The sequence below is a fragment of the Vitiosangium sp. GDMCC 1.1324 genome (assembly GCF_003044305.1).
Classification (GTDB): Bacteria; Myxococcota; Myxococcia; order Myxococcales; family Myxococcaceae; genus Archangium.
On the sequence record NZ_PZOX01000020.1, the window covers coordinates 57,672 to 114,003 of the forward strand.

General features: G+C 68.9%; 49 protein-coding genes (2 of these 49 only partly in view). 29 read left to right on the forward strand and 20 right to left on the reverse strand.

Translation table 11 applies throughout. The features are described from left to right. The 3 genes from DAT35_RS42035 to DAT35_RS42045 all read right to left on the reverse strand — a co-directional run. A protein-coding gene (locus DAT35_RS42035) for an SDR family oxidoreductase (protein ID WP_108074944.1) crosses the window boundary here: on the reverse strand, positions 1 to 717 show its 5' end (the start). 864 nt of this gene lie to the left of the window's left edge; the window shows 717 of its 1,581 coding nt (coding positions 1-717); the start codon lies at positions 715 to 717; its stop codon lies beyond the left edge, outside the window. A 149-nt stretch (positions 718 to 866) separates the two neighbouring features. After that, positions 867 to 1,409 (reverse strand): DUF2378 family protein, encoded by a 543-nt coding sequence (locus DAT35_RS42040; protein WP_108074945.1) that lies wholly within the window; start codon positions 1,407 to 1,409, stop codon positions 867 to 869. Positions 1,410 to 1,506: 97 nt separating this feature from the next. Next, positions 1,507 to 3,339, reverse strand: a complete 1,833-nt coding sequence (locus DAT35_RS42045) for a bifunctional UDP-sugar hydrolase/5'-nucleotidase (protein WP_108074946.1) — start codon at positions 3,337 to 3,339, stop codon at positions 1,507 to 1,509. A gap of 220 nt (positions 3,340 to 3,559) precedes the next feature. Here DAT35_RS42045 and DAT35_RS42050 point away from each other — a divergent pair, with 220 nt between their 5' ends. Further along, entirely contained in the window at positions 3,560 to 4,120 is a 561-nt protein-coding gene (locus DAT35_RS42050) for a type 1 glutamine amidotransferase domain-containing protein (RefSeq protein ID WP_108074947.1), read from the forward strand. A gap of 22 nt (positions 4,121 to 4,142) precedes the next feature. Here DAT35_RS42050 and DAT35_RS42055 read toward each other — a convergent pair whose 3' ends face one another. Both DAT35_RS42055 and DAT35_RS42060 read right to left on the reverse strand, forming a co-directional pair. Beyond that, entirely contained in the window at positions 4,143 to 5,477 is a 1,335-nt protein-coding gene (locus DAT35_RS42055) for a HAMP domain-containing sensor histidine kinase (protein ID WP_146210104.1), read from the reverse strand. Then, positions 5,464 to 6,120: a response regulator transcription factor gene (locus tag DAT35_RS42060; RefSeq protein WP_108074949.1), complete on the reverse strand. Its 657-nt coding sequence runs from the start codon at positions 6,118 to 6,120 to the stop codon at positions 5,464 to 5,466. The genes DAT35_RS42055 and DAT35_RS42060 overlap by 14 nt, the downstream gene beginning before the upstream one ends. 301 nt (positions 6,121 to 6,421) lie before the next feature. Between DAT35_RS42060 and DAT35_RS42065 the strand changes: the two genes are divergently transcribed. Genes DAT35_RS42065 through DAT35_RS42075 form a run of 3 tightly spaced genes read left to right on the forward strand, consistent with a single transcriptional unit; the run spans position 6,422 to position 11,900 of the window. Further along, positions 6,422 to 7,579: a TolC family protein gene (locus DAT35_RS42065; RefSeq protein ID WP_158502117.1), complete on the forward strand. Its 1,158-nt coding sequence runs from the start codon at positions 6,422 to 6,424 to the stop codon at positions 7,577 to 7,579. Next, positions 7,572 to 8,756, forward strand: coding sequence for an efflux RND transporter periplasmic adaptor subunit (locus DAT35_RS42070; protein ID WP_108074951.1), 1,185 nt, complete (start codon positions 7,572 to 7,574; stop codon positions 8,754 to 8,756). Before DAT35_RS42065 ends, DAT35_RS42070 begins: the two co-directional genes overlap by 8 nt. Before the next feature lie 12 nt (positions 8,757 to 8,768). Next, the gene (locus DAT35_RS42075) at positions 8,769 to 11,900 is read left to right on the forward strand and encodes an efflux RND transporter permease subunit (protein ID WP_108074952.1); all 3,132 of its coding nucleotides are present in this window, start codon (positions 8,769 to 8,771) and stop codon (positions 11,898 to 11,900) included. A 45-nt stretch (positions 11,901 to 11,945) separates the two neighbouring features. On the opposite strand, the gene DAT35_RS42080 is transcribed toward DAT35_RS42075, so the two are convergent. Further along, the gene (locus DAT35_RS42080) at positions 11,946 to 12,551 is read right to left on the reverse strand and encodes a Uma2 family endonuclease (protein WP_108074953.1); all 606 of its coding nucleotides are present in this window, start codon (positions 12,549 to 12,551) and stop codon (positions 11,946 to 11,948) included. A 75-nt stretch (positions 12,552 to 12,626) separates the two neighbouring features. After that, complete coding sequence (locus tag DAT35_RS42085) at positions 12,627 to 13,673, reverse strand: serine hydrolase (RefSeq protein ID WP_108074954.1); 1,047 nt, start codon at positions 13,671 to 13,673, stop codon at positions 12,627 to 12,629. A 247-nt stretch (positions 13,674 to 13,920) separates the two neighbouring features. Between DAT35_RS42085 and DAT35_RS42090 the strand changes: the two genes are divergently transcribed. From DAT35_RS42090 to DAT35_RS42115, 6 genes are all read left to right on the forward strand, one after another. After that, complete coding sequence (locus DAT35_RS42090) at positions 13,921 to 15,255, forward strand: replication-associated recombination protein A (protein ID WP_108074955.1); 1,335 nt, start codon at positions 13,921 to 13,923, stop codon at positions 15,253 to 15,255. A 216-nt stretch (positions 15,256 to 15,471) separates the two neighbouring features. Further along, on the forward strand, positions 15,472 to 16,599 hold the full coding sequence (locus DAT35_RS42095; protein WP_108074956.1) for a polysaccharide deacetylase family protein: 1,128 nt from the start codon (positions 15,472 to 15,474) through the stop codon (positions 16,597 to 16,599). A 22-nt stretch (positions 16,600 to 16,621) separates the two neighbouring features. Further along, positions 16,622 to 17,767 (forward strand): GNAT family N-acetyltransferase, encoded by a 1,146-nt coding sequence (locus DAT35_RS42100; RefSeq protein ID WP_108074957.1) that lies wholly within the window; start codon positions 16,622 to 16,624, stop codon positions 17,765 to 17,767. After that, positions 17,755 to 18,891, forward strand: coding sequence for an aminotransferase class V-fold PLP-dependent enzyme (locus DAT35_RS42105; RefSeq protein WP_108074958.1), 1,137 nt, complete (start codon positions 17,755 to 17,757; stop codon positions 18,889 to 18,891). The genes DAT35_RS42100 and DAT35_RS42105 overlap by 13 nt, the downstream gene beginning before the upstream one ends. Next, on the forward strand, positions 18,888 to 20,126 hold the full coding sequence (locus DAT35_RS42110; RefSeq protein ID WP_108074959.1) for a GNAT family N-acetyltransferase: 1,239 nt from the start codon (positions 18,888 to 18,890) through the stop codon (positions 20,124 to 20,126). Before DAT35_RS42105 ends, DAT35_RS42110 begins: the two co-directional genes overlap by 4 nt. Positions 20,127 to 20,332: 206 nt before the next feature. Then, a complete protein-coding gene (locus DAT35_RS42115; protein WP_108074960.1) occupies positions 20,333 to 21,043 on the forward strand; it encodes an HPP family protein in 711 nt (236 codons plus the stop codon). 58 nt (positions 21,044 to 21,101) lie between these two features. Here the strand turns inward: DAT35_RS42115 and DAT35_RS42120 are convergent, their stop codons facing one another. Next, complete coding sequence (locus tag DAT35_RS42120; protein ID WP_108074961.1) at positions 21,102 to 21,506, reverse strand: hypothetical protein; 405 nt, start codon at positions 21,504 to 21,506, stop codon at positions 21,102 to 21,104. A 207-nt stretch (positions 21,507 to 21,713) separates the two neighbouring features. Here DAT35_RS42120 and DAT35_RS42125 point away from each other — a divergent pair, with 207 nt between their 5' ends. From DAT35_RS42125 to DAT35_RS42135, 3 genes are read left to right on the forward strand one after another with little or no spacing between them, the layout of a single operon-like run. Then, entirely contained in the window at positions 21,714 to 23,384 is a 1,671-nt protein-coding gene (locus DAT35_RS42125; RefSeq protein WP_108074962.1) for a serine/threonine-protein kinase, read from the forward strand. Between the two features lie 31 nt (positions 23,385 to 23,415). Beyond that, a complete protein-coding gene (locus DAT35_RS42130; protein WP_108074963.1) occupies positions 23,416 to 24,219 on the forward strand; it encodes a hypothetical protein in 804 nt (267 codons plus the stop codon). A gap of 12 nt (positions 24,220 to 24,231) precedes the next feature. Then, positions 24,232 to 25,032: a hypothetical protein gene (locus DAT35_RS42135; protein ID WP_108075095.1), complete on the forward strand. Its 801-nt coding sequence runs from the start codon at positions 24,232 to 24,234 to the stop codon at positions 25,030 to 25,032. An 82-nt stretch (positions 25,033 to 25,114) separates the two neighbouring features. On the opposite strand, the gene DAT35_RS42140 is transcribed toward DAT35_RS42135, so the two are convergent. Beyond that, on the reverse strand, positions 25,115 to 26,836 hold the full coding sequence (locus tag DAT35_RS42140; protein ID WP_108075096.1) for a DUF4215 domain-containing protein: 1,722 nt from the start codon (positions 26,834 to 26,836) through the stop codon (positions 25,115 to 25,117). 1,241 nt (positions 26,837 to 28,077) lie between these two features. Between DAT35_RS42140 and ftsZ the strand changes: the two genes are divergently transcribed. Next, positions 28,078 to 29,292: a cell division protein FtsZ gene (gene ftsZ / locus DAT35_RS42145; protein ID WP_108074964.1), complete on the forward strand. Its 1,215-nt coding sequence runs from the start codon at positions 28,078 to 28,080 to the stop codon at positions 29,290 to 29,292. A gap of 4 nt (positions 29,293 to 29,296) precedes the next feature. Here ftsZ and DAT35_RS42150 read toward each other — a convergent pair whose 3' ends face one another. After that, positions 29,297 to 29,647 carry a hypothetical protein gene (locus DAT35_RS42150; RefSeq protein WP_233262030.1) on the reverse strand — a complete coding sequence of 117 codons (351 nt, stop codon included), beginning with the start codon at positions 29,645 to 29,647 and terminating at the stop codon, positions 29,297 to 29,299. Positions 29,648 to 29,798: 151 nt separating this feature from the next. Between DAT35_RS42150 and DAT35_RS42155 the strand changes: the two genes are divergently transcribed. Genes DAT35_RS42155 through DAT35_RS42165 form a run of 3 tightly spaced genes read left to right on the forward strand, consistent with a single transcriptional unit; the run spans position 29,799 to position 32,207 of the window. Next, a complete protein-coding gene (locus DAT35_RS42155) occupies positions 29,799 to 31,148 on the forward strand; it encodes an acetyl/propionyl/methylcrotonyl-CoA carboxylase subunit alpha (RefSeq protein ID WP_108074966.1) in 1,350 nt (449 codons plus the stop codon). 60 nt (positions 31,149 to 31,208) lie between these two features. Next, positions 31,209 to 31,421 carry a biotin/lipoyl-binding carrier protein gene (locus DAT35_RS42160; protein WP_108074967.1) on the forward strand — a complete coding sequence of 71 codons (213 nt, stop codon included), beginning with the start codon at positions 31,209 to 31,211 and terminating at the stop codon, positions 31,419 to 31,421. Positions 31,422 to 31,430: 9 nt separating this feature from the next. Continuing rightward, positions 31,431 to 32,207: an enoyl-CoA hydratase/isomerase family protein gene (locus DAT35_RS42165; protein WP_369946323.1), complete on the forward strand. Its 777-nt coding sequence runs from the start codon at positions 31,431 to 31,433 to the stop codon at positions 32,205 to 32,207. Positions 32,208 to 32,228: 21 nt separating this feature from the next. Here DAT35_RS42165 and DAT35_RS42170 read toward each other — a convergent pair whose 3' ends face one another. Then, positions 32,229 to 32,822, reverse strand: coding sequence for a response regulator (locus DAT35_RS42170; protein WP_108074968.1), 594 nt, complete (start codon positions 32,820 to 32,822; stop codon positions 32,229 to 32,231). Between the two features lie 84 nt (positions 32,823 to 32,906). After that, a complete protein-coding gene (locus tag DAT35_RS42175) occupies positions 32,907 to 34,661 on the reverse strand; it encodes an FHA domain-containing protein (RefSeq protein ID WP_108074969.1) in 1,755 nt (584 codons plus the stop codon). Between the two features lie 203 nt (positions 34,662 to 34,864). On the opposite strand from DAT35_RS42175, the gene DAT35_RS42180 reads away from it, so the two are divergent. Together DAT35_RS42180 and DAT35_RS42185 are read left to right on the forward strand one after the other, a co-directional pair. Continuing rightward, positions 34,865 to 35,644 (forward strand): outer membrane lipoprotein-sorting protein, encoded by a 780-nt coding sequence (locus DAT35_RS42180; protein ID WP_146210105.1) that lies wholly within the window; start codon positions 34,865 to 34,867, stop codon positions 35,642 to 35,644. Next, positions 35,641 to 37,104 carry a hypothetical protein gene (locus tag DAT35_RS42185; RefSeq protein ID WP_108074971.1) on the forward strand — a complete coding sequence of 488 codons (1,464 nt, stop codon included), beginning with the start codon at positions 35,641 to 35,643 and terminating at the stop codon, positions 37,102 to 37,104. The genes DAT35_RS42180 and DAT35_RS42185 overlap by 4 nt, the downstream gene beginning before the upstream one ends. 15 nt (positions 37,105 to 37,119) lie before the next feature. On the opposite strand, the gene DAT35_RS42190 is transcribed toward DAT35_RS42185, so the two are convergent. Next, complete coding sequence (locus tag DAT35_RS42190; protein ID WP_108074972.1) at positions 37,120 to 37,983, reverse strand: hypothetical protein; 864 nt, start codon at positions 37,981 to 37,983, stop codon at positions 37,120 to 37,122. Positions 37,984 to 37,995: 12 nt separating this feature from the next. After that, positions 37,996 to 39,237 (reverse strand): hypothetical protein, encoded by a 1,242-nt coding sequence (locus tag DAT35_RS42195; protein WP_108074973.1) that lies wholly within the window; start codon positions 39,235 to 39,237, stop codon positions 37,996 to 37,998. 226 nt (positions 39,238 to 39,463) lie between these two features. Here DAT35_RS42195 and DAT35_RS42200 point away from each other — a divergent pair, with 226 nt between their 5' ends. From DAT35_RS42200 to DAT35_RS42215, 4 genes are all read left to right on the forward strand, one after another. After that, positions 39,464 to 41,779, forward strand: a complete 2,316-nt coding sequence (locus DAT35_RS42200; protein WP_108074974.1) for a glycosyltransferase family 39 protein — start codon at positions 39,464 to 39,466, stop codon at positions 41,777 to 41,779. Continuing rightward, a complete protein-coding gene (locus DAT35_RS42205; RefSeq protein WP_108074975.1) occupies positions 41,776 to 42,693 on the forward strand; it encodes an ABC transporter ATP-binding protein in 918 nt (305 codons plus the stop codon). Before DAT35_RS42200 ends, DAT35_RS42205 begins: the two co-directional genes overlap by 4 nt. 2 nt (positions 42,694 to 42,695) lie before the next feature. Beyond that, positions 42,696 to 43,496, forward strand: a complete 801-nt coding sequence (locus tag DAT35_RS42210; RefSeq protein WP_108074976.1) for an ABC transporter permease subunit — start codon at positions 42,696 to 42,698, stop codon at positions 43,494 to 43,496. Positions 43,497 to 43,679: 183 nt separating this feature from the next. Then, positions 43,680 to 44,735 (forward strand): SPFH domain-containing protein, encoded by a 1,056-nt coding sequence (locus tag DAT35_RS42215; RefSeq protein WP_108074977.1) that lies wholly within the window; start codon positions 43,680 to 43,682, stop codon positions 44,733 to 44,735. Between the two features lie 153 nt (positions 44,736 to 44,888). Here the strand turns inward: DAT35_RS42215 and DAT35_RS62210 are convergent, their stop codons facing one another. After that, entirely contained in the window at positions 44,889 to 46,943 is a 2,055-nt protein-coding gene (locus DAT35_RS62210) for a chromosome segregation protein SMC (RefSeq protein ID WP_304466083.1), read from the reverse strand. Between the two features lie 30 nt (positions 46,944 to 46,973). Between DAT35_RS62210 and epmA the strand changes: the two genes are divergently transcribed. The 3 genes from epmA to DAT35_RS42235 all read left to right on the forward strand — a co-directional run bounded on the left by epmA (position 46,974) and on the right by DAT35_RS42235 (position 49,942). Further along, the gene (gene epmA / locus DAT35_RS42225; protein WP_108074978.1) at positions 46,974 to 47,960 is read left to right on the forward strand and encodes an EF-P lysine aminoacylase EpmA; all 987 of its coding nucleotides are present in this window, start codon (positions 46,974 to 46,976) and stop codon (positions 47,958 to 47,960) included. A gap of 44 nt (positions 47,961 to 48,004) precedes the next feature. Then, the gene (locus tag DAT35_RS42230; RefSeq protein WP_108074979.1) at positions 48,005 to 48,670 is read left to right on the forward strand and encodes an inorganic pyrophosphatase; all 666 of its coding nucleotides are present in this window, start codon (positions 48,005 to 48,007) and stop codon (positions 48,668 to 48,670) included. Positions 48,671 to 48,736: 66 nt separating this feature from the next. Beyond that, positions 48,737 to 49,942 carry a retropepsin-like aspartic protease gene (locus tag DAT35_RS42235; RefSeq protein ID WP_146210106.1) on the forward strand — a complete coding sequence of 402 codons (1,206 nt, stop codon included), beginning with the start codon at positions 48,737 to 48,739 and terminating at the stop codon, positions 49,940 to 49,942. Here the strand turns inward: DAT35_RS42235 and DAT35_RS61965 are convergent, their stop codons facing one another. After that, on the reverse strand, positions 49,943 to 51,109 hold the full coding sequence (locus DAT35_RS61965) for an energy transducer TonB (RefSeq protein ID WP_108074981.1): 1,167 nt from the start codon (positions 51,107 to 51,109) through the stop codon (positions 49,943 to 49,945). It lies immediately after the preceding gene. Between the two features lie 109 nt (positions 51,110 to 51,218). On the opposite strand from DAT35_RS61965, the gene DAT35_RS42245 reads away from it, so the two are divergent. Genes DAT35_RS42245 through DAT35_RS42255 form a run of 3 tightly spaced genes read left to right on the forward strand, consistent with a single transcriptional unit; the run spans position 51,219 to position 54,370 of the window. After that, positions 51,219 to 52,670, forward strand: a complete 1,452-nt coding sequence (locus DAT35_RS42245; RefSeq protein WP_108074982.1) for a nicotinate phosphoribosyltransferase — start codon at positions 51,219 to 51,221, stop codon at positions 52,668 to 52,670. Between the two features lie 18 nt (positions 52,671 to 52,688). Beyond that, positions 52,689 to 53,660 carry a nicotinamidase gene (locus DAT35_RS42250; protein WP_108074983.1) on the forward strand — a complete coding sequence of 324 codons (972 nt, stop codon included), beginning with the start codon at positions 52,689 to 52,691 and terminating at the stop codon, positions 53,658 to 53,660. Next, on the forward strand, positions 53,657 to 54,370 hold the full coding sequence (locus DAT35_RS42255) for an NUDIX domain-containing protein (protein ID WP_108074984.1): 714 nt from the start codon (positions 53,657 to 53,659) through the stop codon (positions 54,368 to 54,370). Before DAT35_RS42250 ends, DAT35_RS42255 begins: the two co-directional genes overlap by 4 nt. Positions 54,371 to 54,385: 15 nt before the next feature. Here DAT35_RS42255 and DAT35_RS42260 read toward each other — a convergent pair whose 3' ends face one another. From DAT35_RS42260 to DAT35_RS42275, 4 genes are all read right to left on the reverse strand, one after another. Beyond that, positions 54,386 to 54,958 carry an imm11 family protein gene (locus DAT35_RS42260; RefSeq protein ID WP_108074985.1) on the reverse strand — a complete coding sequence of 191 codons (573 nt, stop codon included), beginning with the start codon at positions 54,956 to 54,958 and terminating at the stop codon, positions 54,386 to 54,388. 21 nt (positions 54,959 to 54,979) lie between these two features. After that, entirely contained in the window at positions 54,980 to 55,822 is an 843-nt protein-coding gene (locus tag DAT35_RS42265; protein ID WP_108074986.1) for an AHH domain-containing protein, read from the reverse strand. Between the two features lie 110 nt (positions 55,823 to 55,932). Then, a complete protein-coding gene (locus DAT35_RS42270; RefSeq protein ID WP_108074987.1) occupies positions 55,933 to 56,316 on the reverse strand; it encodes a DUF4150 domain-containing protein in 384 nt (127 codons plus the stop codon). 9 nt (positions 56,317 to 56,325) lie between these two features. Further along, positions 56,326 to 56,332, reverse strand: the 3' portion of a protein-coding gene (locus DAT35_RS42275) for a beta-ketoacyl synthase N-terminal-like domain-containing protein (RefSeq protein ID WP_108075098.1). The gene runs 1,025 nt beyond the window's last position; only the last 7 of its 1,032 coding nucleotides appear in the window; the start codon falls outside the window, past its right edge — the gene reads right to left on this strand; it ends in the stop codon at positions 56,326 to 56,328.

A 56,332-nucleotide genomic window follows, 5' to 3' on the forward strand; every position in this document is an offset into this window, starting at 1 on the left:
GACTGGCTGCGGCGAGACCGGAGATGGTGAGGGCCGCACGGGTGCGCTCGCCTCTCGCGAGGGGGCCGCTGAGGTGGTCGGCCTGCCCATCTGTGCGCGGGCCGCTTCGCAGATGGCGGCGATGGTCCGCAGTCGCTGGGACGGAGCCGGGCCCTTGTCCAGGCCCAGTTCCTTGGTGAGCACGGCCAGCACCTCGGCCTGCTTCACGGAGTCGATCCCGAGCTCGTCCTCCAGGTCCGCCTGCGGGGTCAGGAGCTCCTCGGGGTAGCGAGTCACCTGCGCGAACACGGCGCGCACACGCTGCTCGAGGTTCGGCATGGCCCTCGGGCCCGGCGGCGCCGCGAGTATGGGTGACGAGGCTGGCGTCCCCCATGTACTGGGGACCGGTGAGGCGCCAGGCGCCGGCACGGTGCTGGCCGCCGGTGTCTGTGGCTGGCTCGAGCCCGCGAGCAGCCGGGTCACCGTGTCCGCGATCGCGCCGAGCGTTCGGGCCTTCCCGCTCCGGGGCAGAAGTTCGGCGGGGAGCTTGAACTCGCGTCCGACCACCGCGGCGATCTCGGCGAGCTTCACTGAATCGATACCGAGCTCGTCCTCGAGCTGTGCGTCCACCGTGAGGATGTCCAGCGGGTACCGGGTGACGGACGCGGCGCAACGGCGAACCCGCTCCAGGACGTTCGCCGCCGTATCGGCGCCCTGCTGTGTGGGAAGAGATGGCATTCCGGCCCCTCGCTTTTCAGACCTGCACCGTGGTGACGGTGCTCCATGGGTGACGGCGTGCTGATCTGCACCATGGGTCTGACATCGCCTGCTTCCGGACTCAGAGGCTCACGGAGAGCGAGGGCGCGCAGCTCGGGGGGTGATATGTGTCACCAGCTCACATCGACATCGAAGTCCCGTCCGCTGCGCAGCGTCACCGTGACGGTGGGGTTGACCCCCGTCCTGCGCAGGCCCCCCTCCAGGAGTCCGGCGATGAGATCGGGCTTGGCGTCCGGGTCGTTCCGGATGGAGACGCGGTACTGGCGCCAGCCGAGCGGCAGCACCCTCACGTCGTAGCGGAAGGTGTCGAGCGCCAGGAGGTTGGGGATGCGCGCGATGAGGCGATCCGGGCCGAGCATGGGCAGGCTCATGTCCACCACCTTGCCCATCCACGTCTGCAGGAAGCCCGCGCACAGCTGGAGGCCCAGCTCACGGTAGGCGGACTCGCGATCCCACCCCGGGTAGCAGTGGCGCCAGGCCACCTCGAGCGCCGCGTTCCAGACTTCGATGGGGTAGAGGGCCTTGGGCTCGCGCAGGTCGTAGCCACACGCCTTCAATGAGTCCGCGAAGGCCCCGCCCGCCTTGAGCGAGCGGATGAACAGCCCCTCGAAGAAGCTGCCCTGTGTGGCGCGACCGGAGAAGGAGTGCTGCATGGTGTCCGTGCCGACGGCATCAGCCTATCAGGAGCGCGTCTTCTCCGACCATAGACCCCGGGTGATGCAGCACTCGCCTGGCGGCTCGGGGGATGCGCTAGTGCGCCGAGCACTTCACCGGGCCGCGCGAGGCCTGGAAGAAGTAGGAGTAGAGGTCCGGCGTGAGCGAGAAGTTGCACGCGTTCACGTCCTGGGGGTCCAGGTCGGGATGGCTCTGGATGTAGCGGGCGACGTAGTCGCGCACGCCATCCGCCGAGGTCCAGAGCACCTTGCCCTCCTTGAACATGGAGTAGCCGCCACCGCCGCTGGCCCGGTAGTTGTTGATGGCGATGCGGAAGACCTGGTCATCGCGGACGTCCGCGCCCTGGAAGCGCAGGTGGGTGAGGCGCGAGCCCGCGGGCTTCGTGAGGTCGAACCCGTAGTCGATGTGAGAGTAGAGGTCCCAGTTGTAGTTCTGCACGCTGCTCACCTTGGCCGACTCCGGGTTGGAGGCGTCGGGCGGGGCGCTGGGGTTCCACTGCGCGAAGTACCCGGCGTTCAGCTCCAGTGCTCGGCGCAGGATGGAGCCGTTGATCTCCATCACATACAGCGTGTTGTCGTAGACGTAGATGCTGTAGGCATCGCGCAAGGTGATGTTGCCCGCGGGCAGCATGCCGTCGTCGGTGAAGAGGGCGGCGAGCGAGAAGTCCACCGGGTGGCCGTTCTCCTCGGCGGCCTGCTCCTGCACGGTGTTGATGAGGTCGGCCAGGGCGCTGTCCACGTAGCGGGCGGCGTAGCCTCCGGGGAAGGCCGCGCGGGTGGTGCCGAGCTTCGCGCTCACGTACGTCAGCGTCTGGTCATGGTAGCCCTGCACGAGCTGGGTCACCTGCGCGTCCTGCGCCACGGAGTCGTTCACCTCGCGCAGCTGGGAGTCCTTGCCCTCCACCTTCCAGTGGCCGTCCTGGTGGACGAGCGAGAGGTCCACCTGGCCCAGGTGACTGCCCCAGCGGTTGGGCTGGATGAGCAGCACGTCCTGACCTCCGGCGTTCCTGAGCAGCATCTTGGGGATGGGCTGGTGCGTGTGGCCGGTGAGCAGCACGTCGATGCCTTCGATCTGCTGGGCGATCTGCACGGCCTGGTTCTCCCCGGGCAGGTTGCCGCGGTCGGCCCACTTCGAGGCATCGGCGTAGTCGACCAGCCAGGAGGCCGGGTTGGAGGCACTGCCGGTGGGCTGCTTGTCCGGGCCGCTGTGGATGGCCACCACCACCACGTCCGCGCCCGCCTGCCGCATCTTCGGCACGTACTTCCGGGCCGTCTCCAGCGGATCCTCGAAGCGCAGCCCGGGGATGTTCTCCGCGCGCTCCCACGTGGACACGCCCGGCGTCACCAGGCCGAGGATTCCCACCTTCACCCCGCACACGTCCTTGAGCAGGTAGGGGGTGAAGGCCTCGCTCCCATCCGCGCTCTTGCGGACGTTGGCGCCGAGCACGGGGAAGCCCACCTCGCTCTTGAACTTGGAGAGGACGCCGAGGCCGTAGTTGAACTCGTGGTTGCCGAGCGCCATGGCGTCATAGCGCAGCTCGTTCATCGCCACGGCCATGGGATGCTGGGGCGCGTTGTCTACCAGGGCGTAATAGGTGCCCAGGGGCGTGCCCTGGATGGTGTCGCCCGTGTCAATGAGCAGGGTGCAGTCGGGGTTCTCCGCCCGGGCCTGCTTGACGAGCGTGGCCACCTTGGACAGGCCGCGTTTGGCGTCCGGCTTTCCGGTGAAGTAGTCCCAGGGGAAGAGGTTGGTATGCAGGTCGCTGGTCTGTAGCAGCCTCAGCGTGCGCGGAGACGTGTCCACGGGCGGCTCGGTGTCACCGCATGCGGTGAGCTGGAGCAGCGCGCAGGCGCTCAGCAGGGAGAGCACGGACGCGCGACGATTCCTCATCGGGGAACGCGGATGCATGGAGGGGTCCTCGGGGTAAGGGGTGGATGCCGGGAAGCCGTTCCCGGGCGGGCCCCTCCTACGAGGCACCGTGAGTCATTGCAATCCGGACGAACGGGGCAGGGGACGGCCGGTGAGGCAGGTTGTCTCCCAGACGTCCTCGACTCCACACCTGTGCTGGCGGTGCACATCCTGGAGGTCTAGCCGAGAGGTCTGGCCGCAAGGGAAAGGAGATGGAGTCATGGCGGGAAAGAGGGTTGCCTGTGTCGTAGGACACGATTTCGAGGATTCCGAGCTGCGCATTCCGTACGACCGGCTGCGGGGAGGCGGCCACGAGGTCGTGCTCATCGGGAAGAAGAAGGGGGAGGTGCTGGAGGGCAAGCGAGGCAAGGAGAAGTTCCAGATGGACCTGGGCATCGACGACGCCCGTGTGGAGGACTTCGACATGCTCCTCATTCCCGGTGGCTACTCCCCGGACAACCTGCGCGCGGACGAGCGCTTCGTGCGCTTCGTGAAGGAGTTCGATGACCGGGGCAAGCTCATCGCGGCGGTGTGCCACGGCCCGCAACTCCTGATGGCGGCGCGCGTGGTGGAGGGCCGCACCCTGACGGCGTGGAAGACGATACAGGCTGACCTGGAGTTGGCCGGCATCCGCGTGAAGGACGAGGCGGTGGTGCGCGACGCCAACTTCATTACCAGCCGTCAGCCGGATGACCTGGAGGACTTCAGCCGTGCCATCCTCGAGGACCTGCGCACCGAGCGCGCCGGCGCTCGCGAGGGGGCCGGGGTGCCGGTGAGCTGACCGCTTCCCTCCACGGCCTTCGTCAGGTGCTCGCCCGCGGAAAGGTCAACCGCAGGTGGGCACCTCGTGCTGCCGGCAGGAACTCGGCGTGAGCCCGGTGGGCCCGGGCGACGAGCGCGACCAGGGACAGTCCGATTCCGTGCCCGGGGTGCTGTGCCCGTGCGGTAGGCGAACGGTAGAAGGGTTCGAAGACTCGCACCGAGTCTTCGTGCGCGATTCCCGGTCCCTCATCCCTGACATCCAGGAGCGTCGCCTCGGCGGTTTCCTGGATGCTCACGCGGACGGGCCTCTTCCCCGAGAACTTGAGCGCGTTGTCCACCGCGTTGTCGATGAGCTGCCGCAAGAGGTGGGCGTCGCCCCGGACGAGCCCCGTCCCCTCCGCCTCGACGCTGATGCGGCCCCGCTCTCCTTCGGGGAGCGAGAGCACCACATCCTCGGCGACCTCGGACAGGCTGACGGTTTCGACCAGCTCGAGCGTGCCTCGCGCCCCTTCCGCGAGCACGAGCAGCCGCTCCACGAGCGTACCGAGTGAGGTCACCGTCCGGTGGAGTCTCGCGAGCGCGGCGGTCGTGTCCGGCGGGTGCGCGTTCTCCGCCTGGAGCTCGAGCTCGACCCGGAGCGTCGCCAGGGGAGTCCGAAGCTCGTGTGCGGCGTTGGCCGCGAAGCGACGCGACTGGTCCAGCGACTCCTGCAGGCGCCCGAGCAGGTCCACCAGCGCGGTGCGCACGGCATTCACTTCGGCATACCGGGCTGGAGTGCCGAGCGGGGCGGGGAGGGGAGTCCCGGGCTCGATCCGGGCGAGCGACTCGCTCAGCTCGGTGAGTGGGCGGGCCGCCCAGCGCGCCATGCGACGGCTCATCGCGAGGCTCATGAGCACGGCACCCGCCGCGGCCACGAGCGCCGCACTCGTCAACCAGCCTCGGATGAGGGCGACGCTCTCGAGGCGTTGCTCGGCGACGGCCAGCCGTCCGTTCACCGCCTCGCCGCAGCGCCGCAGCGCTTCTTCTCCCGGAGCCGGAGACCAGGCGCACCCGGTTCGCGCGTCGATGTCCGGTGAGCCTCCGAGCCGCCTGTTTCCCGCGAACAGGGTGATGCGAATGCCGGCGCTCCTGAGCTCCGACTGCTCGTGGTCCGCCTCCTGGCCGGCCCTGGCGTCGTCGAGCCCGGTGCCCTCGTCCAGCAGGTGCAGCGCGGCGCTCCCCAAGCGACGGTCCTCGGCCGCCAACAACATGCGGTCCGCGAGGATGCCGGTGGCCCCGGCGGCCAGGGCACTGCTCGCGAGGGCGACTCCCAGCATGGTGCGGGAGACCCTGCGCACCAGGGTGTCGCGCGGAGGCGTGCCGCTACCCGTTTCCAAGGCTGTACCCCGCTCCGCGAAGCGTGCGGACCACGTCCTCGCCCAGCTTGCGACGGATCCGGCCGATGAGGACCTCCAGGCTGCTCACCGCCCCGCTCGTGGTGTCACCCCAGATGGACTCCAGGAGCTCGTCGCGGCTCACGACGCGGTCCCGGCGTGACGCCAGTGTCTCGAGGATGCTCCACTCCCTCGTGGTGATGGGAACCTGATGGTTCGCGCGAAACGCCTCCCGCTTCCCGAAGTCGAGCACCACGTCCGCGAGCTGTACCCGGACCGTGCTCACCCGTTCGCGCCGGCGTCCCAGTGCACGCACGCGGGCCCGGAGCTCCGCGATGGCGAAGGGCTTGCCAAGGAAGTCATCCGCTCCCGCGTCGAGGCCTTCCACCCGCTCGTCCACCCGGTTGTGCGCCGTGAGGATGAGGATGGGCGTGTGGAAGCCGTCCCGCCGCAGCTCCCGGCACAGCGAGAGCCCCGAGCCATCTGGGAGCCCCACGTCGAGCACGATGACGTCCACCTCCTCCAGGAGGGCCGACCGGGCCTGCTCCACGTCCGCGGCCTGACGAATGACATGGCCGTCCCTCTCGAGGGCCTGGGCGACAAGGGCTCGGAGCTCCTGATGGTCGTCGACGACGAGGACGCGCATGGCAGGTCGAGGGTTGGATACCACGGGGGACTGAGCGACAGCGAGGTGGCTCCCAGGTGCCGTTCAGCCGCCGTTTACCCGCGGCATTCATAGTGGGGGCATGTCTTCCGGGTGCAGGATTCGACAGCGGCCCAGGTCTCGCCTGGCTGCTCTCTCGCTGGTCGTGGCCGCGACGGGATGCGCCACCTCTCCCTATGACCGGGCGTGGGTCTCTCGAGAGCTCGCGTCCGTCGCCGCGCCCCTCGGGCCAGAAGCTTCCGAGGGTCCTTCCCTTCCACCGGGCGTCGGGGCGGCCGAGGAGGTGGATGAGTCGACCGCGGTGGCCATCGCGCTCTGGAACAGCGCCGCGCTCCAGGCGGACATGGCTCAACTGGGCGTGTCCCGGGCGGACCTGGCCGAGGCCGGAGCGCTCCCCAACCCCACCTTCTCCCTGCTCCTGCCGGTAGGTCCGCGCACGATCGAGACCACCCTGCTCCTGCCGCTGATGGCCCTGTGGCAGCGTCCGGCCCGCGTCGCCGCCGCCAGGCTCCAGGTGGAACAGGTCGCACGAGGGCTCGTCCAGAATGGGATGGACCTCGCGCGTGACGTGCGCGTCGCCCATGCCGAGTGGGTGCGCGCCGAGGAGCGGTGCGAGGCGCTGGACGAGCTGGCGGCGCTCTGGAAGAGGACGGCCGAGCTCGTCGAGGTGCGCTTCCAGGCAGGGGACGCCAGCCAGATGGAGGTGGCCACCTTTCGCGCCGAGGCCCGGACGGCGGACGACAACGCCCAGCGCGCGCGGACGGACGTGCTGCTGGCCCGGGAGAAGCTGCGTCTGTTGATGGGGTTGGCCTCCAGCCCCCTCCTCGAGAACGTCCGTCCGCTCGCGGGGACCCGGGAGGTTCGCCCCCTGCGTCCACTGCCGGACCTCGTCCAGCTCGCCCTGGCGGCGCGGCCCGACGTGCGCGCGGCCGAGCTGGGCATTCAAGGGGCGGGAGAGCGGCTGGGTTGGGAGCAGACGAAGATCGTCAACCTCCTCGCGCGGCTGGACACCAAGCCCACGACGACGGCGACCGGCTCCACGTCCCTCTGGGTGCCCGGCGCCCAGATGGAGCTGCCCATTTTCAACTGGAACCAGGGAGGAGTGGGCCGGGCCGAGGCCGAACTCGCGCGTGCTTCCTCCCGCTACCTCCTCCTTCGACAGCAGGTGTCGAACGAGGTGCTCACGGCCCATGCGCAGGTGGTCCAGGCGGCCCGGTCGCTCGAGGCTTTTGAGACAACCATCCTGCCGGAGCTCACCACCGCGAGCGACCGGGCCCGCAAGGCCTTCGAGGCGGGCGACCTGCCCTACCTCCAGGTGCTGGACACCCTTCGGCGCCTGGCGGACGCCAGGCTGCGCACCCTGGAGCTCGAGGCGGACCTTCGTCGCGCACTCGCCCAACTGGATCGCGGTCTGGGCAAACACGGAGTGGCCCATGAATGACAATCTTCGCCTCCTGCTCGCATCCGCCGCCCTCGCGACGTCCCTTGCGTGCCGGGGCAGTGCTCCCAACGCGGCTCCTCCCCCTCCCGCGGCGACCGTGAGCGCCCACGTGCCCGAGGCAACGCTGGCGACGGTGACCCTCACGCCGGAGGCCGAGTCGCGGCTGGCCCTGAAGGTCCAACCCGTTCGGAAGCGAAGTGCCCTGCACACGCATGTCGCGGGTGGGGAGGTCATGGTGCCCTCCGGAAACGCGCTGATCGTGACGGCGCCCGTAGCGGGCCTCGTCGATGGGGCGGGGACGTCGCGCGCCCTGCGTGTCGGGGCCAGCGTGTCGAGGGGGGATGTCCTCTTGCGGCTAGTGCCGCTCGCCACCGTGGACAGGGATCTGCGCGCGCAGGCACTGCGTGCGGTGGAGTCCGCCAGGGCGAGAGCCGAGGCCTCGGCGGCCCGCCTCGCTCGCTCGGAGACGCTCTTGAAGAACGGAGCGGGGACGGAGCGCTCCGTCGAGGAGGCGCGGGCGGACAACGCGGTGGCCCAGGCGGAGCTCCAGGCCGCCCAGACGCGCCTGGACATGGTGGGCAAGGCGCCGCTCGAGTCGGACGTCAGCATGCCCGTTCGCGTGCCGCGTGAGGGCGTGCTGCGGCAGGTGTGGGTCGCGCCCGGGCAGTCCGTCGCGGCCGGTGCGCCCCTCTTCGAGGTGGTGGGCGTCCGCGCCAACTGGGTGCGCGTGCCGCTCTTCGTGGACGAGGCCTTCTCCTTGAAGGCCGACGCGCCCGTGCGCGTTCACGCGCTCCTCTCCGGGAAGGACCCTGGCGTGGAGGCGCTGCCGGTGATGGGTCCGCCCGCCGCGGACCCGGTCGCCGCCACCGTGGACTCCTTCTATGAGCTGCCCGCGTCGGCCCGTTTCGCACCGGGCCAGCGCGTGGGGGTGACGGTGACATCGGGTGAGGCGAAGGACGTGCTCTCCGTCCCGTCCTCCGCTGTCGTCTACGACGCGCTCGGCGGGGCGTGGGTGTACGTGCAACAGCGAGAGCACGTCTACGCCCGCAACCGCGTCGACGTGCTGCGCGCCGAGGGCGCCGAGGTCCTGCTGGAGCGCGGCCCTCCGGAAGGGGCGTCGGTCGTGGCGGCCGGGGCGGCGGAGTTGTTCGGCACGGAATTCGGCGCCGGACACTGACGGAGACCCAACATGCGCAAGCTCATCTCCGCCTGCCTTCACTTCCGAGTCCTTCCCCTGGCCGCCTCGGCGCTGCTGCTCGTCCTGGGCTACGCGAGCCTGCGCGACATGCCGGTGGACGTGTTCCCCGAGTTCGCGCCGCCCCTGGTGGAAATCCAGACGGAGGTGCCCGGGCTGTCCAGCCTGGAAGTGGAGAATCTCGTCACGCTTCCCCTGGAGAATGGCCTGGCGGGAGTGCCCGCTCTCAAGACACTCCGCTCCAAGTCCGTTCTCGGTCTCTCGTCGGTCGTCCTCATCTTCGAGCGGGGCGCGGATCTCTTCCGGGCGCGGCAGATGGTGCAGGAGCGGTTGGCGCGCGTCGCTCCCACGCTGCCCTCGGTGGCCAGGCCGCCCGTGATGCTCTCGCCCGTGTCCGCGACGAGCCGGGTCCTCAAGGTGGGCCTGGTGTCCGACTCGCTCGACCGGATGGCGCTGTCGGATGTGGCCCGGTGGACGATCCGCCCCAGGCTGATGAGCGTTCCGGGCGTGGCGAACGTCGCCATCTGGGGGCAGAGGGATCGCCAGTTCCAGATCAAGGTCGACCCCGAGCGCCTGCGCGCCGCGAATGTCCGTCTCGAGGACGTCCTCCGGGCGGCACGAGAGGCAAGCCTCCCCGCCTCGGGCGGCTTCGTCGACACGCCCAACCAGCGTCTGGCTGTCAGCCTGACGGGGGCCACCAGCCTCGCGGCGCTCGAGGAGGTCCAGGTGGCCTTTCGCAACGGGGCCTCCGTCCGTCTCGCGGATGTGGCCACCGTGGAGGAGGGGCACCCGCCGCCCATCGGAGATGCCGTGGTCGATGACGAGGCCGGCATCCTCCTCATCGTCGAGAAGCAGCCTTGGGGCAACACGCTGGAGGTGACCCGGCAGGTGGAGGCCGTGCTCGAACAGCTGCGCCCCGCGCTCGAGGGCATCACCGTGGTGCCCGCGATCTTCCGGCCCGCCACGTTCATCGAGCGCGCCCTGGGGAACCTCCGCCATGCGGTGGTGCTCGGCTGCGTGATGGTGGTCGTCGTCCTGTTCGCCTTCCTCCAGAACTTCAGGACGGCCGCCATCAGCATCGTGGCCATTCCCCTCTCGCTGGTGGGCGCCGTCGTGGCCCTTCGCCTGGCGGGGGCGACGGTGGATACCATGGTGCTCGCCGGGCTCGTCCTCGCGCTCGGCGAGGTGGTGGATGACGCCATCATCGACGTGGAGAACGTGCAGCGGCGCCTGGAGGAGAACCGGCGCCTGGGCTCTCCACGCTCCGCCTTCCAGGTCGTCCTGGACGCTTCGCTCGAGGTGCGCAGTGCCGTGGTCTTCGCCACCGTGATTGTCGTGCTCGTCTTCCTCCCCGTGTTCTTCCTGGACGGAGTGAGCGGCGCCTTCTTCCGTCCGCTCGCGGTGGCGTATGTCCTCGCGGTGGCGGCGTCCATGGTGGTGGCGCTCACGGTGACGCCGGTGCTGTGCCTCCTCCTGCTGACGCGCGGGCATGCGCAGCCGCCACGGCTCGGCGGGTGGCTGCGGGAGCGCGCGAGCCCGCTCGTTGCGTGGGTGATGGACCGCCCGCGCCTGGCGCTCGGGAGCGTTGCCGGGGTGGTGCTCGTGGGAGGTGCGCTTGCGGCGCTGCTGGGGGAGGGCTTCATGCCTCACTTCCAGGAGACGGACTTCCTCATGCACTGGGTGGCCAAGCCCGGCACGTCGGCCGAGGCCGTCCAGCGCACCGCCCTCCGGGCCAGTGCCGAGCTGCGGGCCCTTCCAGGAGTCCGCCACTTCGGAGCCCACATCGGTCGGGCGGAGGTGGCCGACGAGGTGGTGGGTCCCAACTTCGCGGAGCTGTGGATCAGCCTGGAGGAAGAGAAGGACTACCGGGCCACCGTCAAGCGCATCCACGAGGTGGTGGAGGGCTACCCTGGCCTCTACCGGGACGTCCAGACGTACCTCCAGGAGCGAATCAAGGAGGTGTTGAGCGGTGCGAGCGGGTCCATCGTGGTGCGCGTCTACGGCTCGGACCTCGACACCCTTCGAGCCAAGGCAGCCGAGGTGGAGGGAAAGCTCCGGGCCATTCCCGGGGTGACGAACCTCAAGCTGGAGCCCCAGGTGCTGGTGCCGCAGGTGCAGGTGCGGCTGGACCCGGAGGCGACGCGACGGCTGGGGTTGACTCCCGGCGACGTCCAGCGCGCGACGGCCACGCTGCTCCAGGGCACGAAGGTCGGCGAGGTGTACCGCGACGAGCGCACCATCGACGTCGTCGTGTGGGGAGAGGCGCATTTGCGTCAGGACGTCACCGCGGTGAGGGATTTGCGCTTCCTCTCACCGTCGGGTGCACCCGTCCGGCTCGGCGATGTGGCGCGCGTCGAGCTGGTTTCCGTCCCCAATGTCATCCAACACGAGAGCGCTTCCCGCCGCATCGACGTCACCTGCGACGCGCAGGGCCGCGCCCTGGGGGAGGTGGTCAGTGACATCCAGCGCGTCGTCTCTGTCATCGAGTGGCCCATCGGCCATCACGCGGAGCTCCTGGGTGAGTTCGCGGAGCGCCAGGCAGCGCGGACGCGACTCTTTGGCCTCGCGGTCCTGGCCATCCTTGGCATTGCCTTCGTTCTCTACCTGGATTTCCAATCCCCGCGCCTGGTGGCCTTCACCCTGGGGACGTTGCCGTTCGCGCTCGTGGGAGGATTGATCGGGGTACTGCTCACCGATGGAGTGGTGTCGCTGGGCTCGCTCGTGGGGTTCGTCACGGTCCTGGGGGTTGCCGCACGCAACGGCATCCTCCTCATCAGCCACTACCGCCATCTGGAGGTCGTCGAAGGCGTCCCCTTTGGCCGAGACCTGGTGCTTCGCGGAACCCTCGAACGGCTCCAACCCATGGCCATGACGACCCTGACGACGGCACTGGCTCTGGTCCCCCTCGTCGTGGGTGGACTGAAGCCGGGGCAGGAAATCGAGCACCCCATGGCCGTCGTCATCCTCGGTGGGTTGGTCTCTTCCGCCGTGTTGAACGTGCTGCTCGTTCCTGCTCTGTACCTGCGCTTCGGGCGCGGAAGGGGGCCATCCGCGGTGGCGCCGGGCATGGAGACCTTGCCGCAGGTGGATGAACTCCCTGCCCAGGCCAGCGAAGACGCTCGATGAGCCCGATACGTCATCAAGCGACCAGGACAGGCGGCTGCTGTGGCCTCAGGTGGACCAGACGAGCGCCAACTCGAGCTCGATGTCCTCGAAGGGCATGGCACGGACCCGCTGGTCTCCGGAGAAGGAGTCGGCCAGGAGCCAGTCGCGCCCCTCGAGCCGGAAGACGTTGAGCGTGCGGGTCAGCGGATCCACGAGCCACAAGTGGCGCACGCCTTCCCGAGCGTAGATGCGCATCTTCGGTCCCATGTCCATGTGCCGCGTGCGCTGGGAGAGGACCTCGCAGACCCAGTCTGGGGTGACGTCGTAGTGCTCCGGGACATCGTCCCCTCCGGCGGCGTTCGGCAGGCGCTCGCGCTTCCAACCGGCGAGGTCCGGCACGAGCTTGTCCGGGCGGGGGCCGAAGTGCAGCTCCGGCTCGTCGAGGATGACCCATCCGCCCGGTCCTCCCTTGCCCAGCGCGAAGGGTCCTCCGATGAGTATGCCCAGGCGCGACTTCGCGCTGGCATGTGGACGGGCCGGGCGGGGGCTGAGGTACAGCTCGCCATCGAGGATCTCCGCCACCATCTCTGGCGGAGCCGCTTGGAAGGCCGCCTCGACGGACGGGTCGTTGCGCTCGGTAGACTCGGACTCGGGAGGGCGTCGGGTGGCCATGCGGGGAGATTTCCGCATGAGCCGCGCCTCGTGCAATCCCAAGGCTGCGGCATTTGTTTGCGACCTCGCGTGACTTCAGCGCGGATAACGGGTGAGGAGCGAGAACCCCGGCTCCTCGACGGGCACGCGCTTGCGGAGCGACGCGAGGAAGGACCACGAATGGTCCGACAGGACGACGACACCGGTGTCTGTCTCCGCCGAGAAGCCGATGAAGCCGGCGTAGCCTCCCGTCACCGAGGAGCACCACACCAGGGGTTTGCCCCTCACGTCGGAGACGTTCCACCCGAGCCCCACGTGCATGCCGCGGGCCTTCGCGCGCGGGCTGTGCGCGAGCCGCATGGCCCGGCCGAGCCCGGCATCCTGATGCCCGAGGTTCGCGTCGAGAAAGCGCAGCAGGTCCGGCACCGTCGAGCGGAGCGCCCCCGCCCCGGGGAGCGATGGGAAGGTCCAGCCTGGTACCGGCAGGCCACGAGCGGAGTGACCTGGGAGCAGGCGCCGCTCCTGCTCCTCGGAGAGGCGGACGGCGATGGTGTCTCCCATCTGCAGCGGCGTGCAGAGGTGATCCCTCACGGCGTGTCCATAGTTGAGCCTCAGGCGGCGTGAGAGGACGTGTCCGAGCACGCCCATGCCGATGACGGACTCGACGTACTTTCGCGGCGGCGGATGCTTGGGCTGGTAGCTCCGCAGGAAGGCCCCGAACAGCTCCGCGCTGTAGTGGCCGTAGGGGTCGGCCGGGTTCTGCTGCGGGGTCCGCAGGTTCGGCGGGACGTGCGGCATGCCCGAGGTGTGTGTCGCCAACTGCTCGAGCGTGATGCGGCCGGCGACCTCATTCGGGAGGAGCGGCAGGGGGAGCAGTTCCTTGAGGGGCGTGTCGAGCCTTGCCTCGCCCCGGTCCACCAACAGCGCGAGCAGGGAGCCGGTGAAGACCTGGGTGAGAAAGCCCAGCTCGTACAGGGACTCCGCGGCGGGAGGTGAGCCCTCGTGGCGGAGGGCCTGCACGTGGTGCACTCCGCGGTGCGTGATGCCCACGCACAGCGCGGCCGAGGGGTAGGCGCGCAGGTAGCGCCGGGTGGCGTGGAGGACTGCGTCGGCGGGTGAGCCGGAGGACTCTGGGCGGGTCATGGGATTGGGGCGGCGGAGCAGTCAAGCGTGCCTCTCCGCCCCCTTCAAGACGCCCGTACGAGATGTCTGACCTTCCGAGACACCTTCAGAGGTTCACCCAGCGTTCAACGGACGTGGGGGCGGAGGTCGTCATCGCCCGGCGCACGCGCGTTTGTTAGGGTCCCGCCGTTTCTTCCTCCTGGTCCGGCACCGTCCCGGCGCGCCTCGTTCGCGACCGGTCTCCGGCCCAAGCCAACACGCGCTCCCGATGAACGCAGGACCTGACCTGTTCGCCGCTTCCGTCGATGTGAACCGCTTCGCGCCGCTGGCCGAGCGGATGCGCCCACGTACGCCCGAGGACTTCATCGGGCAGTCGCACCTGCTCGGCCCTGGCGCTCCCCTGCGTCAGCTCATCGAGCGCAAGGCGATTGTCTCCTCCCTGTTCTGGGGGCCACCGGGCGTGGGGAAGACCACGCTGGCTCGCATGCTGGCGGCGAGCGTCGAGGCGGAGTTCGTCAGCCTCTCGGCCGTCTCCGATGGCATTCCCCGCATCCGCGAGGTGGTGGCCGAGGCCGAGCGCCTGCGCAACCAGTACCACCGGCGCACCGTCGTCTTCGTGGATGAGATCCACCGCTGGGCGAAGAACGTCCAGGAGCAGGCCCTGCCCCACGTCGAGAGCGGCCTCTTCATCCTGCTCGGGGCGACGACCGAGAACATCAGCTTCGAGGTCAGGCCCGCCCTCATCAGCCGGTGCCGCGTCTTCCAGCTCCGCGAGCTCACTCCCGAGGACATCCGCACCGCGCTCTTGCGTGCGCTCTCCGACGTGAAACGGGGGCTCGGGGCCCGGCAGCTGATGGCGAGTGACGAGGCCCTCACCGTCCTGGCGCAGGGGAGCGGAGGCGACGTGCGCAAGGCGTTGGGGGCGCTGGAGCTCGCGGCCCAGCTCACCCCCGATGGCGGGGAGATCTCCCGGGAGATTGCCATCCAGGCGACGGGCACGAACCTGGCGCGGCATGGCAAGGACGGGGACTCGCACTTCGATCTCCTGAGCGCCCTCCAGAAGTCGTGCAGGGGCTCCAACGCCCAGGGCGCCATCTTCTGGGCGGCGCGGCTGCTCCAGACGGGAGACGATGTGGCGCTGTGGCGCCGGCTCAAGGTGATCGCCGTGGAGGACGTGGGGCTGGCGATGCCCGAGGCCATCAGCATCGTGCGCGCCTGCGAGGAGGGCTTCTATTCCGTGGGGATGCCGGAGGGGCGGATCTTCGTCGCGCAGGCGACCCTCACCCTGGCCACGGCGAAGAAGAGCAACCGGGCCTATCAGGCGATGGATGCCGCGCTCGCGGCCGTGGAGGCGAACCCCAACGCGGCCCCACCGCTCCACCTGCGCAATGCCCCCACCGAGCTCATGAAGGAGCTGGGGTACAAGCAGGGCTACCAGACGCCGTGGAACCACAAGGACCACTACGTGCCCGGGCAGACGTACCTCCCCGAGCCCCTGGAGCGCTCCATCTTTTACCGGCCGAGCAAGGAGGGCCACGAGGCGGAGATCCACGAGCGGATGAGCCAGTGGTGGCGAGAGGACAAGGCGTCCCGCGGGGAGTGAACTCCCCGGGACGGGGGTGTTTCAGGCAGCCTGCCCTGGAGTACCACCCCATCATCTGATGGCGTGCCGTGGTGTGTGTCGGGCGTACTCCTCTCCGGGTAGCTCCAGGGGAACGTGCGGGAAGGCTTTACCCACCGCGGCCCCGCCCCTGCTGTGCTTTCAGGGGTTTCCCTCTCTGGCGTGGTGGTTGCAGCGCGTACCCGCCGGGGGGGACATATGAAGCTGGTCAATACGTTCGTTGCCTTGGACGGACGCAACGAGGTCGACCTGGAGCGGCCAAGGAACCTGGTGGATCTGGATCGGGTGGTGTCGCGCGCACGCAGCGGCACCGAGCCGCGCTGGACGTCCCGGGTGGCGAAGGGGGTGAAGGCCCTCTCGTACTCCGTGGGCCTGCACCTCGCCTCCAGACCCATGGCGGAGGGCAATGCGGCCATCCTCTTCTATCACAAGGTCCAGAGGCGGCAGGTGGGCGTCTGGGGCGAGCCGGTGCTCGATGTCCGGGAGTTCGAGCGTCATGTCATCTTCCTGGCGCGCGAGTACCAGCCGGTGCTCCTGTCCGAACTCGTCGCGGGGCTCAGCGGGCGGGCGAGGTTGCCCCGGCGGGCGGTGGCGCTGACGTTCGATGATGGCTATCGCAACAACCTGCACCTCGTGGCACCCATCCTCGCGCGTCATGGCGTGCCGGCGACGTTCTTCGTCACCACCGGGCTGATTGGCACCGAAGGCTGGATGTGGGCGTATGAGCTGGAGGATCTCTTCTCCCGCTACCCGCCCGAGCAGGTGTGCCGTGCGAGTGGAGATCCGGCCATCATGCGGCTCGGCCTGCTCGGCTTGAGCCCGCGCGTCTTGATGATGGCGTGCGTCGAGTACCTCAAGGAGCTGCCGCACGGGGTGATGCTCGACGTCGTGGAGCGGCTGCGCGTGGCATTCCCGATTCCGGTGGACGACGAGAACCGTTTCCTCTCCTGGGATGAGGTGCGGGAGCTGTCGCACCACGGCTTCGAGATCGGCGCCCACACGCGCAACCATTCCATCCTGACGCGGCTCTCACTCGACGAGGTGGATCGGGAGCTCCGGGCGTGTCGCGACACCCTCGAGGAGGAGCTGGGCGTGCGTCCGATGCTCTTCGCCTATCCGAATGGAGCGACGAACCCCGCGGTGACAGCGCTCGCGAGCCGCTATTTCGAGGCGGCTGTCACCACGCAGTCGGGGCTCTGCTCGCCAGCGAGCGGGCTCCTCGAGCTTCCGCGCATCGGGGCGCCAGTCCAGGTCTCGGAGCTGGCCTTCGAGCTGACCTGGCGCTACCTGCGGACGCAGGCGTCGAGGTTCGCGCTGGCACCGTGAGCAGTCGAGGGGGAGGAGCGTGATGGAGCAGGCGATCCGGTGGGAAGAGGTGCCCGGGCTCGACATCACCGTCGAGCAGCGGGTGGGGATGGAGGCCGTGTCCGGGTGCGTGTCCGAGTGGGATGGGCTTGCGCGAGCCATGCCTGAGGCGGGACCGTTCGCGCTCAGCGGCTGGACGCGGCTGTGGATGGAGAGCTTCGCCCCGGGCTCGACGCTGCGGGTGTTTCGCGCGAGCAGGGGAGGGCGGGCGATTGCCATGGCTCCACTGCTCGAGCGGCGCGGGCGGCTGGCGGGCGTCCCCGTCCGGCTGTGGCAGTCGCCGTCCAACGAGCACTCGCAGCGGGTGGCGTGGGCGCTCGACGCGGCATGTCCGCGGGAGGCCGTGCGCGGCGTCTGGGAACGGCTCCGGGAGGAGCCCTGGGAGGTGCTCCTGCTCAAGGACATCGAAGCGGGCGGGGCGGTGGACGCGACGCTCGGCGAGGCCGCCGGGGAGGACGGCTTCCTGGTGGCGCGCTGGCCCTCGCTCGAATCGCCGTGGCTTCCGGTGGTCTCCCGGGACGCGCTCGAGCAGACACTCGACGCCAGGTTCCGTGCGAACCTCCGGCGGCGCCGCAAGAAGCTCGCGAAGCACGGCACGCTCGAGCTCGAGCGCGTGGAGGGCGGGGACGCGCTCACCCGTGCGCTCGAGGAGGGCCTCGGGCTCGAAGGGGGCGGGTGGAAGGGGCGGAGCGGGACGGCCATCGTCTGCCATCCGGAGACGCTCGCCTTCTATGGGCGGCTGGCGCGGTTCGCCGCGGAGGAGGGCTGCCTCTCGCTCTACACGCTCAAGGTGGGTGGCCGCCCCGTGGCCTTCCACTTCGGGCTGGAGTACGGGGGCCGCTACTACCTGCTCAAGCCCGGCTACGACGAGGGCTTCTCCGAGTGCTCTCCGGGGCAGCTCCTCGTGGAGGACGTGCTGGAGGACCTCGCGCACCGGGGCACGGCGGAGTTCGACTTCCTGGGTCCGAAGATGACGTGGAAGCTCGACTGGACGGAGCGGCTCCGGTCCCATGTCTGGCTGTTCATCCTCCGGCCCTCGCTCAAGGGGCGGCTCTTGTACGCGGCACGCTTCCGTCAGGGACCGGCGGTGAAGCATTGGCTCGAGGAGGTGGGTGGATGGAAGCGCTGATGGCCATTCCGTCGGTGCCGGACCTCGGCCCGGCGCAGCTGGTGGCGCGTTCGGGAGGCAGGCTCCTCTTTCCCTTCAACAGGGCGGGGCTCGAGCTGACCTACCTGGGCCGCAACGCGGTCTGGCGGGCGGCGAAGCAGCTGGGGCTCGAGGGCTGGGAGGTCATCGTTCCGGCGTACCACCATGGGGTGGAGATCGCGGCCCTGCTCCATGCGGGAGCACGGCTGCGGTTCGCTCGCGTGGATGCGTCCGGGCGGTTGGATCCAGAAGACGTCCGCTCGAGAGTGGGGCCTCGCACGCGGGCCATCTATGTCATTCATTACGCCGGTTTTCCCCAGCCCGTCGATGCGCTGGGAGAGATTGCGCGCGAGTGCGGTGCCTTCCTGATCGAGGACTGTGCGCTGTCGCTCTTCTCCCACGGAGACGGGCGCCCATTGGGAAGCAGGGGCGATGCTGCCATCTTCTGCTTCTACAAGACGCTCCCCGTGCCTCATGGCGGGGGCCTGCTCATGCGGGAGGTTCGCGCGACGGGGCTCGAGGCTCCCGCACCGCCTCCGCTCCTGCCGACGCTCTCGCACATGGCTGGCTCGATGCTGGTGTCGGCCGAGCGCCACTCCGGAGGCCTGGGCAGGTGGCTGCGGACGGTGGCGAAGTCCTTCACGGGGCATGTCCGGGCCAGGGCCCGGCGCGAGGACATCCCGGTGGGAACGCAGGAGTTCGACCCGGGAGTGGCCCATCTCGGGATGAGCGCCGTCGCGGCCAGGACACTCCGGTGCGTGGACGCGGAGCAGGTGGTACGCCGCCGCCGGGCCAACTGGCTCCTCCTCCACGAGCGGATTGGCAGACCCGATCGAGCGACCTGGTCCGCACTGCCGCCGGGGGTGTGCCCGCTCTTCTATGCACTCGAGGTGGATGACAAGGATCGCGCCCTGCGGCTGCTGTGGTCACGAGGCATCCAGGCGGTCGACTTCTGGAGGTCCGGCCATCCCGCGGCCTCGTGCGAGCGCTTCCCCGAGGTGGAGGCACTCCGGCGGCGGGTGGTGGAGCTCCCCTGTCATCAGGCGCTCGGCCCCGAGGAGCTCGAGCAGGTCGCGCGGGTGGCGAGGGAGGCGCTGAAGGCATGAACGGCAACGCCTGGATGCAGCGGGAAGAGACGGGGCGCACCCTCCCTGGCGCGTGCCGCTGGAGGGTGGACATCGTGCGGGAGACGCAGGGCTTCCAGGTGCTCCGCGACGAGTGGCGGAGCCTGAGCGAGGCTGGCCGGGCTCGCGTCTTCAACACCTGGGAGTGGCTCTTCGGCTGGCATCTCCACCTCGGGAGGCAGCGGCGGCTCTTCCTTCTCACGGTGAGGGACGAGGCGGGGGTCCTCGCCGGAGTGCTGCCGCTCTCTATTGAAGAGCAGCGGTGGGGCGGTGGCCGCCTGAGGTGGCTCCGGTTCCTGGGGGATGACGGCGTGGGGAGCGACTACCTCGACGCCATCCTCCGGCCCGGGGACGAGGCCGGCATCATGGGCGCCCTGGCCGAGGCGCTCGCGGCGACCTGGCGCGAGTGGGACGTCCTGGAACTGTCCGACATGGAGGAGGCATCCCCCAGCGTGGCGCTCCTGGGCGCGCACTGTCAGTCCCGGGGGTGGAACCTCGAGAGCACCGGGCGGAACCGCTGCCCCTACGAGACCTTCGAGTCCGGCGAGAGCTTCGACACCTTCCTGTCCCGGGTCGCACGGGCCGACAACTTCCTGCGCCGTCGCAGGTGGCTCGAGCGCCAGAAGGGGTTCGCCCTCACGAAGGCGGAGAAGCCCGAGGAGCTCGCGCGGGCGCTGCCGGAGTTCTTCCGGTTGCACGCCCTGCGCTGGGGAGGGCGCAGTGCGCTCGACGCACCGGACGTCCAGACCTTCCACCAGGCCGTGGTGCCGCTCCTCGCGGAGGCGGGAAGGGTCCGCCTCTACCTGCTGTCCGTGGAGGGGAGGGCAGTGGCATCGGTCTACGCCCTGCTGCACGGGCGCACCTTCAGCTACTACAACGCGGGATACGATCCCGAGTGGAAGGCGCGGAGCGTGGGGCTCGTCCTCGTGGGCGAGACGTTCCGGGATGCGCTGGCCGAGGGCTTCTCCGAGTACGACTTCCTCCGCGGTGTCGAGGCATACAAATCGGACTGGACGCGGCGGGTCCGGACGACGGTGAGGCTGCGCATCACCCGGCCGGCGAGCCTGGGCGACTGGGCCGTGCGTGCCCAGGCGCTGGAGCGGGCGGCCCGAGGGATGCTCCGGGACGCGCTGCCCGAGGAGTGGCTCGCGCGCCTCCGCCGGCTGAAGCAGTGGAGGCGGCAGGGCCCACTTCCCACGAGCGCCGAGGGGGCGTAACCCGGCAGGCAAGCGATACGAAGGCAGCGCCCTCGGTCTTCCTCTCGCTGCGCTGCCTGCTGGCCGCCCCCCGGTCAACGAGCCCATCCGCCGGCCGCCGTGCGGTCCCTGCCTCTGGCGAGCGGCGTGCGCGTGGAGGCCGCACGGGCTCGAGGGCATCACCTTTGGGCTGAATCACGCACGCTGAAAAGCGGAGGAGCGAGGCGATGGCGACAGGACTTCTGAGCACTCGCGTCGACGAGGTGATGCGCCGGGAAATCATCACCATCGATCCGCAGGAGCCGCTCACGACAGCGGCCATCACGATGCTCGATCAGGGCATCCGTCACCTGCCGGTGGTGAACGACAGGGGCGAGCTGGTAGGCATCCTCAGTGAGCGCGATCTGCGCGCGCGCATCGGCGTGGATCTCCAGCATTGGACCCAGGCCGAGAGCCAGCTGCGCGACGTGGTCGCGAACGGGATGTCGCCGGACCCGCTCGTGGTGCGGGCGGGTTCGCCGATGAAGACGGCCATGGACATCTTCGAGGACGAGCGCATCGGCGCGCTTCCGGTCGTGGACGAGGGCGACCGGCTGGTGGGAATGCTCTCCTACGTGGACGTGCTCGATTGGGTGCAGCGCGAGCTGGCTCGGACCGGGTCGGCGGGGCTGCCGTCTTCCGCTTCCGTGGTTCCGCCCGCGGAGAACCTGGAGCAGACACGAGAGCTCACCGGGTACGACGCGGCGACCGCTGAAGCCTCCTTGGGATCGATCGAACCGCCGCCAGAGCAGCAGGCCGACCTCATCCCCGGGGCGCAGGACATCGAAGAAGAGCCCTATCCAGCGGACGTCGCCCCCGACCGTGTCGAGGTCCTCGCGCCCGGTGAGGAGGAGCGCGAAACCTGGGCCGCTCCTGAAAACGAGCGCCCAGGCTCCTGACCCCATTCCGGGTTCTCCAGGGTCGAGCAGACGCGAGGAATTGGGAGCGCGTGGCCTCTCAGTCCGAGACGATGATGACTCCGGCGTCGATGACTCCGCCGTCATGCTCGATGGGCTTGGGCGTGCGTTCCCGGCACTCGCAAGTGCCTTTGGTCGCTTGCCCGCCGTCCTTCAGCTTGGGGAACTTGCAATACATCTCCGTGTTGTCGCCGCACAGCGACGCCGCCGCGGGATCGCAGTCCGAGTCCGCCGTGCACTCGCCCCGCCATGGGACGGTGCCCGAGTCGACCGCGGTCGTCGGCTCTCCTGGAATGGGCTCGAGCACTGCGCCCAGGTTCGCTGTCCGTGCGTCCATCGGGCCGTCCTGACCCGGAACCGTGGTGTCACAACCACCCACCATGGCCAATCCCCAGATTCCCAGGGCCATGGCGGCCCCCAGCGCCATCCGGCTCCCGCGCTTCATTCCTGACATCCGCTCCGTTGTCATCTGTGTCTCCCTTTGGAAGAGGATCTTCCAGAATAACCTGTAATCGCCGCATGAACTTGTTGCCTCTCGATTTCTCAGCTTTCGAAGTGCGGGAGAGGGCAGAGACGCCCGAGGTCAGGAGAGCCACGTCAGACCCAGGTGGGAAAAGCGCCCCCGGTTGATATGACGTGCGCCTCTCATCACATGACTCATCCAGCCTCGGCTCCCATTCGCATTGGCTCCATTCTGCGAGACACCTACGAGCTCATCTCGGAGCTGGGGAAGGGAGGTATGGGCGCGGTCTTCCTGGCCCAGCATCTCCGGCTTCCCGGCAAGCAGGTGGCGGTGAAGGTCCTCCACGTCGAGGCGGAGGTGCAGCCCGAGCTGTATGCGCGCTTCCACCGCGAAGCGGAGATCACCTCCCGGCTCGGCCACCCGAACATCGTCGAGGTGCTCGACTTCCACAGCCTGGAGGACGGTACCCCCTACCTGGTGATGGAGTACCTGCGGGGCGCGAGCCTCTCACGGCGGATCCGGCAGGGACCCATTCCGCTCCAGGAGGCGCTTCTGATCGCGCGGCAGATCGGCTCGGCCCTCCACACGGCGCATCAAGCGGGCGTGGTCCACCGGGACCTGAAGCCGGGCAACGTGTTCCTCGTCCCCACCGAGTCCGGGGGCGTGGTGGGCCAGCAGGTGAAGCTGCTCGACTTCGGCATCTCGAAGCTCGTCACGGCCCAGACGCTCCAGGTCGAGCAGGACGTGCTCATCGGCACACCTCGGTACATGTCGCCCGAGCAGGCGATGGGACGCAACAGCGAGGTGGATGCCCGCTCGGACCTGTTCGCGCTCGGGTGCATCGTCTACGAGATGCTGGCCGGACGGCCGCCGTTCTCCTCGGACTCGGTGGCGGAGCTCATCTACCGCATCGTGCATGAGCCCGCCGAGCCGCTGGGCCAGCGCTGCCCGGACGTGCCCGCGCACGTGGTCGCGGCAGTGGACAAGGCGCTCGCGAAGAAGCCGGAGGAGCGCTTCCCGGATGTCGCATCGTTCATCGCCGAGCTGACCGGGAGTCCGCTCCAGACCCTTCCCAAGCCGCAGCCGCGTCCGGTGGCTCGTCCCCGGGTGGAGCCCGCGGCGGCATCCCCAGCCGCCGCCGAGCCGCCCCGGGCGGAGGCGCCTGCGCGCACGGTGTCGTTGCGCCCCGAGTCCTCGCCCGATTCCGAGCCGCCGCGGGCGGAAGTCCCCGAGCCTTCGCCCACGCCCGCGCGCACGTCGAGGGTTCCGCTGGTCGCGGGGGCGGCGGCGGTGGTGCTCCTGTGTGCCGCGGCCGCCGGGTGGTGGTGGCGCTCCCAGCCTCCGCCGGCTCCCACGGTCAGCGTGCCGGAGCGCACGGCGAAGGCGGAGGAACCCACGCCGAAACCATCGGCTCCGGCTTCGCCCGTGGTCGAGTCTCCCGCCGAAACCCCGCCCCAGGCCGCACCGACCACCCCCCAGGCCGGTCCGGCTACGGATGCAAAGGCGGAGGAGCCGGCATCGGTCGCCCAGGCACCCGAGGCGGCCCCCGTTGAGTCCCGGCCCGCTGTGCGTGCCTCCGCGCGCCAGGGCACGCCCGAGGTCATGCCCGAGGAGGTGCGCAAGGAACTGGAGGTGGCGGAGCGACTCCTTGCCGCGGGCAATGCGACGGAGGCGATCCGGGTCGCCCGCCGCAGCCAGCGGACGAAGATTTCCGGGGCATCGTTCTCGCTGCTCACCCGGGCCCACTGCCACCTGGGCGACCTCTCCAACGCCGCCGCGCAGTGGCGGCAGGTGCCCTCGGCGGAGCGCAACCGGGTACGTCAGTACTGCAAGCTATATGGGATTGAGTTCAAACCTTGAGCCTGCGGACTTCACCGGGAGACAGACGAACGTGAGAATCATTCTGACAACCATCATCGCCGTGGGGATGCTCGGCTGCGCCACGACCCGGGCGCCGGTCGGAGCGGGAAAGGTCTTCTCGGGCCCGAAGGGCGAACAGGTCGCGGTCATCCCGCTCCTTCCCGAGCAGGAAGAGAAGGCCCTCGTCTACGTCCAGGGCACGGGCGGAGAGTTCGACGGGAAGGCGCTCCTGCACAAGTACAACGCCTCCAATGGCGATGAAGACTACTCCACGGTGCTGCGGGGCAACGGCTACAGGACCTTCCTCGTGCGTCCCAGGTGGGGCGCCCGGAGCCATCTGCTCAATGTTCCCGGGCGCGGCGACAGCATCGCCGTGGCCTATGACGAGTCGCGGACCCAGGCCTTGAAGGCCAAGGACATCTACGCGCTGTACGAGAAGCTGAAGGCAGACGGCACGATCGCCAGGCTCGAGGCGTTCGACCGTCCGGGGACGATGGCTTCGTATGAGCAGGAGTTGGCCGAGGCGTTGAAGTCGATGAACAAGACGTGCGGCACCTCGACGACCGTGTCGATTGTCTGGGATTCCATCTCGGACGAGGTGCTGAAACAGACCAGCATCTCCGCCTTCTGCGGGTATCCGCTCTCCGCGCTGGAGAAGCTGTGCGACACGAACGTGGGCAAGCAGATCATCCGCGAGAAGGTGCGCGAGCTGCGCTGCCAGTTCGGCGCGGCGCAGACGGGCGTCGTCGACGCGGGCCGGGTGACCTGGACGGTTCAGACGGATGTCCCGAACCAGGAAGACTTCGCCATCCACTACTTCGAGAAGAACCTCTAGATGGAGCGCTTCATGCCTGCTCGTCGCTTCTTCACCGCCGCCGTGCTCCTCCTCTCCTCACAGGCCTCGTGGGCCATCGAGCCCCCATGGGGCAAGGCCCAGAACCTGGGAGAGCGGCGGCTCTTGGAAAAGACCGCCGTCTGCACCGATGGAAAGGGCCACTACGTCTCCCTGTCGCCCACGGAGGATGGCCATCAGCTCTTCTACGGGGATGGCCGCACGTTCGTGCAGGTTCCCCTCTCCCGGCTGGGTGCCTACTTCCTGGAGCCACGCTTCTTCAACAAGAACGCCAACCCCAACTTCCAGGGGATGGACATGCGGGTGTACTCGCAGGTCGTCGTGGAGAAGGAGAAGGGGCTCTGCGAGGTTCGCTGCGGGGAGCGGACCCAGCCCTTCACGTTCGTCGAGTCCGACAAGGCTGGCGAGCTGCTCCGGGCCGCTTCCTTCAACGCGAACCCGCAGAAGTTCGTGCCCTACGCCCTGCTGCGTGACAGCAAGGGCGTCTACTACCTGGTGGAGCGGGGGTTCCTGCCGGACGAGGAGAATCGCTTCCGGGTGTCCATCGGGCTCAAGGGCAGCCTCAAGCCGCAGCAGATGGTCAACCTCGTCACGGACTCAGAGGGGCAGATCTTCTCCACGAAGAAGGGAGATCTGCGGCTCCTGGTGGACCAGAAGAAGCCCTCGATCTGGATCGAGGGGAAGAAGCGGGTCGAGCTGCGCGTGGTTCCCGTCTCCGAGAACCTGCCGCTCATCTACAACGAGCTGGGGCCCTACACGGGCGCGCGGTTGGGCACGCCGTGCGATGATCAGTAGTCCCTAGAACTGTTCATTCCGCCTGGGAAGGGCCGCTCCGGAGCGTGGCTTCCGGAGCGGCTCTCCAGGCGGGAGCACCTGCTCAGTTGATCTCTATCTTGCAGGTGGCGCTGCAGCCGTCGTAGTTGATGTTGTTGCCATCGTCGCACTGCTCGGCGCCCTCGGACTGGACGATCTTGTCGCCGCAGCGAGGACCCCACACGCAGCCCCGGGCGCACTGGCCGTAGCCACCGTCGTTGATGCCGTCATCGCACTGCTCCCCCTCGTCGACGATGTTGTCGCCGCAGGTGGACTTGCACTCGGTGCGGCGCGTGGTGAAGTTGTTGAGCGTGAGACGGTACGAGGAGCCCGACGTGTGGCGCTCGGCCTGGAGCACCACGACCTCGTAGATCTTCTTCGTCTGCAGGCCGAGCGCGGAGGCCTTCGCGGAGAGGGTGATGCTGTCCGTCTGCGGACCATGCACGCCGCCGAGGTCGATGGCCAGGTGGCCATTGATGAACACCCACACGTCGTCATCGCCGCGGAAGGTGAGCACCTCGGTGCCCTTGTACTCGAACCAGTAGCGCGCCTCGCTCGTGAAGCTGAAGTTGTGGCCCGAGCGCAGGGACTCCTTGCCCGCGGCCACCCAGCCCGCGTTGTCGAGCGGGAAGAAGCTCTGGTTGTCATACACGTACGAGTCGTCGGCCTGCTTCTGCAGGGTGAGCGTCTGCACCACCGTCATGTTGATGTTCTCCGTGTTGCGGTCGCGGTACCACTGGTCGAACGCGTCCTTGCCGTGGGTGTTGGCGGAGGTGACGCCCTCCTTCGCGTATACGGGCTTGCCGTCGGAGCCCAGGTCGGCGGCCACGATGCCCGTCTCCAAGCCGCCGTTGGCGTTCTCGAAGTCGATGTGGCCTCGCGGCAGGCTGCCGCTGGCCAGCAGGTCGTAGCCGCGGAAGTCGCGGTAGACGATGGGGATCTCCACCTTGGCCGGCAGCGCATCCTCGATGAACTTGCAGGAGAAGCCCTCCTCGAACTGGCAGGTCGGAGAGCAGCCGTCATTGGCGCGGGTGTTGCCGTCGTCGCACTGCTCGGTCGTGTCGCCGGGGAGCATCACGCCGTCGCCACACACCGCCTGGCAGACGCCGTTGGTGCACTTGGGCTCGCGCACGCACAGGGGGGAGCACCCATCGCCCATGTCATTGTTGCCGTCGTCGCACTGCTCCGTGCCCTCGACCTTCTTGTCGCCGCAGACGGTGCGGGTGCAGGGCTGGCCGATGGTGTCGCACTTGTACCCGGACTCGAGGCGGCACACGTCGCTGCAGCCGTCACCGGCCTTGGAATTGCCGTCCTCGCACTCCTCGTCGCCGGCGATGATCTTGTCACCACACTGCGCGGCACGGCAGCGTCCGCCCGTGGGGGGGCAGCTCCAGCCCGGCTCCTTGGTGCAGGTGGCGGTGCAGCCGTCACCGGCGGCCGTGTTCCGGTCGTCGCACTCCTCGGTTCCCTCGACCTTTCCGTTGCCGCACCCAGGCGTCTGGGTGCAGGCCGTGCCCGGAACCGAGCACACCCACCCGGGCTCGACCTCGTTGCAGCTCGCCGTACAGCCGTCACCGGAGATGTTGTTTCCGTCGTCACAGGCCTCGCTGCCCTGCTTCAGGCCGTCACCACACTTGGCGGTGCCTCCATCGGTGGACGTGGACCCATCCGGGTTGTCCGTGCCGGCGTCCGGCCCCGAGGAGCCGCCGCCGCAGGCCACGAGTGACAGGAAGAGAGACGCGAGTACGAGACCCGCGAGCCGCGATCGGGTTGGGGGGGTTACCATCATGAGAGCAGAGCGTGAGAGGGTGGGGAGGGGAGTGTCAATTGTAACATGAGTGCGATGACCCGAGCCCGGCGCGGAAATGCAGGTGGCTCGCACAAGTGCAGGCGAGCCGGATTGTCGTGTGCCTTGAGCCCACAGCCACCTCCATGCAGGGCGTGAGGTTGCCGCACCTTCGTGTAGACCTTCTCATCGCGGGGTCGGTCACACCCGGAGCGGGTCTATTTCCAGAATTCATACCAGCGCTTTGCCTTCTGCTCACGGCACAGCTTGCACACGTACATCGTCCGTCCCCCGATGACGGCTGGGCGGGCTCGATCGATGTCTGGCGTACCGCATGATGTGCAGGAGCCCCACCGCGTCATACGCGCGTGGATAGACATTGGGGATGTGTGTCTTGCGATTCCAGTCCTGTCTGTGCTTGTGAATCCATTGCTTGCGGTCTCCCTACCAGGGAGGAGCCAGATGGATGTCCGTGCATACGGGACGCGTGCGGTCCTCCCCTTCAGGCCACTGTCGCGCTGCGAGGGCCGGCACCCGCTCGGCGTGGATGTCTGGTGGCGGCCCCTCCTGTCCCGGCCACCCTGCTTGTTCCGGCGCTCCGGCCTTGCCGTTCCGGCCCCGCTGCTCTTCCTGGGGGAGCGTCACCGACCGAGCTCCCCGCGCCTGCGGGTCCGCCCTTGCCACCAGCACTTCCCCGGGGCGGATGGCGCGTTCTCTCTCGTCGGCCCGGACATACCCCCGTAACATCCCCGTGACATGCTCGCCCGGGCCACCCGGATTTGCCGCTGAAGTCCGCCACGAAGCTGCAGTTGCCACGGACGTTCAGGAATAGCTCCACGGGCGGGAGGTCTGGCCGCCCCTTCACCCCGACGCGCATCTCGAGCGGCCTTTCGGCGACCCGCCGTGGAGCTGCTCGAGGCCACCCCTCATTCAACCGCCGCCGGCCAGAGCACCCCGACCACAGCCTGGCGTGGGTGGCTGAAGGGGCCTGGTTCCCGTTCGTCCGGCCGCATCGGGTCGCGTGAAGCGACCTCGTTTGGCGAGTCAAGAGGTGTGATGCACCCACCGCACCGCACCGGAAGCGAGGTGAGCTTCCGCGTAAGTGCCTGTGACGACTTGGCACCGCGACGTAGCGCTACATGTTCGTAGCTGAGAACTTGCCAAAGATCGCGACTTGCTGAAGATGGCGGTTGCAGGTGCGCGTGCGGGCAGGCGCGGCCTGCGCTGAGGGAAGGAACCACATGGACCAGTTCGACCAGAACAAGCAGGCCGCAAAGATTCGTGTCGTCGGCGTCGGGGGCGCTGGCTGTAACGCGGTCAACACGATGATCATGGCGAAGCTTGAGCGGGTCGACTTCATTGCCGCCAATACCGACGTCCAGGCGCTGGCGGCGAACAAGGCTCCCGTGCGGTTGCAGCTCGGACAGACCCTGACCAAGGGCCTGGGCGCGGGCGCCAACCCGGAGATGGGCCGCGAGGCGGCGCTCGAGTCGCGCGATCAGATTGCCTCCATGCTCGAGGGCGCGGACATGGTGTTCGTCACCGCCGGCATGGGCGGCGGCACCGGCACCGGCGCGGCGCCCATCATCGCGGACATCGCCAAGAGCCTGGGCTGCCTCACCGTGGGCGTGGTCACCAAGCCCTTCCTCTTCGAGGGCAACAAGCGCCGCAAGCAGGCGGAGCAGGGCCTGGTGGAGCTCAAGGCCGCAGTGGACACCCTCATCACCATCCCCAACCAGCGCCTGCTCACCCTCAGCACCGAGCCCATGCCGCTGCTGGAGACCTTCAAGCGCGCCGACGAGGTGCTCCTCAACGCCGTCCAGGGCATCTCGGACCTCATCCAGTACCACGGCTACATCAACGTGGACTTCGCCGATGTGAAGACCATCATGAGCGACAAGGGTCTGGCGCTCATGGGCACCGGCCACTCCTCCGGCGACAAGCGCGCGCTCAACGCCATGCAGCAGGCCATCTCCAGCCCGCTGCTCGAGGACATCTCCATCGACGGAGCCACCGGCCTGCTCATCAACATCACCGGCGGCCGCGACATGACCCTCCAGGAGGTCAACGAGGCGCTCACGCTGGTGCATGACGCCGCCGACCCCGAGGCGGAGATCATCTTCGGCTCGCTCATCGACGACAACATCAGCGACGAGGTGAAGATCACCATCATCGCCACGGGCTTCGTGTCGCGCGATGCGAAGGTGCGTCAGCCCGCTCCGGCGGTGCAGGTGCCCGTCGTCACCCGGCCTCCGCCCGTGTCGCTGAACGTGGCGCGCGAGGAGGTGGCCAGCCTGGTGCCCGCCAAGGCCGGTGTCCGGTCGATGCCCTCGGTGGAGAGCCGCTCGCTGTCCGGCCGCACCGCGGTGGTGAAGGACGCCGCGCTGCCTCTGGACGAGGATCAGTTCGACATCCCCACCTTCCTGCGCCGCCAGGGCCAGACGGAAATGCCGTGAGGCGCTAGCGCCCGGGCAGGCGGGCCACGCTCGCCGTCCGGTGGTGGCGCCCGGAGAGGGCGTCACTGCGCGACAGCAGCGTGTCCACCTCGCGGTAGACCTCGTCGATACGCTCGGGCAGCCGCGGAGCGGGGACCACTCCTTCGCCGGAGAGCTGTTCCAGCAGGGAGCTCGCCCGCTGCAGCACCTGGTGGGCGCGCAGCAGGGCCCGTCCCGCGCGGGTCCCCTGCGGCGAGAAGAGGCTTCCTCCCTGGTAGAGGGCCTCGACTGCCGCGCGGTTGGTGCGAAGGCGCTCGGTGACTCGCGCCCGGTACATCTCCAGCCGCCGCTCTTGGCGCGCGCCCTGGAGATCCACCACTGTTCCTGTCGTGGAGGGCTTCACGGCCAGGGACGCTACGCCATTTACCTACATGCCCGCAACTTCCCGGCAGGAGGCTCGTTGTCTCCTTGTCAGGTCGCATGTGGGGGTTTAGGTTCCCCGGCCTCACGTGGAGGGGACGCGGGCCATGTTCAAGAAGCTGCTCATCGCCAACCGAGGTGAGATTTCCCGGCGGATCAACACCGTGGCGAAAGGGATGGGGCTTTCGACCGTGGCCGTGTATTCGGACGCGGACGCGGAGCTGCCCTTCGTACGTGAGGCCGATCAGTCAGTGCGCATCGGTCCCGCCGCGGCCAAGGACAGCTACCTCAACATCTCCGCCATCCTCGAGGCGGCGAAGTCCACCGGCGCGGACGCGGTGCACCCCGGCTACGGCTTCGTGTCGGAGAACGCCGAGTTCGCCACGGCGTGCAAGGCCGCCGGCATCACCTTCGTGGGTCCTCCTCCCGAGGCCATGCTGCGGATGAAGGACAAGAGCCAGGCGCGCAAGCTGGTGGCCGCCGCCGGCGTGCCCATCGTCCCCGGTACCGAGGACGTGCTCCCGGACGTGGCCTCCGCGCTGGCCGCCGCCGATCGCATCGGCTACCCGGTGCTCTGCAAGGCCGCGGGCGGTGGGGGTGGCATCGGCATGGCCGCGGCCAAGGACCCCGCCGAGCTGGAGAAGGTCTTCCGCCAGTGCACGGATCGGGCGAAGGCCGCCTTCGGGCGCGAGGGCGTCTACATCGAGCGCTACTTCCCGGCTCCGCGCCACATCGAGGTGCAGATTCTGGGAGACCACCACGGCCACCTCATCCACTGCCTGGAGCGCGAGTGCTCCATCCAGCGCCGTCACCAGAAGGTGGTGGAGGAGGCTCCCTCGCCGCTGTTCGCGGACGGGCGCAACGCGGAGCTGTCCCAGAAGCTCTTCACGGCGGCCATCGCCGCGGCGCGGGCCTTCGGCTACGCCAACGCGGGCACGGTGGAGTTCCTGTACTCGGACGGCGACATCTACTTCATCGAGATGAACGCCCGGCTCCAGGTGGAGCACCCGGTGACGGAGCTGACCACGGGCCTGGATCTCATCGGCTGGCAGTTGCGCATCGCCGCCGGCGAGAAGCTCACGGTGAAGCAGGAGGACGTGAAGCGGCGCGGGGCGGCGCTCGAGTTCCGCATCTACGCGGAGGACCCGGTGAAGTTCTTCCCCTCGCCGGGCCCGCTCAAGGTGTTCCAGCCCCCCACGGGCGAGGGCGTGCGCCTGGACTCGGGCTACGCCGAGGGCAACACCGTCACTCCGAACTATGACCCGATGATTGCCAAGCTCATCGTCTCGGGCGCCACGCGCGCCGAGGCCATCGAGCGCTCCATCCAGGCGCTCCAGGGCTTCCGCATCGAGGGCATCAAGACGAACATCCCCCTGCACCTGCGGATCCTCCAGGATCCGGTCTTCCGCGCGGGAGACCTGAACACGCGCTTCCTGGAGCACCACGCGAAGCCGTAGTCGGGGCGCATCCTTTCCTCGCAGCACGCAGAACACGCAGAACTCCAGAGGAGCACAGCGATGGCGGACGTGGCGGCGCACATCACCGGGACGGTGTGGAAGATCGAGGTCAAGGTCGGGCAGAAGGTCTCCTCGGGGGACACGCTCGTCATCCTCGAGTCCATGAAGATGGAGATGCCGGTGGAGGCGACCGAGGACGGCACGGTGAAGGAGATCCGCTGCAAGGAGTCGCAGCCGGTCAACGAGGGCGACGTCCTCGTGGTGCTCGAGTAGCGGACGCGCGTGGTGCAGCCTTCCTCTCTGCATGTGGAGGACCGGGATGATGGCGTCCGGGTCCTCACTCTCTCCAATCCGGCGCGGCGCAACGCGCTCGATGACAGCCAGGTGGCCCGGCTGGACGAGGCCCTGGCCTCGGCGCCCGGCCAGGTGCGCGCCGTCCTCATCCGGGGCGCGGGTGGCACCTTCTGCTCGGGCTATGACCTGAACCTGCTGGCGGCACCCACCGAGGACCGGCTGCCGGACGACGCGCTGATGGCGTGCTTCTCGCGGTTGGAGTCGCTCCCGCTGCCGAGCGTCGCGCTGGTGCAGGGGTGGGCCTTCGGGGCGGGCTTCGACCTGGCGGCCTCGTGTGACTTCCGGGTGGGCGCGGAGGACGTCGTCTTCAGCATGCCCCCGGCGCGGCTGGGCATCGTCTACTCGCCGGATGGGCTGACGCGTGCGGCCCGGTTGGTGGGCGTGGCGCGCGCCAAGAATCTCTTCCTCACCTCCCGGCGGCTGGATGCGAGGGAGGCGCTGGACTGGGGCCTGCTGGACGAGTGCCTCCCGGTGGCCGACGCCGAGGCGCGCGCCCTGGAGCTGTGCCGGACGCTCGCCGCGCAGGCTCCCCTGGCGGTGGCGGGAATGAAGGAGACCTTCCGGCTGCTCACGCGCCCGGCCCTGTCCGAGGAGGAGCGGACCCGGCTGCGCGAGGTGAGGGCCCGGGCCTTCGCCAGCGAAGACGCCCGGGAGGGCAGGGCGGCGTTCCTGGAGAAACGCACGCCCCGGTTCCGCGGCCAGTGAGGCGGGCCGCCCCCTGACGGCTCAGGTGTCGCCGAACAGCTCGCCCATCCGCAGCTGCAGCGCGGAGGCGATCTTGTAGAGCGACGAGATCGAGGCCGAGGACTCGGCGCGCTCGATCTGCGACAGCAGGGACACGGACAGGCCGGTGCGGCGCGCGAGCTGCTTGAGGGTGAGGTCCTGCGTCTTGCGCGCGTCGCGGATGGTGCGGCCGATGGCGCGGTGCAGGTCCGCCTCGGGGTCCTGCGACAGACCCTTCTTGGCCAGGGCGTTGCGCACGGCGCCGAGGAACTGATCCGGCTCCATGGGCTTCTTCACGTAGTCGCTCGCCTGGTTCTTCAGCGAGGCCACGGCCGTGTCCACCGTCGGGTAGGCGGTGGCCACGATGACGGCAACGTCCGTGTCGTACTTGCGGATCTGCTCCAGCACCTCGGTGCCAGACATCACCGGCATCATCATGTCCAGGATGACGAGGTGGAAGTCCGCACTGCGGAGGATCTCCACCGTCTTCGTGGGGTCCGTCGTGGTGACGACGTCATAACCCTCACGCATCAGGACGAGCTTGAGGTAGTCGCAGTTGTCCTGCTCATCGTCGACCACCAGGATACGAATCTGCACGAACTCTCCTCCTGTGAGGGGTGGAAGCCAGCGGCCCGGCAAACCGTCACGCCGTGGGGGCGGCGTAGGCGGCACTGCTCCGGGTTACTTGCCCCCTCCCGGTTGTTTCTGACTCTTCTCGTAGTCGGCGACCAGCTTCCTGACGCTGGGGGCCATCTCATGGTTCGGCGCGAGCCGTAGGAACTCGCGGTAGTACCCCGCGCCTTCGTCCGGCCGGTTGCGCCGGGCCACCGCCGCGCCCAGCGCCAGGTAGCAGGGCGCGTAGTTGGGATCGATGTTGATGCACTTCTTCAGGACGGACTCGGCCTCGGGGAGCTGCTGCTTGCGCACCAGCGTGACGCCGTCGTCGTAGAGCTGCTTGGCCTGCTGCTCCGTGGACGGACGTTTGGCCGTGTTCGTGCCGGCCGCCGGAGGCTTGGTGGGGGTGCCGGGCTTCGTCGACGGCGCGAGCGCGGCTTCCACCTTCTCCTTGAGCGCGGCGTGCTCCGGGGCGAAGGCGAGCGTGCCCTCGGCGGCCTCGAGGTACTTCTGGGCCTCGGGGAGCCGGCCCGCGTCGAACTCCTTCTGCGCCAGGTCCAGGTTCTTCTTCGACTCCTGCTCGTCCTGGGCCTGCTTCAGCAGCTCCTCGGCCTCGGCGGGGCGCTGGCCGTTGGCGTCCTGGAGGGACTCGAGCGTGGTCACCGCCGTGTCGAAGTCACGCGCGTCGATGGCGGCCCGGGCGCTCTTGAGCTTCTCGGCGAGCGGGATGGCGGGCTCGGCGGGCTGCGTGCCCTTGCCGGCCGGCTCCTGCTGCTGCGCCTGGGCCGGGTGGGACGGCTGGGTCGGCTGCGGCTGCTTCTCCACCACGACGGGCTGCTCGGGCGGGGTCTGGCCGAACAGGAACCAGGCGACGCCTCCGCCCACGACGAGCAGGAACACGGCCGCGAGGGCCAGGATGAGCCCCTTCTTCGAGCCCTTGCCGGTGCCCTCGTGCGCCAGCCCGTCGGCGCTCTGGCCGGGGCCGATGAAGCGCAGCTTCACATGGCCGAGCTCGATGAGGTCTCCGTGCGCGAGCGGGGCCTGCGCGTAGCTCTCACCGTTGACAGCCGTGCCGTTGGCCGACTGCATGTCGATGATGCGCCACTCACCGGAGTCCTCGCGGACGATCTTCGCGTGCGTGCGCGACAGCGAACGGTGGTCGAGCGTGATGTCGTTTTCGTCCGTGCGGCCGACCCGCATCTCCGTGCGGATGCAGGCGAACTCCTGGCCCTTGAACTCGGCGCTCACCCCCACCAGGCGCGGCGCCTCGTCCTCGGCGACCGCGGCGACCTTGCGGGGCCGGTTCATCTCCACCTGATCCATCCGGATCACCGCGGTGGAGTGGCGGCGCGCATCGGCCGGGGCGGGGGTGGGCGCTTCGTCCTCCTGCTCCTCCTCCGGTTCCTCCTGGGCGGGGACGTCCGTCTCCGTCTCGGCCTCGGGCGGGGCGGGTTTGGCCTGGGCCTCGTTGAGGGCGGCCTGCACGGCGGAGGCGGGCAGCCGGATGGTGGGCGCGCCTACCTGCGCGGCGGCCTCCTTCTGCACCGCCAGATCGTAGTCGCCGATCTGGATGAGGTCTCCGTCCGCGACCTGGGCTTGCCCCTCGATGCGCTCACCGTTGATGCGCACGCCGTTGTAGCTGCCCAGGTCTTCCACCAGCACGTGCCCGTTCTGGCGCATCAGGCGTGCATGACGGCGCGACACGTTTCGCTCCGTCAGGCGGATGGTGTTTCCCTCCTGACGACCGATCGTGATCTCGTCCCGGACGAAGGGGACTACAGTCTTTCGCCCCTCGTCGTCTTCGATGATGAGCTTCAGCACGGGTTGGGTCCCCTTACAGCTATAGCAGAACGCCCAGGGGCATCTCAAGAAGGGCATCCACCCTAAAAGACAGGGCTTTTCCCGCAGGAAGGCGTCCCAGGAGGTCGGTTGTCTATCGGACAGATGGCCGCGAGCCCGATCAGGACCTCCCCGCATACTAAGGAGAACCGGGCGATCTGGACGTCGCTGCTACAGTGTTCGCCATGCGAAACATGCTTGCCTCCTTCCTGTGCGCCACGGCGATGGTGCTCCTGCTGGCCCCCTCGGCCCATGCCGATGAGTCCGCGGCGGACATCGCACGCCGGAGCCGCGAGCGGGGCACCCTCAACCTGCTCGGCCAGCGCGCGGAGCTGAAGCTCACCACGGTGACCAAGGACGGCCGGCGCAAGGAGCAGGTGCTCTCCTCCACCGCGAAGCGGGTGGACGGGCGGCTGCATTCGCTCGCGCGCTTCTCTCAGCCGGCGGGTGTGGCGGGCGTGGCGGTGCTCACCGTGGAGGGGGTGAAGGGCGAGCCAGCCGACATCTCCCTCTACCTGCCCAAGCTGAAGCGGGTGCGGAAGGTGGCGAAGGGCCAGCGGGGCCAGTCCTTCATGGACACGGACTTCAACTATGCGGACCTGGGGGGCACGGGCGGCGAGCGCGACGAGTCGCTCCGGCTGATGGGGGAGGCGAAGGTGCTGGAGCGGCCCGCCCACGTGCTGCGCGGGCAGGCGGGGCCGGACTCTCCCTACGGCGAGGTGACGCTCTACGTGGACAAGGAGACGGACGTGCCGCTGAAGGCCGAGTACTCGGATCGCGAGGGCAAGCCCTTCAAGGTGTACCGCGCCGTGCAGCTCAAGAAGTTCAAGGACCGGGTCATCGCCTCGCAGGCGGTGATGGAGAACCTCCAGACGGGCTCGAGCACGACGCTGGAGGTGCTGAAGCTGGAGGAGGTCCAACTCGGCGACGAGGCCTTCACCGAGCGAGCCCTGGAGCGAGGGTGAGACGCGGCCTGACGACTCTGTGGGCCCTGGTGCCCGCGCTCGCGCTCGCGTCCACGCAGGAGGTGGCACCACTCGAGGAGCTCTCTCCGGCCGCGCCCGCCGCGCCCTCTGTGCGGGTGAGTGGCGACGTGCGGCTGGTGGGGGGCGTGGACACTGGCTTCGAGCCGTCTCGCGAGGACGGTCTTGGCGAGCACGTGGTGGACGGGTGGGGGAGGGCGTCGCTCGCCACGGACATGAAGCTGAGCTCCACCTTGCGGCTGGTGGTGGAGGGCCGGGCCCTCTGGCGCGGTGGGGCCCAGAAGGGGCTCGAGCGCGCGAAATCCTCCTTCGAGCCGTACGTGGGCGAGGCCTTCCTCGATGTGTACACCCGGTGGGTGGACGTGCGGGTGGGGCAGCAGACGCTGGCCTTCGGGGCCAATGCGTTCTTCGCGCCCACGGACATCCTCAACCCGAGAGACCTGCGCCAGAGCTTCGTGGAGCTCGAGCCGGAGGACCTGAAGCTGCCCGTCTTCGGCGCGCGGGCGCTCGCCACGGTGGGGCCCCTCACCGTCACCGGGGTCTGGGTGCCCTTCTTCTTCGCGGACCGCTACGACGTGTTCGGCCAGGACATGGCCTTGCTGCAGCCTCCGCTGGGTGTGGGGGTGCCCATCTCCGTGGACCCCTCGGTGGAGGATGGACTTCAGCCACACCTGCTGGAGACGGAGCGGCCGGGCCTTCCGGGAGACCTGGGCCTGCGCGTCACCGGCGACGTGGGCCGGGTGAAGCTGGGGGGCTCGTGGGTCTGGGCCAATGAGAAGCTGCCCCAGGTGACGTTCGATCCGGAGCTGGACGCGTTGTTGCGCGCCCGGGAGCGTGGCGAGCCGGCGGACGCGGCGCTGCTGCTCTCCCTGCAGGACCGGCTGCGCGCGGGCGAGACGCTCGTCACCGGCCGCTATGCGCGCCAGCACGTGGTGGCCGCCGAGGCGAGCACCCTGGTGGGGCCCGCGCAGCTCGACGTGGACCTGGGCTTCAGTCCCTCGCGGACGTTCTATGACGACCGGCTGCGCCCGCTGCGCAAGCCCGCGGTGTCATGGGTGGTGGGCATGTCGCAGGCGGAGGAGTCGGACCTCGTCTACTCCCTCACCTATACCGGGCTCGCGGTGCCGCGCGTGGGCGAGCAGGAGCTCCTCTTCCTGCTGGAGCCCGGCACGGCGCGTGGGCAGGCGCATACGGCCTTCTTCCACCTGCTGGTGGGGGATGTCGCGTACTCGCTCCTGGGCGGCCAGCTCTCGGTGGGGTTGCGCGGGGCCTTCGAGCCCGTCCAGCGCTCCTTCCTCGTGGCGCCGCGCGTGGGCTGGCGTGTGAGTGAGCATGTGCACCTGGGGCTCTCCGCCGAGGTGTACGGCGGCCCGCCCTTCAGTGCCTTCGGTTACTTCAACCGCAACGACCAAGTGCTCGCCTCGCTGCGCGTGACGTTGTAGCCGCCAGGGGCGCTCTCACCGCGCGCTCCCGGCTCTCAGGATGAGCCCTAGGCCGAGGGTCCACTCGTCCTTCCGGGAGACACCCGCATCCGCGTGTACGTGGGCCGCGGAGAGCCGCAGCCACACCGGCTGGTCGTTCACGGCGATGAGCAGCCGCTCGAGGTCCGCCTCCTCGCGGGTCCGCAAGCGCATCACGCCGTCGAAGCTCACCGTCCAGCCCGCGAGGGCCGTACCGCGCACCATCCACCTTCCGTCCTCCGTCTCGTAGCCCGCGTCGAGCAGGAGCGTGGTGAAGGGGGACAGCTCGTGCTCCGTCCCCTCTCTCGAGTGCCGCAGGGTGTGGCTCGCGGCGGGCCCCACACCGAGCCACACCCGCGCCGTGGGCGAGCGCACCGGGTCCAACAGCAGCGCCGCGCGTCCCGTCTCCAGCGTCCAGCCGGGTCCTTCCCAGACGCGCCGCTCGTAGTGGCCCAGGCGCAGCGCCAGCGAGAGGTCGAAAGGGAAGGGAATGCGCACGGGGCGCGCGGTGGGGACGAGGATGAAGCCCTCCTCCAGGTGGCGGCGCAGGTTGCTCTCGTAGAGCGTGGTGATGAGGCCTCGGCGTGCGGTGCCACTCCGGGCCTCGGTGACGAGCAGGCGGTGGGTGTTGAGCCACGGCGTGCCCTTGCTGTGGCTGGTCCGCGCGGTGCGCAGCAGGATGCCGGCGCTCAGCTCGGGCGTGGCCGCTCCGTCCCACACGAGTCCCCCGGCTCCGACGAGCAGCCCGTTGCCTGGGTCGAAGCAGATGGGGAAGGGCTCACCGGCCCCGTCCCATCGGGTGCACGCATCCCCCTGCATGGGGGCACTGGCGAGCAGCAAGGTGAGCGCGAGCGCGAGCATCCCAGGCCCTCCTCAGCGAGCGGTCGCCAAGGGCGCGGAGCGGCGGGGCGGCGCCCACAGAGAGAAGCGCAGGCCCGTATGGACCGACCACTCCCAGACGGAAGGCACGTCCACGAGGTCGCTCCGCCACTGGCCCCGCCCGTCGAGCACGAGGCTCAAGGGCTGGTCGTTGAAGGCCAGGAGGATGAGCTCGTAGCCCGCGCGCACCCGCAGCCGCTCCGGCGTCTCCGGGCGGCCGTCCACTGCTTCTCCGAAGAAGACCTTCTCCGCCTCGACACCAAAGGTGAGGTGGTGGAAGCCGTTCGTGTCGAGGGTGAGGTTGCCCTCGAAGGCGGCGCCGGGCACGAGCGTGAGGAAGTGGTTCGTGCGGTCGTACTCCAATGAGGGGCCCGCGCGCACGCGCACGTACGAGGAGAGGTCCGCCGAGTGCCAGAGGTCCAGCGTGGGGTGCAGGGCGACGAAGGAGTAGAAGACGGCCTCGCTCCCGGAGCGGCGGATCAGTTCCAGCCGCAGCACTTCCAGCCACAGGCCCATGTCGAGGCCGAAATCATGGCGGCGGGGCTCGCCGAGGAACGTGGTCACCCGGACGGGGGGCTTGTTCGGCCGGACGTTGGTGTCGTAGCGCAGCAGCGTGGTATCGAGCGACGCGTCCTGCCCGAGGACCAGCTCGGTGTCGAGCACGGTGAGGCGGCGCATCAGCCGCACATCCCGGGGAAACTCGGTGATGATGCCGAAGTCCACCCGGCCGCGTGACAGGTTGCGCTCCTCGCCCTCGCGCCACAGGGGCGCCCACGCCCCGCCCAGCCAGACGCGCCGGTGCAGATCGAAGTTGAACTGCATCACCCGGCCCCGCTCATCGCGGTACCAGCCGCGAGGCGCCTCGGCGATGGCGGGCACGAAGGTGTAGCCCTCCGCCACCCGCTGGCCGAGTTCCTCCGGGTTCTCCCGGCAGTACGGGACGCGCTCGAGGGGACGGTCACTCGGGGTGCCATCCACGTCCAGCTCGTACTCGGGCGCCACGAGGCAGCGCCGGGTCTTCTCATCGCATTGCACCCGGTAGCGGCCCAGGAGCTCCTGGTTCGGCGCCCCGAGCGGGCCGCACACGGAGGGCTCCCCGTAGCGCATGACGGGCAGGGGGGACTCCGGGGGGGCGAGCGTCACCGGGCCCGGGATGGGCGCTGGCTGTGGCTCTCGCGGAGCCTCGGGGTCTCCGGTCTGGGAGAGCAGGAGGATGAGGAGCGCGGCTGTCACCATGAGCGGATCTCCCGGGCGCCCCGCGGCATGCGGGGAGGGCGGGTTCGATGGATTCAAGACACATGCCCTCGCCTGGAGAGCGGCCCGGCGAGGGGAGGGTGTGCAGACAGGTGTGCAGTCCCGGGCACGATGCGCGGCAGACTGCACGCGGCCCGGCTCCGGTGAAGGTCGACCGGAGCGGGAGGCAGGGATATAAGGCCGCGACCCGCGCCAGGTGCGTGGGCCCATGCGGACGGAGGCGTGTTTCCCCGTGTCGAAAAACGGAGCTCAGCAGCAGGAGCCGCAGACCTTCACCGAGGCCGTACTCGGCAAGGGCATCCATCAAGAGTCCTGGGCGAAGCGCTGGATGGCGCTGGATCCGACGCTGCGCGTGGCGCTGGCGACGGGCGCCTTCGCGGCGCTGCTCTTCATCCCCTACCTGGGCGCAGTGGGCCTGTGGGACTGCTGGGAGACGCACTACGGCGAGGTGGCCCGGGAGATGGTCTGGCGCCGCGACTACCTGTTCCCCTACTGGGAGAACGCGTGGTTCTTCTCCAAGCCGCCGCTCACCATGTGGATGCAGGCGCTGGGCATGGTGGTGGTGGGGACGAACCGCCCCGAGGGCGCGGTGGGCCTCTACACCGAGTGGGGCATGCGCATCCCCTTCGCCCTGCTGAGCATCGCGGCGGTGTCGCTGCTGTCGATGGCCGTGGCGCGCGTGGTGAGTCGGCGCGCGGGTCTGGCCACCGGCTTCGTGCTGGCCACCATGCCGCTCTACTTCCTGCTCACCCGGCAGACGGTGACGGACACGCCCTTCGTCACCACCCTGGTGTGCGCCATGGCCTGCGCCTTCATCGGCCAGCTCGACGACACCACGAAGCACCGCGCCGCATGGTGGTACGCCTTCTACGTCTTCGCGGGCCTGTCCACCCTGGCCAAGGGCCTGCTGGGTGTGGGCCTGCCGGCCGTCATCCTCCTCCTCTACGCGCTCTTCTCCGTCATCCCCTATGACGCGAAGAGCCTCAACGCGCACCTGCGCTGGCTGATGGAGCGCTCCTTCCGCGCCGAGGTCCGCGAGGGCAAGCAGCCCATGCCGGTGCTGTGGGCGCAGATGTACAAGATGAAGCTGGGCACTGGCATCCTCGTGTTCAGCGCGGTGGCCGTGCCCTGGTACCTGGTGATGTGCCTCTTCGAGGGCGTGGACGACGAGGGCAAGCTCTTCTGGTACCGCTTCTTCATCCACGACCACCTCAACCGCCTGAGCGCGGGCGTGTACACCACCACGCCGGGCGGCACCTTCATCTACTTTATCGAGCAGGGCGGCTTCGGCATCTTCCCCTGGGTGGCGCTGGTGCCCGGGGCCTTCGCGCTGGTGTCCCGGCTGCGGCCTCGCTCGAGGGACAAGGCGGACCACCTGGCCCTCATCGCCGCGCTGTGGGTGGCCTTCTCCTTCACCCTGCTGGCCTCCTCGGCCACCAAGTTCCACCACTACGTCTTCCCGGTGCTGCCGGGCATGGCCATCCTCATCGCCCTCTTCGCGGACAAGCTGTGGGAGGAGGGCATCTCCGCCCATGCGATGAGCCTCGTCTTCGGGCTCGTCCTCTTCATCCTCGTGGGCCATGACCTGGCCAACAACCCGAAGAACTTCACCGACCTCTTCGTCTTCAACTACGACCGGCCCTATCCCACCGAGCTCGTGACGAAGCCCATCGCCATGTTCGTCTCCCGCCCGCTGTGGGTGGGGGACCTGATGACGCTGGTGCTGCTCTGCGTGGGCGTCTACATGGCGGTGGGCGTGTTCCCGAAGAGGGCCGAGGCCTCGGTGTACTCGCGTGCGGTGGCGCTGCTGTGCCTGGCGGTGGGCGGGGCCTTCCTCGTGCCCATGGCCACGCGTGGCTCGGTGCCCGCGACGCCGGCGACCGGCGTGGCCCTGTTCCTCGTGGGCTCCTGGATGACCTGGCAGGCTTACCGCGCCAACGAGCAGTCGCGCGCGGCCCTGTGGGTGTTCGCCTCGGCCCTGCTGGTGGCGGGTGCGATGGCCACCGTGCGTGGAGCCCGCATCCCGGCGGCGAGCGACGCGCTCCTCAAGTCCCTGTCCGAGCCCGTCAACGTGAAGATGGCCATGGGCTTCACCTTCTCCGTGGCCGGGGGACTGGCCGTGGTGGCGGCGATGCAGCGGGCGCGGGTGATGCTCTACGGCACCTTCTGGGCGCTCGCGGCTGGCTTCGCCCTCTGGTTCAACTGGGGCCACTGGGTGGACCTGTCCCACCACTGGACGCAGCGCGATCTGTTCTGGCGCTACTACGCCCAGCGCAAGCCGGACGAGCCCATCACCGCCTACCTGATGAACTGGCGCGGCGAGACGTTCTACTCGCGCAACGAGGTGAAGCAGATCCGCGACGTGCCCAAGCTCAAGCCCTTCGTGGACCAGCCCGGCCGCGAGTGGGCGCTGGTGGAGCACAACCGGCTCTCCCTGCTGCGCCAGAACGTGGGCCCCGACAAGGTCGTCACCGTCATCGACCGCGACATCAACAACAAGTTCGTCCTGGTGACCATCGATTGAGCGGCATCTCCGTCCAGGGCCTCGCCAAGCGCTTCGGTGCGCGCGCCGCGGTGGAGGGGCTCACCTTCGACGTGCGTCCCGGCGAGGTGTTCGGTCTGCTCGGGCCCAACGGCGCGGGGAAGACGACCACGGTGCGCATGCTCACCGGTCTCCTCCAGCCCTCGGAGGGGGAGGCCCGCGTCTGGGGCCACTCGGTGCGCACGGACGGCGAGTCCCTGCGCCGCGTGGTGGGGCTCCTCACCGAGCAGCCCGGGCTCTATGAGCGGCTCAGCGCGCGCGACAACCTGCGCTTCTTCATGAAGCTGCACGAGCTGGACGAGCGCGAGGTCTGGCCGCGCGCCCGCTCCTACCTGGAGCGCTTCGGACTGGCGGGCCGAGAGAACGACCCCTGCGGGAGCTTCTCCAAGGGCATGCGGCAGAAGCTGGCCATCGTGCGCACGCTGGTGCACGACCCCAAGGTCATCTTCCTGGACGAGCCCACGAGCGGCCTGGACCCCGAGTCCGCGCGCACCGTGCGCGACGCGGTGGCGGAGCTGGCGGCGGAGGGGCGCACCATCGTGCTGTGCTCGCACAACCTGGCCGAGGTGGAGCGGTTGTGCACGCGGGTGGCGGTGGTGAAGGGGCGGCTGTTGGCGATGGCGCCAGTGAATGAGCTGCGGCGCGCGGGCAGTGCCCTGGACGTGAAGGTGGAGGGCGACGCCGGGCGCTTCGTGGAGACGCTGGCCGCGCTGCCGTTCGCGCCCAACGTGCTCGCGGAAGGCGCGCGGCTACGGGTGATGCTGGCGGACGAGGCGCAGGCCCCGGACGTGGTGGCGTGCCTGGTGGGGGCGGGAGCGCGCGTGCACAGCGCGGTGCCGGCCCAGCGCCCGCTCGAGGAGGTCTACCTGGAGCTCATCCGCGAGGGGAGGGTGTGAGCATGGCGTTTCGTCCCCGGCGCGCGCTGGCCGTCTTCTGGAAGGACTTCCTGGACCTGCGCAAGAACCCGTCGCTGCTGGCCGCCATGTCGGCGCTGCCGCTGGTGCTCGTGGTGGTGCCGATGATCGTCGTGTGGACGTACGTGCGCGACCCGAACGACACCAACCTGCGGGTGATTGCCCTCTACTACGACCCGACCCTGCCCCTGGGCGCCAACGCGGGGCGCTTCCTGGTGGAGCGCACCCTGCTGGACTGGTTCGGCATGTTCCTGGTGATGCCGGTGTTCGTCCCCATCCTCATCTCCTCGCAGAGCGTGGCGGGGGAGAAGGAGCGGCGCACGCTGGAGCCGCTGCTGGCCTCGCCGGTGACGGCGGTGGAACTGGTGGCGGGCAAGAGCCTGGCCTCGCTGGTGCCCGCGGTGCTCATTACGTGGGTGGCCTTCGTGCTGCTGTGCGTGGGCGTGGACGTGGTGGCGTGGCCGCTGGGCCAGGGGCTCTTGATGCCCAACACGCTGTGGCTCTTCGGGGTGCTCGTGCTGGCGCCGCTTTTTGCCTTCTTTGGCAACGGCGTGGCGGTGCTCATCTCCGCCCGGGTGGCCGAGGCGCGCACGGCGCAGCAGCTCTCCGCGCTGGTGGTGCTGCCGCTCGTGGGACTGGTGGGGGGCCAGGTGGCCGGCTTCTTGACCGCGGGTGTGGCCTACTACGCCCTTCAGGGGGGCGTGGTGCTGTTGCTCGACGCGGCCCTGCTGTGGGCGAGTATCCGCCTGCTGGACCGCGAGCGGCTCATCAGCCGCTGGGGATAGCCGAACGGACAGTGGCATGCCGGGTTGACTGGCCAAGGGTGCGGAATCTCTGGCATGTTCCTTGGACAGGCCGGGGGCGGTGCGATCGGCGGGCATGCAATGGGCCCGCTCGCTATGCGTTAGAGGGGTAGACGGCGGGGGCTCCCGGTAGTCGACGCGGTCTCAGGAGGCGACGAAAGCACGATGGGATTCTTCGGTACGATCAAGGACGAGGCGCAGCGCAACTTCATCGCGCGTGCCGACGAGGCGAAGGGCGAGATTGTCTACAAGTATCCGGAGAAGAACATCCGGATGCTCACCCAGCTCACCGTCGATGCCGACGAGGTCGCCCTCTTCGTGAAGGACGGGAAGGTGGAGGGCAAGCTGGGGCCGGGCCGGCACCAGCTGGACGCCAAGAACATCCCGTTCCTGTCGCGCTTCCTGGAGAACTTCACCGGCGGCAACCTGTTCATCGCCGAGGTGTTCTTCGTCTCCACGCGCGAGTTCACGGGCGTGAAGTTCGGCGGCCCCATCGGTGACGTGCGCGACCCCGAGACGGGGCTGGGCATCGGCACGATGGTGTACGGCGACTTCTCCCTCCGGGTGACGGAGCCGGAGAAGCTGGTAGTGGGCCTGGTGGGCATGGGCCGCACGAGCAACTCGGACTTTGTGGGCTGGTTCAAGAACCAGGTCCTCAAGGTCACGCGGGACCGGATCGCCGAGCTTCTGGTGAAGAAGCGCTGGCCGCTGCTGGACGTGACGAGCGGCGCGTACACGGAGGAGATCGAGACCGAGGTCATCGCGGGTCTCAAGCCTCACGTGGACGGCTACGGCCTCACCGTGGTGCGGATGGGCAACTTCCACATCAGCATCAAGGAGGAGGACGAGGCGACGCTGAAGAAACTGTCGAAGGACGTGGCGTACTCGCGTCTGGCGGGCGGCTTCCAGCAGTACGCGCAGGGTCAGGCGATGCTGGGCGCGTCCGAGGGCATGGCCAAGGGCGGTGGCGGCGCGGACGGTGCGCTGCAGGGCATGGGGATGGGCATGGGCTTCGGCATGGCCCAGATGTTCTCCAACCAGCAGCAGCAGCAGCAGCACCATCCGCAGCAGCAGGCGCCGCAGCCTGCTCCGGCGGCGGCTCCGGCCGACACGCGCAGCCCGGCGCAGCGGCTGAAGGAACTCAAGGAGCTGAAGGACGCGGGCGTGCTCTCCGACGACGAGTACAACGCCAAGCGCGCCGAGCTGATGAAGCTGCTGTAGTCCTGCACGAGCCGTCGTAACCCAAGGCCTCCGCCCATGTTCCGGGCGGGGGCCTTCGTGTTTTCAGGACCCCGGGCGAGGACGGCGGCGCACGAGGTGCACACCGACGACGACCAGGGCCCCCCCTGTCCGCGTACCTCCTCCTCGGGCCTTTCAGTGGCTCTTCTTGCTCTGGGGCTTCCGTCCGTGTTCCAGGCGGGAGCCCTCGTGCTTTCTGAGGGCCTTGGCCTCCGGGGTCTTCGCGGCGCGGGCGTGCCGGGTCTCTGGCTTTCGGACCTTCGAGGCCTGCGAGACGTGGGCCTTCGTCGTCTTCGAGGGCACCACCGGCTTCGAGAGCGAGCTCGTCTTGGCTGCCGGGGGCGGAGCCGCTGGCGCCTTGGGCGCGGGTCCAGGTGCCGGCTCGGTCTTCGGTGCGGAGGCTGGCGCCTGGGTCGGCGCGGCCGGAGTGGGCTCGGGGGTGGGCGTCACGGGCGCCGCCGTTGGCGCGGACTCCTGTTCCGGAGCCGTCTCGGGCGTGGCCTCCGGGGTGTTCTCGGGAGAGGCCGGAGCGGTGGGCTTCGGGGCCTCGTTCTCGTCGCGGGCACCCAGCTTGATGGGCACCCCGAGCGTGGTGCCGAGCCGCAGCAGCAGCACGTCCGGCGCGATGCCCTTCTCCCCCATGGCATCGGCCACCTCGCGTGCCGAGCGCGCGTTGCCGTGGGCCCACAGCCCCTTGAGGAAATTGCCGGCCTCCGGCTCGTGCCACCAGGACGGGCCGAAGCGCGCCTTGAGCTGGCCCTGGAGCTGGCCCGCGAGGAACCATGCGCGGAAGCTGTCCGCCGACTGGAAGAAGTCCTCCTGCTCCACCAGGTAGCGCGCGGTGTCGTCGTCCGTCGCCGGCATCTCGTCCACGCGCTCGAGGATGGCCTTGTACAGCTCGCGGGCGTCCACCGCCTCGTCCTGCTGCCGGTGCAGCGCGAGCTGGTACAGCAGCTTCCCCGCGGCCCGGCGGATGAGGAACAGCTTGTGGGCGCTCGTCGCCGACAGATACGCGGCCCGGTCCTTGCCCGTCAGCCCCGCGTGCTCCTCCAGCCACACCGGGTCCTCCGTCAGGTCCTCGAAGAGGGCCGCGTACGCCTCGGTGACGGTGGGGTTGCCCAGCTTGGCCAGCTCGAAGCGGGGCTCCTTCGTGAAGGCGTAGTGCAGCGCATGGCCGAACTCGTGCAGCAGCCGCGCCTGCTCCAGTGCGCCCTCGGCGGGCCGCACCGACAGCCGCACGTCCCCGGGCACTTCAATCCCCAGCGACAGCGGGCGCGAGTTCTTCCGCTTCACGTCGTCCCGCGCGTCGATGCGCACGTTCTTCATCTCGCCCAGGTCGATGCCCATCCCCGACATGGTGCCGTGCGCGCGCAGCAGCAGCTCGCCCTTGGGGAAGAATCCATCCACCTCGCGCGGGCGGAACAGCCGCGGCAGGTCCGCCCGGGTGAGGTTCGCGAAGGGCATCCCGAGCTCACGCTGCGCGAGCCGCTCCATCACTTCCTTGTAGGGCGCCTCGGTGGCCTGGAGCACCTCCTCGGCCAGCAGTCCCAGCCGGCCCAGGTCCGTCTGCCGCAGCTCGCCGCCGAAGGCCTCGTACGAGGCGTAGCCCAGCTCGCGTACCAGCGCTTCCGTCTGCTCCTCGCGCTTGCGGATGAGCGTGTTGAGCCGCTCCAGCGCCGGCGTGGCCGCGGTGTAGAGGGCCTTGCGCCTCGGTGCGCCGCGCTCGTTGGCCAGCAGCCGCTCCAGGTCGCGCCAACGCACCTCGCGGCCGTCCACCTGGAAGGTCAACGAGGCCTCCAGGTTGGCCAGGGCGTCGTTCACCTCGACGAGCTGCTGCGACAGGTACTCGCCCGCGAAGTGCGACTGGAGCGCGGTGAGGGCGCGCAGCTCGCGTGCATCCGTGGTGCGCTGGCGCAGCCGGTCGATCTTCCGGATGTTGTCGAGGCTGAACAGCCCCTCCTTGCCCACGTACGTGGAGGCCACGTCCGCCCGGGCTCCTTCCGCCCAGTAGCGCCACACCAGCAGATCTTGCGACTTGAGCAGGGCCTCGGCCTCGGAGGCGAGCCGGGCCACCTCGGCGGCCAGCTGCTGCTCCTCGGTGAGGGGGGGAGGGGGAGCCTTGGTCGTGACGCACCCGCCGAGGGAGCTGAGGCCGAAGAAGAGGACGAGTGCGGGAAGCCTTGGGCGCATGGAACGCGCAATGTAACTTCCGCGCCGCTCATGCCCAATCAACTCCAGTGGCGCTCGGCCGCCGCCCGGCAGGCACTCTACGGAGCCCTCCGCCGTTTCTTCACCCAGCTTGGCTACCTCGAGGTGGACACGCCGCTGCTCGTCCCGGCCGCAGGGATGGAGCCCTACATCACCGCCTTCGAGGCCCCTTTCGTCCCCGAGACGGGCGTGGGGCAGCGCCGCACCCTCTACCTGCACACCAGCCCCGAGTACGCCATGAAGCGGCTGCTCGCCGGTGGGGCGGGTCCCATCTTCCAGATTTGCAAGGTATTCAGGAACGGGGAGGTCTCGGAGACCCACAACCCCGAGTTCACCATGCTGGAGTTCTACCGGCCCCAGACGGACTACCACGCCATCATGGCGGACCTGGAGGGGGCGCTGGCCGAGGCGGACCGGACGGTGGGGGGCGATGGTTTCTTCTCCCGTACGCCCTATGAGCGGCTGACGGTGCGCGACGCGGTGCTGCGGGAGACAGGCGTCGACTTGAGGGCCTGTCCGGATGGGCCCTCGCTGAAGCGGGCGGCGGAAGCGGCTGGCGTGCGCACCGGGGATGCCACCAACTTCGACGACGTCTTCTTCCACCTCTTTCTGCAGAAGGTAGAGAGGAAGCTGGGTTGGGAGCGGCCCACCTACCTGACGGAGTACCCGGCCTCCATGGCCTCGCTGGCGCGGCTCAAGCCCGGAGACGCCTCGGTGGCCGAGCGCACGGAGCTGTACGCCCGGGGGCTGGAGCTGGCCAACGGCTTCTCCGAGCTGACGGACGCGGTGGAGCAGCGGGCCCGCCTGGTGGAGGAACAGGAATTCCGGCGCCGGTCGGGCCGGGCCGTCTATCCACTGGACGAGCGGTTCCTTGACGCGGTAGGCCACATGCCGCCTTCGGCGGGTATCGCCGTGGGGCTCGATCGTATCTTGATGCTGTTGCTGGGCGTGGAGAGCATCTCGGAAGTCCTCCTCTTCCCGGCGCACGAATTCGTTTGATGTGAAGGACCCCGGGCTCTCACGGTGCTCGGGATTGAAGTGACATGGCCACCAAGAAGCCGCAGATCCACAGTTTCCAGGCCCACCCCTGGCACGGCATTTCCCCTGGCGACGAGGTCCCCGAGGTCGTCACCACCTACATCGAGATCGTCCCCACCGACACGGTGAAGTACGAGCTCGACAAGGAGTCGGGCCTCCTCCGGCTGGACCGGCCCCAGCGGTTCTCCAGCCAGTGCCCCACGCTCTACGGGTTCATCCCCCAGACCTACTGCGACGAGTTGGTGGCGAAGCGCTGCGCCGAGCGCACCGGCAACAAGGACATCAAGGGCGATGGGGATCCGCTCGACATCTGCGTGCTGACGGAGAAGGTGATTCCGAGCGGTGCACTGCTGGTGCGCGCGGTGCCGGTGGGCGGCTTCCGGATGGTCGATGGCAACGAGGCCGACGACAAGATCATCGCCGTGCTGGAGTCGGACCTCGTCTTCGGGGCGCTGCAGCACGTGGCGCAACTGCCGACCACTCTCGTGGAGCGCCTCAAGCACTACTTCCTCACCTACAAGCAGATTCCCAGCGAGGTGAAGCGCTCGGTGGAGATCGTCGAGATGTACGATCGCTCCGAGGCCCACGAGGTCATCAAGCGCAGCATGAAGGATTACCAGCGCGTGTATGGCCAGGGGCCGGCGCGTAAGCCTCGCGGCCGCAAGGGTTGAGAGCCTCACGGCTCCGCCCAAGGGTGATTTGACCCTCCACGAGGGGGCGGGTAGAAGCGCCGCCCCGTGTCCGCTCCCTCGTGCTTCCAACACCCGGATGTGACGTCGACCACCCGTTGTGGCGGGTGCTCCCAACCGCTCTGCGCCGCGTGCGCGGTCTTCGAGGGCGGGAGGGATCGCTGCCAGTCCTGCGTCGCCCGCTACTGGCGCGCCCGGAAACTCCAGACGGGAGTGTTCACAGTGGCCGGCGTAGCCGTGCTCGCGCTGGGCGTGGCGTATCTGGTGGGTGTGTTCCCCCAGGGCCGGAAGGTTCCGGAGAACGGCTTCGACTACGGGCCCAAGGCCGTGCTCGTCCAGAAGCTGCGCGAGGAACTCGCGGAGCAGCCCTGCGACCGGACCAAGGCCGTGCAGTACCTCCAGACCCTGTTCTCCGCCGAGGACCTGCATGGCTCCATCCGGTTCGCCGATGACTTCACCGCGCGGTGCGGGAAGTTCGCCCAGCTGCGGTCCATCACCTACTCGGCGCACACGCGGTTGAACGAGTTCGACCTCGCCGTCCAGGATGCCACGGAGCTCATCGAGAGCGCCCCGGGCAACGCCGGGCACTGGATCTGGCGCGGCATGGCCCACGAGGCCCGTGAAAAGTCCGAGCTGGCCCTGGCCGACTTCGAGCAGGCCTTCCGCCTGAAGCCGGAGGAGTTCCAGGTGGCCAACCAGCTGGCCAGCGCCTACGAGCGGCAGCACCGGACGTGTGACACCCACCTCGTCTTGCTGGAGCATACGCAGGCGAATCCTGCGGAGGCCGGACGGGTCCAGCTGACGTCGTGGCTCGAAGGGCTGGCGCGCGGGAGCAAATGCATCTTCGGCAAGGGCTCGGCGGTGGTGCCCGTCGCCAGGGCGGGCGTGCGGTGGGTGGAGCCGCTGGTGGAGGGCAAGGCGCGCGGCCGGTTCATCCTCGACACGCGAGCATCGACGGTGACGCTCTCGCAGGGGTTCGCGGAGCGGCTCGGGTTGAAGCTCGAGGGGACTCCCACCGTTCCGCTCCACACGGCCGATGGAACCGTCCAGGCCCATGTGACCCGGGTCCAGAGCATCGAGCTCCAGGGCGCCCGGGCCGAGAACGTCGAGGTGGTCGTCACCTCCTCCCTTCCCGAGGGGGCGGAGGGGGTGCTCGGGCTCGGCTTCCTGGCGCGCTTCGAGATGAAGCTCGATGCCCGCGCGGGCCGTCTGGAGCTCTCGGAGCGCACGTGGCTGGAGCGGGAGGCCCGGTAGCTAACGCACTTCGAGCAGCCGTACGCGTTTGTAGAGACGGCGGTCGAGCGGTACCCGCACGTCCGCGAGCTTCATCTCCGCGTCGAACTCGATGCTGACGGTGGGGACGGGGGGGCTGATGGAGATGATGAGCTCGATCTGCCACAGGCTCACGAGCCGCGTGCGGCCCTGAAGGGCCTCGGGGGGAGGAACAGGGAGGCGCTCGGCGGCGGCGCGGATGTCGATGATCGCCTCGCGGTCCACCTGGTCGTCGTTGCTGGGGCTGACGAGCTCCACGTTGAGCAGTCGGCCCTGGGTGTCTTGCACCACGCGCACGGTGGCGCTGCGGGTCGCCCGGAACTGCTCGCCCATCTGCCGGGCCAGGGTGCGGCGTGCCTCGAGCGAGGGGTCTCTCCCGGGTGGTAGCCGGTCGCTGCCCTGCGGCGTGTCGGAGTCGAGCGGTGAGCCCGTATTGGCAAAGGCCGCGGCACGCTCCGACCAGATGCGCGACCACTCCTTCGTGTTGCCACGGGACTGATCGAGGAATCCCTTGAGGCCCTTGGCGGAGACGGCGCGCTCGGCGTCCCAGTTCTTCAGCAGGGATTTGCCCAGCTCGGTGTAGTAGGGGTGCACCAGGCCGCGATCCACCTTCCCGCGCCGGACGCCCTCCAGCAGCATGTCGGCGACCTTCTCCTCGGGTGTCGCGGGGACGGGCACCCCCGCATCCGGAGTGTTGATGCCTTGCTCGGGGCTCCACGTCAGCGAGGGCGAGGGCAGCAGCCGCGAGGCGCCCAGCCGGGGCCCGTCGGCCCGGGGTGTGTCCGCTCGAGGCACGTCATCCGCCCGGGGCGGGGGCGCCTCGGCGACGGCGTGAGGCTCGGACGGGGTGGGCGCGGGCTCGGGCGGGGGCCTTGCCGGTGGAGGAGGCTTCGGAGCCTGCGCGGTCGCTGAAGGCCTGGCGCGGGGTGGCTTGGGCGGCGGGGGGCTCGGTGGCGAGGGCTTTGGCGGCTCGGGCGGCGGGGGAGTCACCTCCACCTCGACGAACTGGAGCGTCGCCTGGGCGGGCGGCGACGGCGTCCGCTGCTGCGCGCGCGAGGAGCTCCGCGCCTCCATCCACAGCCATACCGCGGCGTGCAGGCCGAGGCTGAGGACGAGCGTGAGCAGCAGTCGGCGGCGGGAGTCCGGCATCGCGGCGCCGATTCAACCACTCTTCGCGCCCATACCCGACCTCCGCGGTGAGAAAGAGTATTGCTGACTCTTTCTCCGCCCGTTAGAGTCCCGTCCCGGGAGGCACACCATGGGGAGTTCGCTGCTCGCGACGGACGGCTACAAGTTCAGCATGGCGGAGGCTGGCTGGCCGCTGCGCCGGGAGACGTTCTACTACTCGCACCGCAAGGGGGGACAGCAGGTGGTGCCGTTGGACATCGAGTCCCATGTGCGGAGCCTGCTGCCGGAGCCCACCGAGAGCGACTACCTCTACCTGGCTCGCAACAGCTACGAGATGGGGGCGGGCTTCAAGGCGGCCATCCAGCAGAAGCACAAGCTGACCATCCGGGCCCTGCCCCGAGGCACGCGCTTCTATGCGCGGGAGCCGGTGTTCTCGCTGACGGGGCCCTCGGCGCTGGTGTCGTGGCTGGAGCCGCTGCTGTTGCAGCTCAACTTTCGCATCCAGATCGCCACGCATGCGCTGGCGGACCGCGAGGCACTGGCGAAGGCGCTGGCGGTGGTGTCGTGCGAGGAGGAGAAGCGCATCGCCCTGGAGACGCTGGACGCGGTGGGGGTGAAGCCGGTGCCCATCTCCGTGGACACCGAGGGCTACCACGCGCGGGTGGTGGCGGTGGTGCGCGACCTGGTGGACGCGGTGAAGGACCCGAGCCGCATCTTCGAGGTGGGGCTGCGCGCGGCCACGTGCCTGGAGCAGCATGAGCTGGCGCTGCGGGCCTGCAAGGAGGCGGGTGTCACGCGCACCAGCAACGTGTACCTGGCGCAGAAGCTGGGGATGATTCCGGTGGGCACCATGGGCCATGAGCACGTGCAGCGCTACGGCTCGGACGAGGCGGCCTTCCGGGCCATCCGCGACCGGCGGCCGGAGCGCTCCAGCTACCTGCTGGACACCTACGACACGCTGGGCTCGGGCCTGCCGGCGGCCTTCCGCCTCATCCACGAGGAGCCCATGGCGGGGGACTCCATCCGCTTCGACTCGGGCGACAAGAAGAAGCAGTACACGCAGGCCGTCTCGCGGGCGAAGGAGGAGGGCGTCAAGCCGGTGCTCATCCTGGAGGACGGACTGGATGCGCAGGCCACGCGTGAGTTCGAGGCGCTGCGCAGCCAGTTCGGCTGGGAGCCCGCGAAGCAGTTCTACGGCTACGGCGGCTTCATCGTGGCGCGCACCATGGCGAGCCCCTTCACGCGGGACAGGGTGGCGGCGGTGTACAAGCTGTCGCGCACGGGCCCCACGGCGACGATGAAGTTCGGCAACGAGCTGGCCGAGGGCAAGCAGAGCATCCCGGGCGTGCCGGTGGTGTTCCGGCGCCGGAGTGGCTCGGGGCCCATTGGCCTCATCGGGCAGGAGGGAGAGCCGGCGCCCGAGGGCTACGAGTTGCTCTCCGGTGCCGCGCCCGGGGCCGCCTCGGCCATTCCCACGGGCGGGGCCGAGGAGCACCGCGTCGCGTACACGCCGGCCACGCAGGCGCTGGTGGAGGAGTTGCGCCACCGCCACTTCCCGCGAGGTCCTGCGCACCATTCTTGAAGTTCCCAGGAGGACGCCATGCCGTTGCCCATTCCCGAGTTCCATGACGACCAGCGCGTGGGCTCGCTGTACCTGGAGCGAGCCGCGCAGGTGACAGAGGAGGCCCGCCGCTACGCGGTGGCGCACAAGGTGAGGCCCGCGCGCGAGGACCGCATCCGCATCGCCGCCTTCGGCATCGACGTGCAGGTGGCGTTCTGCCAGCCCGAAGCGAGCCTCTTCGTCCCGGGCGCGGTGGAGGACACGCAGCGTACGCTGCGCTGGCTGTACGCGCACCTGGACAAAATCACGGGGCTGGTGTTCTCGCTGGACACGCACCGCGTCTTCCAGATCTTCCACCCGGCGTGGTGGCAGGACGCGGAGGGCCGGCCGCCGGCGCCGCTGACGCCCATCTTGTCGGCGGACATTCGCGCGGGGAAGTGGCGGGCCACGCGCCATCCGGAGGAGAGCCTGGCCTACTGCGAGCGGCTGGAGGCCTCGGGGAAGTACGTGCTGACGGTGTGGCCGTACCACGCGCTGCTCGGAGGGTTGAGCCACGCGCTGATGCCGGCGGTGATGGAGGCGAGCCTGTTCCACGCGATGGCGAGGGACACGCAGACGCGCTTCGAGCAGAAGGGCGAGGAGCCACTGACGGAGAACTACTCGGTGCTGTCGCCGGAGGTGACGGAGCTGCCGGGGCGCAAGGTGGGCGAGTTCAACCAGGACCTCTTCGAGCACCTGCTCACGTTCGACCGCGTCTACGTGTTCGGACAGGCGAAGTCGCACTGCGTGCTGTCGACGCTGTTGGATTTGAAGCAGCACATCGAGGCGACGGATCGCTCGAAGATGGGGCGCATCCACATCCTTGAGGACGCGATGAGCCCGGTGCCGGCGCCGCCGTTGGACCCGTTGCCCGCGGGGCTGGACTTCCCGCGCGTGGCCGATGAGGCGATGCGGATGTTCCGGGAGGCGGGGATGAAGGTGGTGCGGACCACCGACCCGTTGAGCGTGTGAGGGCGCCGGAGGTCCTTCGGGCGCGCAAGACGCTGGCGGCGTACGCGCGCCCGGCGGTGGCGGTGGACCTGGTCATCCTGACGCTGGTGGACGGTGCGCTGAACGTGCTGCTGGTGCGCCGGGGCGAGCCCCCCTTCGAGGGGAAGCTGGCGCTGCCGGGCGGCTTCCTGCGGGTGGGAGACGGGGTGGAGGAGCAGGGCGAGGACCTGGACGCGGCGGCGGCGCGGGAGCTGGAGGAGGAGACGGGGCTGGGGGCCGAGGGGGTGCTGTTGGAGCAGTTCGCCACGTTTGGCCGGCCAGGGAGGGATCCGCGGATGAGGGTGCTCTCGGTGGCGTACTACGCGCTGGTGCGGCCGGAGCTGGCGAGGCGGGTGCGAGCGGGCGGAGACGCGGCGGAGACGTGCTGGGCGCCGGTAGCGGGACTGCACGAGGGAGCGCTGGCCTTCGACCACGAGGACATCCTCCGGGTGGCGCTGGCGCGGATGCGGGAGAAGCTGGACACGTCGTCGCTGGCGTTCTCGCTGGTGCCGGAGACCTTCACCATTCCGGAACTGCGCACGGTGTTTTCCGCGGTGAAGGGCGAGCCGCAGGATCCGGGCAACTTCCGCCGCAGGGTGACGCGGCTCATCGAGGACGGGGTGCTGGAGAAGGCGCCGGGAGTGCGGCGGACGGCCTCGAAGCCCGCCGCGCTCTACCGGTTCCGTGCCTGAGTACTCCCCGTTGCGCTAGCGGACCTCCACCTCGGTGGCGATGATGCCCCAACCGTCGGGAGGACTCTCGCTTTTGAGAACGTCCACCACGCGCTCGTGGACCAGGAGCAGCGATGGCTCCTGCACGATGCGGAACATGGGCTTCTCATACGTTGCCGCGCGCGAGAGCACGAGTTCCTCGAACTCGACGAGCGCTGGCACCTGGTCGTTTCCCGCCATCAGCGTCTGGTACTTGGATGCGTCCATGTCGGCTGCGTCCAGAAGGCCCAGAACATTGAACACATGGAATCCAGTCCACTCTGCATGCTCATTGGGATTGCGGAGCACCGCGGGGAAGAGTTGGAAGTTGTCGACTCCCGCTTTCCTGAGTGCCGCGACGAAGCGGTCGCTGACCACTGGAATCCTCTCACCGAGCATGTGAGGCAGCGGAACCGATTTCGGAAAGTTCACGCGGAATGTGAGTGGTGACGGCAGGCTCTCTTGTATCAGCGCGCCACGCATGAAGTGAACCCCTTCTGGAATCTTCGGGTTCTCCACGATGCTGTAGTCGCTGTAGAAGTCAGGTTCGATACTCCTGTACATCGGCATGAGGCGCACCCTTTCGGTGGGCTAGAGTCGCGTGCGCTTATGAGTGCACACCGGCTTGTGGTATTCGAGTGCGTACTTCGACAGAAATACATTCCAGCCCTGTCGTGGACCACTCAGCTTGTTTCTCATGAGGCTCGACAGGTTGTCGAATATCTGGTTGGTCGTCACGCTGGGCTGTGGCTTCTTGTCTGGCTTGCAGAGCTGGCATGCATTGCTCCACGCCTCAATGCGCTCATCTATTTCAGCCAGTTTCTTCTTGAGGTATTTGTCATACGATGGATGGAGGTCGCCACCTGGGTCATCCGGGTCGGTGATGGCGTGGTGCCCCTTGTGAAACTGGCGTTGCGTCTTCTCCATCACCTCGATGGCGATGGCAAACTTCTCCTCGAAGCTCTTCGGCCCCCAACTACCACCCTTGTATTGCTCCGGAATGGAGGGAGCCCAGAAGCCATTGTCTGCGTTGTTCACGGAGTACCCGGTGTCGCGTTCGATCTTCCCCTTGGAGGCGGCAATCCACCTCTCGACGGGCTCTCCGTCCAGCGCCTGCTTTCCGCTGATGAGGTGATGGGCCTCGCACGAGTAGGCGCCGCGTTTCGGGTCGGGACTCGTATAGATGGGGGTCGGCTTCGGCTGTGATATCGAAGCCGATTGCTGGTCCTTCTCGCCTTCCTTGGGGCGAGCGCCGCCTTGTTTGGATGGCAGGCGTGAGGGTTTCCCCATGATTTCCTCGAGTGCTCCGGAGTCGTTTGCCGCTCCTGGATGCGTCGTGTATGCCTTCGGCTCCTCTTCTGGACAGAAGGGGCACTCCTTGGCTCCGGGTGAATGGCCAGCGGCGACCGAGACGACCTCACCTATTTCGCTCATGATGAAACTCTAGCACGCCGGGCGCTGGCGCTTGCCATGGATTGGGGCTACCCGGGAGGGAGTGGACGGAACCGACCAACACGCATCAGACCAGCGCAGTTGCGCGCTCCTCAGCCCATGATGTTCTTCTTGTTGTGAAAGAGGGGGTCTCCCAGCCGGCAGACGTTCTTGCCCTCGAACTTCACGTCGAAGGAATACAGCATGAATTCGGCAGGGCCCTTGGTGGAACTGCTCATGACTCCACCGCCCGCCGTTCCGGCCTCGTCACCTGAAGTCGTCTTGTATTCAGCTCCCTTGACCATTGGCATCTTCCCGTTCACCGTTACTTTCTTGGGGCCCTTCGATGCATCCGAGGATTTGCCAATGTTGGGATATGGGATGGGAACGGGCCCACCCGGCGATGGAGTCTTGCATACGTCTGGGAAGACGATGCTCTGTCCGCCGCCATCCTCGGTCGCGATACCACGGCTGTTGGCGAATACCTTTGTACCCATATGCGTCTCCTAGTGC

Excerpts from the sequence above, each read along its gene's own strand:
- DAT35_RS42040 (WP_108074945.1), bottom strand. The coding sequence starts at position 1,409 with ATGCAGCACTCCTTCTCCGGTCGCGCCACACAGGGCAGCTTCTTCGAG.
- DAT35_RS42045 (WP_108074946.1), bottom strand. The coding sequence starts at position 3,339 with ATGCATCCGCGTTCCCCGATGAGGAATCGTCGCGCGTCCGTGCTCTCC.
- DAT35_RS42050 (WP_108074947.1), top strand. The coding sequence starts at position 3,560 with ATGGCGGGAAAGAGGGTTGCCTGTGTCGTAGGACACGATTTCGAGGAT.
- DAT35_RS42060 (WP_108074949.1), bottom strand. The coding sequence starts at position 6,120 with ATGCGCGTCCTCGTCGTCGACGACCATCAGGAGCTCCGAGCCCTTGTC.
- DAT35_RS42070 (WP_108074951.1), top strand. The coding sequence starts at position 7,572 with ATGAATGACAATCTTCGCCTCCTGCTCGCATCCGCCGCCCTCGCGACG.
- DAT35_RS42075 (WP_108074952.1), top strand. The coding sequence starts at position 8,769 with ATGCGCAAGCTCATCTCCGCCTGCCTTCACTTCCGAGTCCTTCCCCTG.
- DAT35_RS42080 (WP_108074953.1), bottom strand. The coding sequence starts at position 12,551 with ATGGCCACCCGACGCCCTCCCGAGTCCGAGTCTACCGAGCGCAACGAC.
- DAT35_RS42085 (WP_108074954.1), bottom strand. The coding sequence starts at position 13,673 with ATGACCCGCCCAGAGTCCTCCGGCTCACCCGCCGACGCAGTCCTCCAC.
- DAT35_RS42090 (WP_108074955.1), top strand. The coding sequence starts at position 13,921 with ATGAACGCAGGACCTGACCTGTTCGCCGCTTCCGTCGATGTGAACCGC.
- DAT35_RS42095 (WP_108074956.1), top strand. The coding sequence starts at position 15,472 with ATGAAGCTGGTCAATACGTTCGTTGCCTTGGACGGACGCAACGAGGTC.
- DAT35_RS42100 (WP_108074957.1), top strand. The coding sequence starts at position 16,622 with ATGGAGCAGGCGATCCGGTGGGAAGAGGTGCCCGGGCTCGACATCACC.
- DAT35_RS42105 (WP_108074958.1), top strand. The coding sequence starts at position 17,755 with ATGGAAGCGCTGATGGCCATTCCGTCGGTGCCGGACCTCGGCCCGGCG.
- DAT35_RS42110 (WP_108074959.1), top strand. The coding sequence starts at position 18,888 with ATGAACGGCAACGCCTGGATGCAGCGGGAAGAGACGGGGCGCACCCTC.
- DAT35_RS42115 (WP_108074960.1), top strand. The coding sequence starts at position 20,333 with ATGGCGACAGGACTTCTGAGCACTCGCGTCGACGAGGTGATGCGCCGG.
- DAT35_RS42120 (WP_108074961.1), bottom strand. The coding sequence starts at position 21,506 with ATGAAGCGCGGGAGCCGGATGGCGCTGGGGGCCGCCATGGCCCTGGGA.
- DAT35_RS42125 (WP_108074962.1), top strand. The coding sequence starts at position 21,714 with ATGACTCATCCAGCCTCGGCTCCCATTCGCATTGGCTCCATTCTGCGA.
- DAT35_RS42135 (WP_108075095.1), top strand. The coding sequence starts at position 24,232 with ATGCCTGCTCGTCGCTTCTTCACCGCCGCCGTGCTCCTCCTCTCCTCA.
- DAT35_RS42140 (WP_108075096.1), bottom strand. The coding sequence starts at position 26,836 with ATGGTAACCCCCCCAACCCGATCGCGGCTCGCGGGTCTCGTACTCGCG.
- ftsZ (WP_108074964.1), top strand. The coding sequence starts at position 28,078 with ATGGACCAGTTCGACCAGAACAAGCAGGCCGCAAAGATTCGTGTCGTC.
- DAT35_RS42155 (WP_108074966.1), top strand. The coding sequence starts at position 29,799 with ATGTTCAAGAAGCTGCTCATCGCCAACCGAGGTGAGATTTCCCGGCGG.
- DAT35_RS42160 (WP_108074967.1), top strand. The coding sequence starts at position 31,209 with ATGGCGGACGTGGCGGCGCACATCACCGGGACGGTGTGGAAGATCGAG.
- DAT35_RS42180 (WP_146210105.1), top strand. The coding sequence starts at position 34,865 with ATGCGAAACATGCTTGCCTCCTTCCTGTGCGCCACGGCGATGGTGCTC.
- DAT35_RS42190 (WP_108074972.1), bottom strand. The coding sequence starts at position 37,983 with ATGCTCGCGCTCGCGCTCACCTTGCTGCTCGCCAGTGCCCCCATGCAG.
- DAT35_RS42195 (WP_108074973.1), bottom strand. The coding sequence starts at position 39,237 with ATGGTGACAGCCGCGCTCCTCATCCTCCTGCTCTCCCAGACCGGAGAC.
- DAT35_RS42200 (WP_108074974.1), top strand. The coding sequence starts at position 39,464 with ATGCGGACGGAGGCGTGTTTCCCCGTGTCGAAAAACGGAGCTCAGCAG.
- DAT35_RS42210 (WP_108074976.1), top strand. The coding sequence starts at position 42,696 with ATGGCGTTTCGTCCCCGGCGCGCGCTGGCCGTCTTCTGGAAGGACTTC.
- DAT35_RS42215 (WP_108074977.1), top strand. The coding sequence starts at position 43,680 with ATGGGATTCTTCGGTACGATCAAGGACGAGGCGCAGCGCAACTTCATC.
- DAT35_RS62210 (WP_304466083.1), bottom strand. The coding sequence starts at position 46,943 with ATGCGCCCAAGGCTTCCCGCACTCGTCCTCTTCTTCGGCCTCAGCTCC.
- epmA (WP_108074978.1), top strand. The coding sequence starts at position 46,974 with ATGCCCAATCAACTCCAGTGGCGCTCGGCCGCCGCCCGGCAGGCACTC.
- DAT35_RS42230 (WP_108074979.1), top strand. The coding sequence starts at position 48,005 with ATGGCCACCAAGAAGCCGCAGATCCACAGTTTCCAGGCCCACCCCTGG.
- DAT35_RS61965 (WP_108074981.1), bottom strand. The coding sequence starts at position 51,109 with ATGCCGGACTCCCGCCGCCGACTGCTGCTCACGCTCGTCCTCAGCCTC.
- DAT35_RS42245 (WP_108074982.1), top strand. The coding sequence starts at position 51,219 with ATGGGGAGTTCGCTGCTCGCGACGGACGGCTACAAGTTCAGCATGGCG.
- DAT35_RS42250 (WP_108074983.1), top strand. The coding sequence starts at position 52,689 with ATGCCGTTGCCCATTCCCGAGTTCCATGACGACCAGCGCGTGGGCTCG.
- DAT35_RS42260 (WP_108074985.1), bottom strand. The coding sequence starts at position 54,958 with ATGCCGATGTACAGGAGTATCGAACCTGACTTCTACAGCGACTACAGC.
- DAT35_RS42265 (WP_108074986.1), bottom strand. The coding sequence starts at position 55,822 with ATGAGCGAAATAGGTGAGGTCGTCTCGGTCGCCGCTGGCCATTCACCC.
- DAT35_RS42270 (WP_108074987.1), bottom strand. The coding sequence starts at position 56,316 with ATGGGTACAAAGGTATTCGCCAACAGCCGTGGTATCGCGACCGAGGAT.